The sequence below is a fragment of the Brachybacterium sp. AG952 genome (assembly GCF_004362645.1).
GTDB lineage: Bacteria > Actinomycetota > Actinomycetes > Actinomycetales > Dermabacteraceae > Brachybacterium > Brachybacterium conglomeratum.
In genome coordinates this window covers 1-55,596 of record NZ_SNXV01000005.1, presented here as the reverse complement: position 1 = coordinate 55,596, position 55,596 = coordinate 1, and the positions used below count along the sequence as shown (strand labels likewise).

Here is a 55,596-nt window from a genome sequence, read left to right as displayed (position 1 = left end):
CCCAGCTGGACGGTGCTCATGCGACCATCTCCTCCCGCTCGTTCCTCGCAGTTCGTCGACCGGCGGAGCGGTTCTCGACCATCTCCTCCCGCTCGTTCCTCGCAGTTCGTCGACCGGTCCAGATATTCATGACGCCCTCCCGAGGATGGTCTCCGACGGGACGAAGGGGTCCTCCTTCGTCGAGGCGAGGATCTGCGCGAGATGCACCGACCGCGGTGCCGCCCCGGTGCGGTGCAGCTTCCCGCCGATGTTCATCAGGCACGAGGCATCGCCCGCGACCACGAACTCCGCACCGGAGGCGACGACGTTCGCGGCCTTGTCGGTGACCATCGCGTCGCTGGTGGCGTCGTTCTTCACCGAGAAGGTGCCGCCGAAGCCGCAGCAGGTGTCGGACTCGGGCAGGTTCTTCACCTCGATGCCCTCGACCGCGCGCAGCAGCTTCAGCGGGCGCGGCCCCACCTTCAGGAAGCGCATCGAGTGGCAGGTGGGGTGGTAGGTGACCGAATGGGGGAAGAACGCGCCCACGTCGGTCACCTTCAGCACGTCCACCAGCAGCTCGGAGAGCTCGTAGGTCCTCGCGGCGACCGCGGCGGCGCGCTCCTCGAGCGCCGTGTCGCCCTCGTGCCGGGCGACCAGCGCGTGCTGGTCGCGGACGCAGCCGGTGCAGGAGCCCGAGGGCATCACGATCGCGTCGACCCGATCGAGCGCCGGCTCGAAGGTGTCCACGAAGGAGCGCACGATCGGCGCGGCCTCGGTGTAGTAGCCGGAGTTGGTGTGCATCTGGCCGCAGCAGGTCTGCCGCCTGTCGAACACCACCTCGTGGCCCAGCCGCTCCAGGAGGGTGACGGTGGCCCGGGCGACGTCCGGGGCCATCACGTCCACCAGACAGGTGGTCATCAGCGAGATCCGCATGAGCTCTCCTGGAGCGGCGAGGCGTCGTCGTCGACGCGCAGTGGGCGAGGCCGGGTGGCTCTCAGTGGGCGAGGTCGAGGGCGGCGGCGGTCCGCTCGAGGGTGCGGTGCGCGAGCTCCGCGTCCTCCGAGAGGTGGGTGCCCCAGCTGGGGACCATCTGCTGCAGCGCGGGTCGCCACGCCTCGATGCGCTGGGGGAACATCTTCTCGAGCATCGTGAGCATGATGCTCGTCGCGGTCGACGCGCCGGGGGAGGCGCCGAGCATGCCGCCGATCGACCCGTCGGCCGCGGTGATCAGCTGGGTGCCGAACTGCAGCACGCCGTGCTTCTTCCTGTCGGGGGCGATCACCTGGACGCGCTGCCCGGCGGTGACCTCCTCCCAGTCGGACATCTCGGCGTCCGGCATGTACTCCAGCAGGGCCTCGAAGCGCTTGTGGGTGGTCGCGGCGAGCTGCGAGCCGAGGTAGACCATGAGGTCGAGGTTCGGCGGCGCGACCGCCATCATCTGGGTGAGGTTCGAGGGCTTGATCGACTCGAAGAGGTCCGTGTAGGAGCCGGACTTGAGGAACTTCGGCGACCAGCCCGCGTACGGGCCGAACATCAGCGAGCGCTTCCCGCCGACGTACCGGGTGTCCAGGTGCGGGACGCTCATCGGCGGGGCGCCGACGGCGGCCTTTCCGTACACCTTCGCGTCGTGCCGCGCGATGACGGCCGGGTCGGTGCAGCGCAGCCACTGGCCCGAGATCGGGAAGCCGCCGAAGCCGCGGATCTCCTCGATCCCGGACTTCTGCAGCAGCGGCAGGGCGTAGCCGCCCGCGCCGACGAACACGAACGGCGCACGCACCACGCGCAGGGAGTCTTCGGCAGTGCTGCGCACCATGACGCCCCAGTCGTTGCCCATGCGGCGCAGGTCCACGACCTCGGAGCCGGTGGCGACGGTGGTCCCGGCGCGGGAGGCGAAGTCGAGCATCTCCCGGGTCAGGGCCCCGAAGTCGACGTCGGTGCCGTCGGGCGACCAGGTCGCGGCGATGGTCTCGGTGACCGGGCGTCCCTCGGAGACCAGCGGCGCCCACTCGGCGAGCCGGGCGTGCTCGGTGGTGAACTCCATGCGGTCGAAGAGCGGGTTGGCGACGAGCGCCTCGTGGCGGCGTCGCAGGTAGTCCGCGTTCTCCATCCCGTGCACGAAGCTCATGTGCGGGACGGTGTGGATGAAGCGGGAGGGGTCGCCGATCCGGTCGTTCTCCACGAGGTGGGTCCAGAACTGGCGAGAGACCTGGAACTGCTCGTTGATCGCGATGGCCTTGGCGGGGCTGACGGAGCCGTCCACGTCCTGCGGGGTGTAGTTCAGCTCGCACAGCGCGCTGTGCCCGGTCCCGGCGTTGTTCCATGCGTCGCTGGACTCCGCGCCGAGGGAGTCCAGGCGCTCGAGGACCACGATGTCCCAGTCCGGCTCGAGCTCGGTGAGCATCGCGGCGAGGGTCGCGCTGGCGATGCCGCCGCCGATCAGCACCGCATCCGCGCGGGTCACGTCCAGGTCTGCCATGTCTCTCCGTTCGCTGCTCGTCACTCGCCTCGCGGCCGGTCGGCGTGCTGCCTCGCGCGGCCCCGGGCGGTCGTGCCCATCAGCGTATCTCGTGTCCGCAGGCGTCCGCCCGGGGTCGCCGCGCCCGCGCCGGGCGCCTCGCCGCCTGCACAGCGACGAGGCGGCACCCCTCACAGGGGCTGCCGCCTCGGTCGGGTCGTGACCCTCAGACGTTCGGCGGGGGGTCGCGGCGCTCGGAGACGCTGTGCCCCGGAGCGTTCTGGGTGTCCACCACGGTCTTGCGCGAGCGCAGCATCAGCAGCAGGCCGACGAGGAACAGCACCGCTCCCGCGACCATCAGGATGGTGCCGAGCATGGCCGAGTCCACCCCCGGCATGTCGATCTCGAGGGCGAAGCGCGCGATGGCTCCCAGGACGAAGAGGATGATTCCGCCGACGATGGCGCCCATGAGGTGCTCCTTGAGGAAGGGGGTGTGACGCACGCCATGATACGGGGCGGTCCCGATCGTCCCGTGGCACCCGACCGGCGGGTCGGCGGCGCGTGTCGGGATCCCGCGGCCACCGGTGGAGCGGGTCGTCATGCCCACGGCGAACAGCCATCACGCCCGCGGCGAACACACGGGGAATCCCCGCCCGATCCGCGTACTCTCGATCCATCACCACCACCGAATGGGGGAGGACCATGTTCGAACGGTTCACCGACCGGGCGCGTCGCGTCGTCGTCCTGGCGCAGGACGAGGCCCGCCTGCTCAACCACAACTACATCGGCACCGAGCACATCCTGCTGGGCCTGATCCACGAGAACGAGGGCGTCGGCGCGAAGGCGCTCGAGGCCCTCGGCGTGACGCTCGACGCCGTGCGCGAGCAGGTCCGGGACATCATCGGCGAGGGCAACCAGACCCCCTCGGGCCACATCCCCTTCACCCCGCGCGCCAAGAAGGTGCTCGAGCTGAGCCTGCGCGAGGCGCTCCAGCTCGGCCACAACTACATCGGCACCGAGCACATCCTGCTCGGCCTGCTGCGCGAGGGCGAGGGCACCGCCGTCAAGGTGCTCTCCCGCCTCAAGGCCGAGCCGTCGGCCGTGCGCCAGGAGGTCATCGAGCGCCTCTCCGGCTACCAGGGCAAGGAGCCGGCCAACGCCGGCGGCCCCTCCGAGGGCCAGCCCTCGGGCTCGCTCGTGCTGGACCAGTTCGGCCGCAACCTCACCCAGGCCGCCCGCGACGGCAAGCTCGACCCGGTCATCGGGCGCGAGAGCGAGGCCGAGCGGGTCATGCAGGTGCTCAGCCGCCGCACCAAGAACAACCCCGTCCTGATCGGCGAGCCCGGCGTCGGAAAGAGCGCCGTCGTGGAGGGCCTCGCCCAGTCGATCGTCGCCGGGGACGTCCCCGAGACGCTCAAGGACAAGCAGCTCTACACCCTCGACCTCGGCTCCCTGGTCGCGGGCTCCCGCTACCGCGGCGACTTCGAGGAGCGCCTGAAGAAGGTGCTCAAGGAGATCCGCACCCGCGGCGACATCATCCTGTTCATCGACGAGATCCACACCCTCGTCGGGGCCGGTGCCGCCGAGGGCGCGATCGACGCCGCCAGCATCCTCAAGCCCATGCTGGCCCGCGGCGAGCTGCAGACCATCGGTGCGACCACCCTCGAGGAGTACCGCAAGCACATCGAGAAGGACGCCGCGCTCGAGCGCCGCTTCCAGCCGATCCAGGTCGACGAGCCCTCGGTCGCGCACACCGTCGAGATCCTCAAGGGCCTGCGCGACCGCTACGAGGCGCACCACAAGGTGACCATCACCGACTCCGCCCTCGTCGCCGCGGCGAACCTCGCCGACCGCTACGTCAACGACCGCTTCCTGCCGGACAAGGCGATCGACCTGATCGACGAGGCCGGTGCCCGGCTGCGCATCCGCCGCCTGACCGCGCCGCCGGAGCTCAAGGAGTTCGACTCCCGCATCGAGGAGGCGCGGAAGAAGAAGGAGGAGGCGATCGACGGGCAGGACTTCGAGCTCGCCGCGAACCTCCGCGACGAGGAGCAGAAGCTCAAGTCCGAGCGGGACGAGAAGGAGAAGGCCTGGCGCCACGGCGAGTCCGACGCGGTGACCACCGTCTCCGAGGAGGTCATCGCCGAGGTCCTCGCCGCCTCCACCGGCATCCCGATCGTGAAGCTCACCGAGGAGGAGTCCTCGCGCCTGCTGAACATGGAGGACGAGCTGCACAAGCGCGTCATCGGGCAGGACGAGGCCATCAAGGCCATCTCCCGGGCGATCCGCCGCACCCGTGCGGGCCTGAAGGATCCCAAGCGCCCCGGCGGCTCGTTCATCTTCGCCGGGCCCACCGGCGTCGGCAAGACGGAGCTGGCCAAGGCCCTGGCCGAGTTCCTCTTCGGCGACGAGGAAGCGCTCATCCAGCTGGACATGTCGGAGTTCGGCGAGAAGCACACCGCCTCGCGCCTGTTCGGCTCGCCCCCCGGCTACGTCGGCTACGACGAGGGCGGCCAGCTCACCGAGAAGGTGCGCCGCAAGCCGTTCTCCGTCGTGCTGTTCGACGAGGTGGAGAAGGCCCACGTGGACATCTTCAACTCGCTGCTGCAGATCCTGGAGGACGGCCGCCTGACCGACTCCCAGGGCCGCGTGGTGGACTTCAAGAACACCATCATCATCATGACCACCAACCTCGGCACCCGGGACATCGCCAAGGGCGTCTCCATGGGCTTCACCGCGGGCGGCGACCTCTCCACCGACTACGAGCGGATGAAGTCGAAGGTCCACGAGGAGCTCAAGCAGCACTTCAAGCCCGAGTTCCTCAACCGCGTCGACGACGTGGTGGTCTTCCCGCAGCTGTCCAGGACCGAGATCATCCAGATCGTCGATCTCGAGGTCGCGAAGCTCTCGCGTCGCCTGCAGGACCGCGACATGACGCTCGAGCTCACGCAGCCGGCGAAGGATCTGCTGGCCGAGAAGGGCTACGACCCCGTGCTGGGCGCGCGGCCGCTGCGCCGCACCATCCAGCGCGACATCGAGGACTCCCTCTCCGAGCGGATCCTGTTCGGCCAGGTCCAGGTCGGCGACCAGATCGTGGTCGACGCCGAGGGCGAGGGCCTGCTGGGCGATCTCACCTTCGCCCGCCGCGGCGAGGACGGCTCCCTCGAGCCGATCTCCGATGTGGTCGACGTGGAGTCGATGACCCAGGCCCGCGCCGAGGACGTCACCCACGCGGACGGCGCGGACGGCGCCGACAGCACGCCCGACAGCGCGGAGGCCAGCACCTCCTGAGCTCGGGCCACGGCCCGGCCCCCGTCCGCGGGAGCCGGGCCGTGACCGATCCCGCCTCCGGTCGCTCGCCGGAGCGCGGAGCACTCCCGGACCGGGATCACCGGTCACGGGATCACGTCCCGGAGCGCAGCGGCCCCCATGGGGCCGCGGGACCCCTGACCGGAAGGACCCATGGGAGAGCTGCTCGATCGTCTCCTCTCGCTGACCGGCGTCCTGGAGGACTGGATCCTCCAGATCGGCGACGCCTGGTGGGTCCACCTCGTCGTCTACGCCTTCGCCGCCCTGGACGGCTTCTTCCCGACCGTCCCCAGCGAGTCGACGATCGTGTCCCTGTCCTCGCTGTGGTCGAGCTCCGGAAGACCCTCGATCATCCTGATCGGGCTGGCGGCCTGGGCCGGCGCCTTCACCGGGGACAACCTCGGCTATCTCCTGGGCAATAAGATCGGCTGGGAGCGCTTCCGCTTCCTGCGCGGGGGCAAGGGTCGACGCGCGGTCGAGGCCGCGGAGAACGGGCTGCGCAAGCGGGCCCTGGTCTTCCTCATGACGGCCCGCTACATCCCCTTCGGTCGCACCGCCGTGAACCTCGTCGCGGGCGCCGTGCACTACCCGCACCGCCTGTTCTGGCCCCGCTCGCTGCTGTCCACCTTCGTGTGGGCGGTGTACTCCTGCGCGATCGGCGCGGTCGCCGGCGCCTGGTTCGAGAACAACCACCTGCTCGCGATCACCGTGGCGCTCGTCGCCGCGATCGTGATGGCACTGGTGGTCGAGCGGATCATCGCGGCCGTGCACCGCTGGCTCGACCGTCGCGCCGAGCGCCGCGATGCCGAGCGTCGCGACGCCGAGGCCGACGCAGAGGCCGGCTCCGCCGTCGAGACCGGCACAGGCGTCGGCACCGGTTCCGCCGTCGGCGCCGGCTCCGCCGTCGGCGCCGGCTCCGCCGTCGGCACCGGCCCCGGCGCGGACGCCGAGGCCGACGCCGCCACCACCGTCCACGGAGAGGACAGCCCCGCATGACCTCAGGCACCGCCGCGCAGATCCGTCCCGCGCTCCCGGCCGACGTCCGCGCCATCAACGCGATCGTCGAGCCGATGACCCATACCGGGATCCTGCTGGGCAAGGACCTCGTCTCCTACTACGAGGCCGTCCAGGAGTTCCTCGTCGCGGTCGACGAGGACGGCACGGTGGTGGGGTGCGGCGCCCTGCACGTGATGTGGGAGGACCTCGCGGAGGTGCGCACCCTCGCCGTGTCCGACACGGTGCGCGGCACGGGCCTCGGCCACCGGATGCTCGAGGCGCTGCTGGACCGGGCCGTGCAGCTCGGCCTCGAGCGCGTGTTCTGCCTGACCTTCGAGGTCGAGTTCTTCGCACGGCACGGCTTCGAGGAGATGGCCGAGACGGTCGACCCGGAGATCTACAGCCAGCTGCTGCGCTCCCCGGACGAGGGGATCGCGGAGTTCCTGGACCTCGCCCGGGTCAAGCCCAACACCCTGGGCAACACCCGCATGATCAAGCAGCTCGACCGGAGCGCCTGAGCCCGTCGGCGCCGTGCTTCAGGGCTTGCGCGGTGCCTCAGGGCAGACGCAGGCCGGGGAGCGCGCCGGCGTCGCCCGCCGCGGCGGCCCCTCCCGCCTCCTCCGCCACCGCTGCGAGCCCGTCGGCCAGCAGGGAGCGCACGCAGCGCTCCACCCGCACCGGATCCTCGGGATCCAGCGCTGCGAGCATCGCAGGACCGGCCGCGCCCTGCTCGCGCAGCAGCGCCATGATCCGACCGCGCATCTGCCGGTCCGTCCCCTCGAAGGACTGACGGCGTCGCGTGTCCTCCTCGGGGTCGGGGCGGCCCGCGGCGACCCACGCGCAGCCGACCCTCGCGAGGGGGCACTGGGCGCAGCGGGGCGTCCGCGCAGTGCACACCAGCGCGCCGAGCTCCATCACGGCCTGGTTCCACGCCACCGACCGCTCACGCTCCGCGGGCAGCGTGTGCGTGGCGAGCGCCCGTTCGGCGGCGGAGTAGGAGCGGTCCGACAGCGCCCTGCCGCGGACGGCGCGGGCGAGGACGCGCCGGATGTTGGTGTCCACGACCACGGCGCGGTCGTGGTGGGCGAAGGCGGTGACCGCGGCGGCGGTGTACTCGCCGATCCCGGGCAGCGACCGCAGCCGCTCCTCGCCGCGCGGGACCACGCCCCCGTGCGCGCGCACGATCTCGCGCGCGCACTCCTGCAGACGCAGCGCGCGTCGCGGATAGCCGAGCCGATCCCAGGCGCGCAGCACCTCGGAGGTCGGGGCATCGGCGAGGTCGGCCGGTTCGGGCCAGCGCTGCATCCACTCCAGCCAGCGCGGCAGCACCCGCACCACGGGGGTCTGCTGCAGCATCACCTCGGAGACGAGGATCCCCCAGGGCGTCGCGTCGGGAGAGCGCCAGGGGAGGTCGCGGGCGGTCTCCGCGTACCAGGCGATCGTCGCCTCGATCATCGCCTCGAGAGCGGGACCGGCCGCAGCGGCCACGTCCTCCGTGCCCGGGACGGCGGGCGCCCCGGGGCGGGTGGTGCCCTTCGGGGCGGTGGGGGAGCGGGTCACCCGGGGGACGGTATCGCATCCCGCCCCGGCGCCGGGGCGGGCACCGGTCTCGCGCGCGGGGCCCGCCCGGGTAACGACGTCCACCCCGGGAACGGCGACGGGGGCGGCACCGCACGGTGCCGCCCCCGTCGTGGGGTGCGCGGGCGATGCCGCGCCGGGGTGGATCAGACCTGGGGGTTGCCGCCCTGGGGGTTCTGGGTCTTGAGCAGGTCGCGGATCTCGGAGAGGAGCACGATGTCCTCGGGAGCCGCCTCGACCTCCTCCTCGACGCCCTTGCGACGGTTGGCCGCCTCGCGGGCCTTGGTCATCGGCATCACGAAGACGAAGTAGACGACGGCTGCGGTGATCAGGAAGGTGATGATCGCGGAGATCACCGCACCGAAGTTGATGAAGGTCGCCTCGTTGTTCTCGAAGATCTTGAAGCCGAAGCCCTCGACGCTGTCCGCGCCGCCCGCGGCGGCGACGACCGGGTTGATGAGGTTGTCGACGAAGGCGGTGACCAGCGCGGTGAACGCGCCGCCGATCACGACACCGACCGCGAGGTCGATGACGTTGCCCTGCATGACGAAGTCCTTGAAGCCCTTCATGGGGAGTTCCTTCTCAAGATGGGGGATGAGGGAGAACCGAAGTCACGGCCCGCTCGGACTCTAGCGGATCACGGACACCGTGACGTTCGACGTACCGAGAGCGTGAGCGACTTCTCCGGACCGCTGCCGGTCCACGAGGACAAGCGCCTGGACACCGGTATCGGTCCCTGTGCTGAGCGCTCCCGGGCTCGTCGCGGCGGCGGAGAGGGAACGGATCTCCGCGGGGATGCGGGTCGCGGACCCGTCCACGGGATCGCTCATCAGCAGCTCGATCCGCGTCCCCGATCGGAGATGCGGCAGCAGCACCTCCGGCACGGGGACGGCCAGCAGCGCCGTCCCCTCGGGGAGGGGGTCCTCGCCGGTGGCGAGGAGATCCCCGGAGAGGATCGGGCCGTCCGCGGCGACCGGGGCGGCGAGGCGCTCGCCCACGAGGTCCTCCACCGCGGTCGCGGCACCGGAGGGCACCAGCGAGCTCGCGACCTCGACGGTGCGCATCTGCTCCGCCTCCAGGGCGGTGCCGGTCGGCAGGTCCTCGGCGGCGACCACCACCTCCGTCCCCGTCACCGAGCCCGGCACGAGCGAGGGCACCAGCAGCACCGCGGCGGCGGCCACGACGAGCACGGCCAGGGTGCGGCGCCGACGGCGCAGGGCCCGGCGCCATGTCGGCAGGTGAGGGAGCAGTCGAGTGAGCATGCCCCGACGCTAGGGCCGCCTCCGCGACGGCGCGAGGGATCGCGCCCCGCAGTGGACGGCGGGGCGGTGGGGAGGAGAGGTCAGGAGGCCGCGGCGGCGGGCTGCGAGGCGGAGCCCGCCGAGGACCCGCCCGAGGAGGGGCCGGCCGAGGACGAGGGGGCCGATCCCTCCGAGGACGAGGCGGAGCCGCCCACCCCGTCGGAAGAGGAGCCCCCGCCCACGGTGGAGGCGCCCGAGGTCGCCGAGTCCGTCGAGTAGAAGCCCGATCCCTTGAAGACGATGCCCACCGAGTCGAAGACCTTCCGCAGGGCTTCCTGCGCGCACTCGGGGCAGGTGGTCAGCGAGTCCTCGCTGAAGCTCTGGTACTGCTCGAAACGATGTCCGCAGTTCTTGCAGGCATAGACGTACGTGGGCACGCGGGTCCTCCGGGATGGTCGATGTGCGGGCCGCGCACGGGCGGCCGCAGGAAGTCTACGACCGCGCGGCGCTCAGGCGGGATCGGAGGTGACCAGCGAGACGATCCCGTCGGCCGTCAGCACCTCGCGGATCGGCACGTCGTGCTCCTCGCGGGGGAGCGTCCCGGCCGCGAGCAGCTCGTGCGGATGGATCACGACCACCACCCGCGCCTCGGCCGGAAGGGTGGTCAGCGCCCTGTCGTAGTAGCCGGCGCCGTGCCCGATCCGGGTGCCGGAGCGGTCCACGGAGAGCGCGGGGGCGAGCACGAGCACCGCCTCGGAGAGCGCATCGGGCCCGAGCCGCTCGCCCCGGGGCTCCTTCCCGAAGCCGCGGCCGGGGGAGTCGGCGAAGGCGGAATGGCCGTCCCAGCGGATCCACTCGAGCTCCGGCCCGGCGGCGGCGGGGAACACGAGCTCCGCGCCCCGCGCGGCGAGGGCGGAGGCCAGCGGCATCACGTCGGCCTCCGTCGGGGTGGGATGGAAGGCGGCGACGCGAGGGGCCGGGTCCCCGGCCTCCTCGCGACGTGCGGCCAGCGCCTCGATGTCCGCGACGATCCCCGCGGCATGCGCGAGGATCGCCTCCGCCTCGCGGGAGCGCCGGCCGGGGTCCTCGCCGTACACGGCACGCCGGTCCGCGCGCAGCGTCGTGCGCAGCGCCTTCTTCTCCGACTGCTTGTCCACGAGCTGCTCGTCCACGAGTGCCTCCTTCTCCTGCTGCGCGCTCTGCAACTGCGCAGGCGCCCGCTCGCCGCCCGGCGCGCCGACCCGGGGGTGGGAGGCCCCGGGCTGCGGCGCATCGGCCGAGGCCGGGCGTCCACGGCCCAGAGTCGCACACGGCGGGAGAACGCGCAGGCGAGTCCGTGGGACGTCTACGATGACGCGATGGTTCACGTGTGGCCCCTGGTCCTGCGCGATGGGGAGCTGACGCTGCGCCCGCTGCGACGGCGCGACCGCGGAGACTTCGAGCGGCTGCGCGCCCGCAGCGCCGACTGGCTGCGGCCGTGGGACGCGACGGACCCGCTGAGCGAGCGCGGGCCCGCGGACTTCCGCACCCTGCGCCGCTGGGCCGACGAGCAGGCGCGGCTGGGGACCTCCCTCCCGCTCGCGATGGTCGTCGGCGGACGGGTGATCGGGCAGATCACCGCGGGCCCCATCCAGTACGGGGCGGTGCGTTCGGCGGTGCTCGGCTACTGGGTGGACCGGGAGATGGCCGGCCGCGGACTGGCGCCGCGCGCGGCGGCGCTGGTGATCGACCACCTCTTCGCCGAGCTGGGCCTGCACCGGGTCGAGGTGACCGTGCGGCCCGAGAACGCGCCGAGCCTGCGCGTGGTCCAGAAGCTGAACCTGCGCCCCGAGGGGATGCGTCGCGCGGCGATCCACGTCGACGGCGGCTGGCGCGACCACCTCGTCTTCGCGCTGACCGCCGAGGAGGTCGCGACCGACCACGCCGGCTACGGGGTCCTGCGCCGCCTGCAGCGCGAGCATCCGAGCCCCGCACCGACCGGCTGAGCCCCGCGGTGGCACGGCGCACGGAATTGCTCGCCGACACGCCCGTTCCGTGACCAGGCGAATCACATCGGTGTCATTACTGTGGCGGTGTGGAGTCGATCAATCTCGGTGCCGTCCTCTTCGGCGGCCTGCTGCTGCTGTGGCTGGTGTACGCGCTGCCGCGCACCGCGGCCCGTCGCGAGGTGATGGGCCGCGCCCGCGCCGCGGACGAGGCCGGGATGACGCCCCAGGCCCGGGATCTCTCCGAGGCCGTCCACGCCCGCCGCTCGTCTGCCGAGGTGACCACCCCCATGCCCCAGGACCGCCTGCTCATGCGTCCCGCCGATCCGACCCGTCGGCCCCGCTTCGACACCGACCCCGGCACCCGCGTCGACCTCGGCGAGGAGCGCGGACGCTCGCGCCGTCTCATGCGCGGGGTGCTGATCGGGCTGATCGTCCTCACCGCCGCGCTGGTCGTCGGCGCGGTCGCGAACGTGCTGCCCTGGTGGCCGCCGGTCCTCGGCGCGGTCGTGCTCGGCGTGTTCCTGGTGGGGCTGCGCCGTGCCGAGCTGGAGCGTCGGGCCCGCCTCACCCGCGCCGCGACCCGCGCCCGTCAGGAGCGGGCCGAGGCCGAGACCGCGCCTCGACGCGCCGAGCAGGCGCCAGCGAGCGCCGGGCGCGAGCTGTCCGCCCCGTCGGCCGTCTCCGCCGCGCAGCACCCCGCCGCGTCCGCGGAGGCCGAGACCGCCTCCGCGTCCGTGCTCGAGACCGCCTCGGAGCGCGCGGCCGAGCAGGTCACGCGGCCGGGGGAGTGGACGCCCCGCCCGGTGCCGCGGCCCACCTACGCCCTGCGCGGCGAGGTCGACGACCTCGCCAGCCGTCACGCCGCCCACCGCCGCAGCATGCTCCCGGAGTCCGTGCCGCTGGAGCGCGCCCACGTCGAGGAGGCGGAGGCGGTCGAGGAGAGCTTCGCCCCCGCCCAGGACCTCCACCTCGACGAGATCCTCGCCCGCCGCCGCGCCTGAGGCGGACCCGGTGCGCGACCTCGCAGGGCTCGACGGACTGCTGGCCCGGGCGGGATGGTCCGAGCGGCCCCTCGCGGTCCTCGACCTCGACGCCGTCGACGCCAATGCCGACGACCTCCTCCGCCGCGCCGGCGGCACCCCGGTGCGCATCGCCTCGAAGTCGCTGCGGGTGCGGGGGCTGCTCGACCGGCTCCTCGCCCGCCCCGGCATCGCCGGGATCCTCGCCTTCACCCTCCCCGAGGCCCTGTGGCTCGTCGCCCACGGGGCACGGGACGTGCTGGTCGCCTATCCGACCGCGGAGCGCGGGGCGCTGCGCCGCCTCGCCGCCTCGCCCGAGGCGTTGGGCGCGATCACGCTCATGGTCGACGAGACCGCGCAGCTGGACCTGATCCTCGACGCCACCGCCGACCTCCCTCCCCGCACGGGCGGACGCAGGATCCGCGTGGCGCTCGAGCTCGACGTCTCCTTTGCCCCGCTGCCCGGGATCCGCTTCGGCGCCCTGCGCTCGCCGGTGCGTACGGCGGGCCAGGCCGTCGACCTCGCCCGCGCGGTGCTCGCCCGGCCCCGGCTCCGGCTGGTGGGCCTGATGGCCTACGAGGGCCACATCGCCGGGGTCACCGACGCCGCCCCCACCCCCTACGGCGCCGCGGTCCGCGCGATGAAGCGCCTGTCCCGCCCCGAGATCGCCGCACGCCGCGCCGAGGTGGTCGCCGCCGTCCGGGCGCTCGCCCCGCTCGAGTTCGTCAACGCCGGCGGCACCGGCTCGCTCGAGTCCAGCGCCGCCGAGGAGGCCGTCACCGAGGTTGCGGCCGGCTCGGGACTGATCGGGCCGGGCCTCTTCGACCATTACCGCGGCTTCACCCCGCAGCCCGCGCTGTGGCTGGGCACCTCCGTCGTGCGCCGCCCCGCCCAGGGCGTCGCGACCGTGCTCGGCGGCGGGTGGATCGCCTCCGGCCCGCCCGGCACGGACCGCCTGCCCACCATCGCCCATCCGCCCGGACTCGCCTTCGCTCCGCAGGAGGCGGCCGGCGAGGTGCAGACCCCCGTGATCGGACCCGCCGCCGAGGACCTGCGCGTCGGCGACACGGTGTGGCTGCGGCACGCCAAGTCGGGCGAGCCCGCCGAGCACTTCTCCCACTACCTGCCCGTCCAGGGCGAGCAGGTCCTGGACCCGATGCCCACCTACCGCGGCGAGGGCCGGACCTTCCTCTGACCCCCGGCCCGCAGCGCCCTGCCGCCCCTGTCCCGGAAGGAGCCGTCGATGACGACGAGCCCGAGCCGCCGCCCGCGCACCGACCGCCCCCGACCGCGCCGCAACTGGTCCGGCGCGGTCCGCTTCACCCCGCACGAGATCCTCGCCCCCACCAGCGAGGACGAGGTCACCGCCGCGCTCCGGGAGGCACGCTCCCGCGGTCTCCCGCTGCGCGTGCTCGGCGGCGGCCACTCCTTCTCCCCGCTGGTGGCGACCGACGGGCTGCTCCTCACCCTCGACGGCTATCAGGGTCTGGTCCGCGCCGATCCCGCGACCGGCCTGGTGACCCTGCGCGGCGGCACCCGGCTCTGGACGGTCGCCGAGCTCCTCGCCCCGCACGGCCTGGCGCTGGAGACGATGGGGGACATCGACCGGCAGTCGATCGCCGGCGCGATCCAGACCGGCACCCACGGCACCGGCGCGCGCTACACCGGCTTCGCGGGCACGGTGCGCGCACTGCGGATCGCCCTGCCCGACGGCTCCGTCCTCGACACCTCGCCGGCCCGGGACCAGGACCTCTTCGAGGCGGCACGGCTCGGCCTCGGCACGATCGGGGTGATCCTCGAGGTGACCCTGCAGTGCGTGCCCGCCTACCGGCTCGAGATGGTCGAGACCACCCGGCCCCTCGACGAGGCGGCCGGCGAGTTCCTCGCGACCTGCGAGAGCGAGGACCACCACGAGATCTTCTGGTTCCCCCGCACCGACCGCGCGACCGTGCGCACCATGCGCCGTCTCCCGGCCGACGCGTCCCGGCAGCGGCCCTCGCGCGCCGCCGAGCTGCTGCAGCGCGAGGTGCTCGGCAACGGCGCCTGGGAGATGCTGTGCCGCGCCGCCGCCCTCGCCCCGCCGCTGTCGAGGCCCGTCGCCGAGATCGCCTCCCACGTCTTCGCAGGGCCGCGCACCGTCGACGACTCCGCCGCGGTGTACGCCGCACCGCGCCGCGTGCGCTTCCACGAGTCGGAGTGGGCGCTGCCGGCCGAGCACCTCGAGGCGGCGCTCACGGCGCTGCGCGCCCGCTTCACGGCCGAGGACGTGCGCGTCACTTTCCCCCTCGAGATTCGCCGGGCCGCGGCCGACGACGTCTGGCTCTCCACGGCGTTCGAGCGGGAGACCGTGTACATCGCCGCGCACCGGTACCACCGCGAGGAGGCCGGGCCCTACCTGCTGCTCGTCCAGCGAACCCTCGCCGACTTCGGGGCGAGGCCCCACTGGGGCAAGATGCACTGGCTGGGCGCCCGCGAGCTCTCCCGGCTCTACCCGCGCTTCGAGGACTTCCGCGCCGTGCGCCGCGCCGCGGACCCGGACGGCCAGCTCATGACGCCTGCGCTGCGCCATCTTCTCGGGGCATGACCCGGCGATGCCGTGGAGGGCCGGTCGAGGAAGGGGAGGCGTCCGTGCTCCGGGCCGTCGCCCCGAGGCTGACCAGGGCGGACTAGCCTGGCGGTGATGAACACCACCGATTCCTCCGCCCCGTCTCCGGCCCAGCTGCTCGAGCACGCCCTCACCGCCGCGCATGCCGCCGCCGAGTACCTCCGCGGCCTCGACCGCGACGACCTCTCCCGCGAGTACAAGACCTCCAGCCACGACATCGTCACCGAGCACGACCGCCGCAGCGAGGAGATCATCGTCTCCGAGCTGCGCCGTCTGCTGCCCAGCGCCCGCATCGTCGGCGAGGAGGGCGGCGAGCGCCCCGCCGCGGAGCACTCCGGTCCCGAGCAGGTCAGCTTCTACGTCGACCCGATCGACGGCACCAGCAACTTCGCCGCCGGCCTGCCGCTGTTCTGCATCTCGATCGGCGTCACCATCGGCGACGAGCTGGTCGCCGGCGTGATCGACGCGCCGGTGCTCGGCCAGGTCTTCGCCGCGGCCGACGGCCCCGCGACCCTGAACGGCCGCGAGATCATCCCGCGCGATACCCGCCCGGCCCCCGATGCCCTCGTGCTCTCCGGCTACCCCGGCCAGCGCACCGGCTCCCGCTTCCCGGAGTACGCCGCGAACGCCGTCCGCACCCTCGAGGACTCGGTCTCCGCGGTGCGCCACCTGGGCTCCGCCGCGCTCGAGCTCGCCTACGTCGCCGCGGGATGGGCGGACGCCACCGCGCTGACCGCGATCAACTCCTGGGACGTCGCGGCCGGCTTCCACATCCTCCGCCGCGCCGGAGGCTCCCTGCGCACCTGGCCCGGAGAGGAGGTCGCCGAGCGGCCCGACCACCTCCAGCCCGCCTACGTCGCCTGCTCCGGCCAGGGGCGGCTCGAGGTGCTCGACGGTCTGCAGGACGAGCTGCAGGCCCTGCGGGTCGGGAGCTGAACGCCCGCTCTGTGACCTTCGTCAAGAGGCCCGCCTCGATGCGACAGCATCCCTGGTGGGGTGCTAATCTGATGCGGTCGCCGAGCGACATGGGGCTATGGCGCAGTTGGTAGCGCGTCTCGTTCGCAATGAGAAGGTCGGGGGTTCGAATCCCCCTAGCTCCACAAAATCACCCCGCTGGTCTCCGGACCGGCGGGGTTCTTCGTGCCGGCGAACGGGACGACCGCGGCGATGCCGCCATCGATTCCGTCCCGTCCCTTGCGCCTCGACGTGTGACCGGGTTCACTCGGTCGTGCATCGGTCCGACGACACCGAGGGGGACACCATGACCGACGCACGCTCCACCTACGATCCCGACGGCGGGTACGACCCGGACGGCGGGTATGACCCGGATGGCGGGTATGACCCGGATGGCGGGTATGACCCGGACGGGGGCTATGACCCGGATGGCGGGTATGACCCGGACGGGGGCTACGACCCCGATGGTGGGTATGACCCGGACGGGGGCTACGACCCCGATGGTGGGTACGACCCGGACGGGGGCTACGACCCGGACGGCGGCTATGACCCGGATGGCGGCCTTATCTGAGTCGACCACGGTGCGGCGTCCGCGACGAGCGGGCGCCGCACCGTCATGTCCAGCCCGTCAGTCGCGTGCCAGCAGCGCTCGCAGCACAGCCCGGTCATCGTGCGGCACGCGCTGCGTCCCCACCAGCTGCTCCGTCTCGTCGCCCTTGCCGGCCACCAGTACCACGTCGCCGCTGCGCGCCATCTCCCAGGCGGCGCGGATCGCATCGGCCCGGCGCGGCACCTCGATCGAGTCCGGGCAGCCCTCCCGCACCTCGGCGCGGATCCGGGCGGGCGGCTCCCGGCGCGGGTTGTCGTCGGTGAGGACGACGAGGTCCGCGAGTTCGGCCGCGATCTCGCCCATCGGGGCGCGCTTGGCCCGGTCGCGCTCCCCGCCGGCACCGACCACCAGGAGCACCCTGCCCTCGGTCCGGTCCCGCACCGCCGTGAGCGCTGTGCGCAGCGCCGCGGGGTTGTGCGCGGTGTCGACCATCGCGGTGACGCCGCCGCGGCGCCCGATCACCTCGAGCCGACCCGGGGGAGGAGCCACCCCGGCCAGCGCCTCGGCCACCGTCCCGGGCCCCGCACCGAGGGCGATCACCGCGCTCGCCGCGAGCAGAAGGTTCATCACCGCCACCGCGTGCACCGTCGGCAGCAGCACCGGGAGACGCTGCGAGCCCACGCACAGCACCCCCTCGAGCCGCACCGCCCCGTCGGCCGCGGCGACCTCCTCGGCCTCCTCGAGCACCACGTCACCGCCGGGACCGACCGTCACCAGGCGCGCCCCGCGCCGCGCCGCCGCGTCCCGCACCAGATCCCCCTGCGCGCAGTCCGTCGCCAGCACCGCCACCCCGTCGGGCCGCAGGTGCTCCTCGAACAGCCGCAACTTCGCGCCCCAGTACGCCTCGAGGCTGCCGTGCACGTCGAGATGGTCGCGCTCGAGCCCGGTGCACACCGCCACGTCGACCTCGACGTGCTCGAGCAGCCCGTCCTTGAGGATCCCCACGAAGGCCTCGAGCGAGATCGCCTCCGCACCGAGCGCGACCTGCTCGGCGATGAGGTCCGGCAGGAACTGCGCAGAGCGCCGGAACTGCGCGGGCCTCACCGCACCGTGCACGTCGTCGATCCCGGTCGAGTCGCAGCCGGCCGCGCGCAGCCCCGCCGCGCGCAGCAGCTGCAGGGTCGCGGTCGCGACGGTGGTCTTGCCGTTGGTGCCGGTGACTGCGCTGACGAGCGGGCGGCCGACGGGTGCGGTGACGGGCTGGATCATCGTTCTCCCCCTGGGACGACGGCAGCACGCGCGGACGGCGCACCGCTCTCATCCCACCACACGACCAGGGCCCGTCCCAGGCCCGGCACTCGTCATCAGGCCCCGGAGCGTGAGGGCGGGATCGGACGGAACCGTCCGCCCGCACCGCGGCTCAGCACCACGGCGCTCGCCGGAGCGACCTCGCACACGGTCTCCTCGAGATGCCGGGCCACCGCCGCGAGGGCCCGCCGTGCCGACTCGTCCTCCTCCGCCCGGGAGCTCGGATCCACGCCGAAGCGCAGCACCACCCGGCCGACGCGCCGGCCCGCGACGAGCGGCGCCTCGACGTCCTTCCGCTCCACGGCGTGGAGGGAGCCGAGCGCGAGCGCGGCCTGCTCGAGCACGTCGGCGGGGGAGGAGCCGGCGCGCAGCGCACCGATCGGCAGGTGGAGGCGGTAGCTCGGCATCGTCCCAGGCTAGTCCCGCTCCGAGAGCTCCGGTACGCTCCGTGCGGGACGGGCCGCAGAGGACCGGGGGAGGGGACGCCGTGACTCGGAGCATCGTGCTGATCCACGCCGTGCGCTCCTCGCGCACCATGTGGAAGGGCCAGGTGCGCCGTCTGCGCGACCGCGGCTACGAGGTGATCGCCCCGGACCTGCCCGGCCACGGCGCCCGCCGCGGCGAGCCCTTCACCCTCGAGTCCGCGCTCGCCACGATCGACGAGGCCGTCTCCCGCTGCCAGCAGCCGCCGCTGCTCGTCGGCCTCTCGCTCGGCGGCTATCTCACCCTCCACTTCGCCGGCACGAACCCCGGCCGGCTCGCGGGCGTCGTCGCCGCGGACTGCACGATCGTGCCCGGACCCGCGATGGCGCGGATGTACGGGCTGTGGATGACGATGAAGGACTGGCTGCCCGGCGACTCCGATGCCCGCGTCGCCCGCTCCTTCGCCCGGCGCCACACCCGCAAGGCCGCGAAGCGCTACTACGGAGGCGGCCGCGCCCACGGCGTGATCCGCACCGTGGTGCGCACGATCGGCGCCCTCGACCTGCTCGCCGACGTCGCCGCGATCGACGTGCCGATCACCTTCGTCAACGGCGAGCACGACCCCTTCCGCCGCCACGAGGCGCTCTTCGTCGAGGCCGCCCGCGACGGCGAGCTCGTGATCCTCCAGGACGCCGGGCACATCGCGAACCTCTCCCGCCCCAAGCGCTTCGCGAAGGTGCTGCACCGCTGCGCGGCGGCGACGGTGCCGGCGTGAGCGACCCCGCCGCGACCCGCCCCGCCGGGCCCGCACGTCCCTGGCCCGTCGTGCTCGTGCACGGCGCCCGCACCTCCCACAGCCAGTGGGACCCGCAGGTGCCCGCGCTCCGCGCCGCCGGCCACCACGTCCTCGCCCCGGACCTGCCCGGGCACGGCGCACGCCGCGGCGAGAACTTCACCCTCGAGGCCGCGCAGTCCGTCATCGAGGGCGCGGCGCGCACCGCGCACGAGGCGACCGCTCTGCCCGTCCACCTCGTCGGCAGCTCGCTCGGCGGGATGCTCGCGATCCGCTCCGCGGCGCGGCTCGGCGCGGCGGACCGGGCCGACGCCGGCACCGACTTGGCCGGTGCATCCCCCGTCCTCGGCTCCCTCGTCGCCTGCGGCGCCGCGGTGCAGCCCACCCCACTCACCGCCCGGCTCTACGCCCGCCTGATCACCGCCACCGACCTGCTGCCCGCGATGCGCAGCGGCTCCGAGGCCTTCCCCTTTACCTGGCTGCTGGGCCGGGACGGGGCCCGCGCCTACCTGCGCGGCGGTCGGGCCGACATCGACGTGGTCGCCCCCGCCTTCACCGCCGTCGGCTCCCTGGACCTGCGCGGCGAGCTGTCCCGCATCCCGGTGCCGGTGACCTTCCTCCACGGCCGCTTCGAGCAGCTGCGACTGCACGAGCGCTCGTTCGCCGCCGCCGCCCCGCAGGGCCGGCTCGAGCTGCTGCCCTACGGCAACCACATGCTGAACCTCGTCCGCGCCGAGCGCTTCACCCCGGACCTGCTGCGCGTCCTCGCCCGCGCCGAACGACCGACGAGCCCCGGGACGACCCAGGACCGTCTCGGGCCCTAGTCTGGTCCCATGCACCACACCACCCTGCGCGTCGGCTTCGTGCCCGGCGTCGAGCCCGACCGCTTCCTGCGCCGCTGGAAGTCCGGCCGCCGCGATGCCTGGCTCGAGCTCGTCCCCGTGCCGCTGTCCCGCCAGACGGAGGCGCTGATCGGCGGCGAGGTCGACATGTGCTTCGTGCGCCTCCCGCTGCCGGAGCAGTCGGGCGAGCAGCTGCACCGGGTGGCGCTGTGGGAGGAGCGCGCCTGCGTGGTGGTCGGCGACGAGGACGTGCTGAGCCTGCAGGACGACATCGTCGAGGCCGACCTCGAGGGGCAGACCGAGATCCGGCAGGAGCACCTCGACGATGCCGCCTCGCGGATCGCCGTGGCCGCGAGCGGAGTCGGCTTCGCGCGGGTCCCGCTCTCCCTCGCCCGCCTCCACCGTCGCAAGGACGCCGTCGCCCTCCCTCTGCGGGACGGCGAACCGACACGCATCGCGCTCGCCTGGCCGCGCGCGGCCGACGACGAGATCCGTCAGGAGTTTGTCGGTGTCGTCCGCGGCCGCACCTCCCGCTCGAGCCGCTGACCGAGCCGCGCAGAGCGCCTGCGTCGCGCCTCCGCACCCGCCGACGGCGCACCGGCCCCGTCGGCCCCTGAACCCTCCGCCCACACCCGATCAGAGGAGAACCATGACCGAGCAGCCCCGTATGAACGTCGAGAGCTTCAACCTCGACCACCGCACCGTCGCCGCGCCCTACCTGCGCATCGCCGATCGCAAGGAGCTGCCCGGCGGCGACGTGCTCACCAAGTTCGACGTCCGCTTCACCCAGCCGAACCTCGCCCATCTCGAGTCCGCGACGGTCCACTCCCTCGAGCACATTATGGCCGAGCACATGCGCAACCACTCCGGGGACGTCCTGGACGTCTCCCCGATGGGCTGCCGCACCGGGTTCTACGTGCTGCTGGTGGGGGACCACGACGCAGACGGCTTCGCCCCGATCCTCGAGGCGACACTGCGGGACCTGCTCGCGGCCGACGAGGTCCCCGCCGCGAACGAGGTCCAGTGCGGCTGGGGCGCCCACCACAGCCTCGAGGGCGCCCAGGCCGCGGCCCGCGCCTTCCTCGAGGCGCGCGAGGAGTGGGGCACCGTCACCGCCTCCTGAGCCTGCCCCGCCGATGACGCAGCCCCGCCTCTCACGATCACGGGAGGCGGGGCTGCGTCGTCGAGCGTCCCGGCGGGCGGAGGAGAGCGGGCTCAGCGCCCGCCGATCCCCTCCCGCACCGCGGCGAGCAGCCGTGCGGTGCGGGGATCGGTCGCGATCTCGTCGAGGCCGACGGGCCGGCCGGCCGGGTCCGCGAGCGGGATCCGCCAGTTGGGGTACTCCTCGTCGGTGCCCGGCTGGTTCTGGATCCGTCGCTCGCCCACGCAGTCCACGAGCGAGACCCCGAGCAGCATCGACGGGGTGCGGGCCAGGTGCCGGTGCAGCGCGATCACCGTCTCCTCGACGTCGCCTGCCGGGCCCGGGGCCAGCAGCCCCTCGGCCCGCAGCACGTCCAGCACCTCCTCGCGTCCGGCGGCGTCGGTCGCGAGCTCCTCGTCCAGCGGCCGCTCCAGCAGCCCGAGCTCGTGGCGGAGGGTGACGTGGTCGCCGGCGAGATAGCCGGCCGTCGGCGGCAGGTCGTGGGTGTTCACCGAGGCCATGCACAGGGTGCGGTAGTCCTCGGCGCGCAGCGGCTTCCCCTCGCCGTCGTACTCGAACCACAGGATCGAGGTGCCCATGATCCCGCGATCGACGAGATAGTCCCGGACCCATGGCTCGAAGGTGCCCAGGTCCTCGCCGACGACGAGGGTGCCCGAGCGCTGCGCCTCCAGCGCGAGGATCCCGATCATCGCCTCGTGGTCGTAGGAGACGTAGGCGCCGTCGGCCGCCCGGTGCCCCTCGGGGATCCACCACAGCCGGAACAGGCCCAGCACGTGGTCGATCCGCAGCGCACCGGCGTGCCGCATCAGGGTGCGCAGCATGTCCCGCCACGGCCGGTAGGACGCCTCGCGCAGGCGCTCGGGGTGCCAGGGCGGCTGCGACCAGTTCTGGCCCTGCTGGTTGTACTGGTCGGCGGGGGCGCCGACGGTCGCGCCGCGCGCGAGCACGTCCTGCAGCGCCCAGGAGTCCGCGCCGACCTGCTCGACGCCGACGGCGAGGTCGTGCATGATCCCGATCCGCATCCCGGCCTCGCGCGAGGCGGCCTGGGCGGCGGCCATCTGCTCGTCCAGCCACCACTGCACGCGGACGTGGAACTCGATCCGGTCGGCGAGCTCTGTCCGTGCCTGCTCGAGGACCGCCTCGTCGAGATGCTGCAGCACGGTCTCCCTGGGCGTGCCGCGCACCGACTCCGCGATCGCGGACCACAGGGCGAAGTCCTCGAGCCCCTGCCCCTCCCGCGCCCGGTAGGCGTCCAGCAGCGCGGCCCGGCCCGCCGTCAGCGGCACCGCGAACAGCTCCTCGAGCGCCTCGAGCTTCGCCGACAGCACGGCGTCGCGCTCGAGCCGGTCCCCGCGCGTGTTGCGGTCCGCGACCGTGCCGCGCAGCAGCTCGACCTTCTGCCGGGCGACCTCGGTGAGGGAGCGGTGCTCGGGCACCTCCTCGATGCGCAGGTACAGCGGGGCGGTGAAGCGCCGGGTGACCGGGAGATAGGGGGAGGGCTCCACGGGCGGGGTCGGGTAGGAGGCGTGCAGCGGGTTCACCAGCAGGAAGTCCGCGCCGTGGCGGGCGCCGGTGATCGCGGCGAGGTCGCGCATGTCGGCGAGATCGCCGATGCCCCACGACCGCTCGGAGCGGACCGAGTACAGCTGCGCCTGGACGCCGAAGGCGCGCCGGGCCGCGTACTGCTCGTGGACGGTGAGCCGTGCCGGGGTGACCACGAGGTCCGCCTCGGCGGGACCGGCGGCGGTCTCGGCGACCAGCCGGTGCCAGCCCAGCGGCAGCCCCTCCGGCAGCAGGAAGCGGGCGCGACCGCGCAGCGTGCCGTCGAGGTCGTGGGCAGGGGTGTGGTCCTCGCCCTGGACGAGGTCGACCCGGCCGCCCTCCTCGAGCAGGACGTGCACGGAGACGGGGGTGCCGTGGTCGACGTGCACGGGGACGCTCGAGGCCCGGTCCTCGCGCATCACCGTCACGGGCGGGAGGGTGCGTTCCCACGGGGCGCGCTCGCGGCGGGCGCGGACGGCGGCGATGTCCTCGTCGGAGGCGAGCGGGGAGCCGAGCGCGGCGAGGATCGCGTGCAGGGTGGAGTCGGCGACATCCTTCTCGGTGCCGTCCCACCCCCAGTACCGGGTGCTGACACCGAGGTCGTGGGCGAGAGCTCGCAGCGCTGAGGGGTCCGTGGCCATGGCGTCATCGTAGCGGCGGGCAGGGGCCGTGATGCACCGGACTGCGGGGTTGCCGCACGGGATGCCGGCGCGCCCGCGGTCTGTCAGGTCCAGGACGGCAGCCACATCCGGTACTGCCACTGCTCCACGTCCAGCACCTGCCCGGTCCACACCGGCCAGAAGAACGCCGAGACCATCACGATGAGCACCAGCAGCGAGCCGACGAACAGCCCGCCGGCCAGGCGCCGCTCCGGCTCCGCGCCCGGCGGACCGATCACGAGGCTGAGCATGTAGGTCAGGCACAGGATCAGCCACGGCTCGAAGGCGATCGCGTAGAAGGTGAAGATGGTGCGGTCTGTGTACAGCAGCCACGGCAGGTAGCCGGCGACGATCCCCGACAGCGACGCCCACGCCCGCCCGTCGCGATGCACGATCCCGAGCACCACGGCGACGAGGATCGCCAGCGCTCCCAGCCACCAGATCAGCGGATTGCCGACGTCGAGGATGTGCGCGCCGCAGCGGGCGACCTCGCAGCCGTTCTCCCCGTAGTCGTAGGAGCGGTAGTAGAAGTTCGTCGGCCGCAGCTGCAGCAGCCAGCCCGCGGGATGCGCCGCGTACGGGTGCTCGGAGTCGAGGCCGACGTGGAAGTCGTAGGCCTGGCGGTGGTACAGCCACAGCGAGATCAGCGCATCGAGCGGACCGAACCCGGTGGCGACGCCCTCGTCGGCCGCGAGGTGCCGGTTGTACCCGATCGAGGAGGCGAACCAGCCGGCCCAGGAGACGAGGTAGGTCAGCAGCGCCGTGCCGACCACCGCGAAGAACGCGGGGATCGCGTCCTTCACCAGCCCGACGAGGAACCAGCGGGGCTGGGCGATCGTGCGGCGCGCCCACCAGTCCCACAGCACGGTCATGATCCCGAAGACCGCCACGAAGTACAGCCCCGACCACTTCACCGCGCAGGCCGCCCCCAGCAGCGCCCCGGCCAGGATCCGCCAGGGCCGCAGCCCGCCTGAGGCCCCGAGCGGGGGCGGCGCCTCGGAGGCCAGCTGCATCCGGGCGGCGGTCAGCGCGAGATGCTCCCGGAACCGGTCGCGGTCGATGAGCAGCGCGCCGAAGGCGGCGAGCACGAACACCATCAGGAAGGGGTCCAGGAGGCTCGTGCGCGCATGGACCAGCGCCATCCCGTCCACGGCGAACAGGAGCCCCGCGATGAGGCCCGCGGTGGTGGAGCGGAACAGCCGCCGCGCGATGAAGGTCAGCATCAGCACCGCGAGGGAGCCGAGAACGGCGGAGGAGATCCGCCAGCCCCAGGGGCTGTCCGCTCCCAGCAGCGTCATGCCAGCACCGATCAGCCATTTCCCGAGCGGCGGATGGACGACGTAGGAGGCGGTCTCCTCGTAGGAGTCGACGTCCCCGGCCTCGAAGGCCGCATCGGGCTCCTCGGGCCAGTCCATCTCCACGCCCTGCTGGGTCAGGGTGTAGCCGTCCTTGACGTAGTAGGTCTCGTCGAAGATCAGCTCCCCGATGGACCCCAGCCCCCACAGCCTCAGCACGAGCGCGAGGCCGAACACGGCCATCGCCCCGGCCCAGGCCATCCGCGAGACCGGCAGGTCGACGGCGCGCAGACGCCGGCGGTATGAGGCCAGCAGCGCGCCCGGCTCGTCCTCGACGGCCGCACGACGACGGGCCCCCGCCGCGGACTCCTCCTCGGACAGCTCGGTGCGCACCCGGTCATGCTAGGTGATCGGCAGGCCGCGGCACGGACAGCACGCGGCGCCCGACGTCGTCGAGGGGACCGTCACCGACGGCACTAGCATGGCGGGATGCTCGAGCCCGGAGTCCTCACCCTCGCCGCCACCCCGATCGGGAACCCCCTGGACGCCTCGGTGCGCCTGCTGCGGGCCCTCGGGTCCGCGGACCTCATCGCCGCCGAGGACACCCGGCGCCTGCACCGGCTGATGACCGACCTCGAGGTCTCCACGAGCGCGAGGATCCTCTCCTACCACGAGCACAACGAGGCCGAGCGGACCGCGACGCTCCTCGAGGCGGTCCGCGCCGGGCAGCGGGTGCTGGTGGTCACCGACGCCGGGATGCCGGTGGTCTCCGATCCCGGTTTCGAGGCCGTGCGCGCCGCCGCGGAGGAGGGCCTGCCCGTCACGGTGATCCCCGGCCCCTCGGCCGTGCTCACCGCGCTCGCCGCCTCGGGGATCGCCCCGGACCGCTTCACCTTCGAGGGCTTCCCGCCCCGGCGCGGCGGCCGGCGCGCGAGCGCCCTCGAGCCGCTCGCGGGCGAGCGCCGCACCATGGTCTTCTTCGAATCGCCGCGGCGCACCGCCGCGACACTCGCCGCGATGGCGGAGGCCTTCGGCGAGGGCCGACGGGCGGCCGTGGCCCGCGAGCTGACCAAGACGCACGAGGAGATCCTGCGCGGCACCCTCGCCGAGCTGGCCCGTTGGGCGGAGGGCACCGAGGTGCTCGGCGAGATCGTGATCGTGGTCGCCGGGGCCGAGCCGGTCGCCGCCTCCGCGGAGGACCTCGTCGACGAGGTGCTCGAGCGGGCGGCCGCGGGGGAGCGGCTCAAGGACGCGGCGAAGGAGATCGCCCGGACTCACGAGGGTGTCGGCGCGAGCGAGCTCTACGACCTCGCGCTCGCCGCTCGTCGGCGGTGAGGACGCCGGTGGTAGGGGCGCCGGGCGCGTGAGCGCCCCGTGGCGCGCCGGCCCCGCATGCGAGAACGCCCCCGGCACCAGGTGCCGGGGGCGTTCTCGAAGGTCCTGCACGCGGGCCGTGCCCGCGCGGGATCAGTCCTCGATCTGGAGGAGGCCGCGCTGGTAGGCCTTCGCGAGGCGGCGCGGGACGTTGGCGGTGCGGCCGCGGACCGTCACCTGCACGAGGTCGGCGTTGTTCGCCTTCCACTGCGAGCGGCGGGAGTGCGTGCGCGCACGGGACATCTTGAACTTGGGCACTGCCATGGGACGCTCCTTGGACGGTCCGGAGGATGAACGGCGTTGGCGTCCGTCCCGAGCAGCGACCCGAACCCGCTGCAGTGTCCGGGGACACGACGATCGGGGCGCTCGGGTGCACGAAAGGGCGCGCAACGACGACCCATTCTGCCACATCCGCATCGATTCCGCGCCCTCGCGCTCCGTGAGGTAGCACACCGGCGGTGCAGGACACAGCCGGTCTGGCGCCTCCGCGGCGCTTCGCGGCAGCGCGACAGCCGTCGGCCCCGCAGGCCGCGGGGGCGCTTCCGAGGACACGGTGCGGAGCAGTGCGGCGACCCTCCTACGATGGTCGCATGCCGTCACCGCACGAGAACACCCCCGCCTCCGCGCTCCCGCCGGTGCGCGACCGCGAGGACATCGATCCGCGCGGGAAGACGCGCGACCGCTCCTGGCCGCCCGCGCCCGAGCCGCTGCCGTCCCCGGTGATCGACAACCACTGCCACCTCGACTTCGCCGACGGGGACACGCAGCTCAGCGTCCATGACCACGTGGACCGCGCCGCCGCCGCCGGCATCGACGCGCAGATCACGATCGGCTCCGACCTCGAGGCGGTGCGCTGGACCGCGGCGCTGCTGGCCGCCCCGGACTGCCCGCCCTCCCTGCGCGGCGGCGTCGCCGTGCACCCCAACGAGGCGGCGCTGCACGCCCGCGGCCACGACCACGAGGGGCGCGGGATCGTCGGCCTCGACGCCGCGATCGCGGAGGTCTCGGAGCTGCTGCGGGGCCCCGGCATGGTCGTGGTGGGGGAGACGGGCCTGGACTGGTTCCGCACCTCCCGCAAGGACGAGCAGGCGCGGGAGGCGCAGATCTCCTCCTTCCGCGCCCACATCGCGCTCGCCAAGGAGCTCGACCTCCCGCTCCAGATCCACGACCGCGACGCGCACCGCGACGTGCTCGAGATCCTCGAGGCCGACGGCGCCCCCGAGCGGACCGTCTTCCACTGCTTCTCCGGCGACGCGGAGTTCGCGCGCCGGTGCGCGGACCGCGGCTGGTACCTCTCCTTCGCCGGCACCGTCACCTTCAAGAACGCGACGGACCTCCGCGCCGCGCTCGCCGAGGTCGGCCTCGGACAGGTCATGGTCGAGACCGACGCGCCCTTCCTCACCCCCGTGCCCTATCGCGGCCGGCCGAACTCCTCCTACCTGATCCCGCTGACCATGGCGACGATCGCGGAGACCACCGGTGTCTCCCTCGAGAAGGCCTGCCGCGCGGTGCGGGCGACCACCCAGGACGTGTACGGCTGGCCCGAGGCGGCCGCGGCATGAGCACGGGGGAGCAGGGGCGCGGGGGCGAGCAGGACGGCGCCGGCCTGCTGCTGACCCACCGCGACATCCGCGAGCTCGCCGAGGCCGCGGGGATCCGCCCGTCGAAGCAGCGCGGTCAGAACTTCGTGATGGACCCGAACACGGTGCGCACCATCGTCGGACGTGCCGGCGTCGAGCCCGGTCAGGCAGTGCTCGAGGTGGGGCCGGGTCTGGGCTCCCTCACCCTCGGCCTGCTCGAGGCGCAGGCGGACGTCGTCGCGGTCGAGCTCGACCGCGGCCTCGCCGAGCTGCTGCCCCTGACCCTGCGCGCCCGCGGCGTCGAGGAGGAGCGCTTCCGCCTCGTCCACGCCGACGCCCTCCAGGTCACCGAGCTGCCCGGGCTGCCCCGCGCGGGGGAGCCGACGATGCTGGTCGCGAACTTGCCCTACAACGTCGCCACCCCCATCCTGCTGACCATGCTGGAGCGCTTCGACTCGCTCCGCTCGGCGCTGGTCATGGTCCAGTCCGAGGTCGTCGACCGCCTCACCGCCGGGCCCGGCTCCCGCACCTACGGCGGTCCGAGCGTGAAGGCCGCCTGGTACGGCCGGGCCGTCCACGCCGGACGGATCTCGCGCCAGATCTTCTGGCCCGTCCCCAACGTCGACTCCGCACTCGTTCAGCTGGTCCGTCACGAGCAGCCGCTCGGCTCCGCGGCGGAGCGGGAGCAGGTCTTCGCCGTGATCGATGCGGCCTTCGCCCAGCGCCGCAAGACCCTGCGCGCCGCGCTCGCCGGCTGGGCGGGCACCGCGGCACGCGCCGAGGAGATCCTCCGCGCCGCCGGGATCGACCCGTCGGCTCGAGGAGAGACCCTCGAGGTCGAGCAGTTCCGCGCCATCGCGCACGCCGCGGTGGAGCAGGCCGAGGGCGAGGTCGGGACGGATGGTCCGACAGGGGGCCCCGCGCCCGAGGACGACGCGACGGGAGCCGAGGGGTGAGCGGCGCCCTCGAACGGGTGGTCGTGCGCGCCCCAGGCAAGATCAACCTGTCCCTGCACGTCGGCGGCGTGGACGGCCGCGGCTACCACGCGCTCGCGACGGTGTTCCAGGCGGTCGACCTCTACGAGACAGTCACAGCGTCCCGCGCCGACGAGATGAGCCTCGAGATCACCTCCGAGGTGCCGGGGGAGGTGCCGCTGGACGGCACCAACCTCGCCCTGCGCGCCGCCGAGCTGCTGCGCACCGAGTGCGGGGTGCGGGAGGCGGCGGCGCTCCACGTCCGCAAGCAGGTCCCCGTCGCCGGCGGCATGGCGGGCGGCTCGGCCGATGCGGCGGCGGTGCTCGTGGCGCTGGACCGGCTGTGGGGGCTGGGCCTCGGCGCCGAGGCGCTGCGCACGCTCGGGGCACGGCTCGGCGCCGACGTGCCCTTCTCGATGCTCGGCCACACCGCGCTCGGCCGCGGCAATGGTGCGGACCTCACCACGGTGCTCACCCACGGCGAGTGGACCTGGCTGCTCGCCGTCCCCGGCGGGCACCTCTCCACCCCGGAGGTCTTCCGGCGCTTCGACGAGCTCGTGCTCGCGGGCGGCCGGGTGCCGCCGGAGCGACCCGAGATCGACGAGCGACAGCTCCAGGCGCTCAGCGGCGGCAACCTCGAACTGCTCGCCGACACCCTCCACAACGATCTCCAGGCCGCGGCGTTCGCCCTGCATCCCCGGCTCGAGGAGGTCGTCGAGGCCGCCGAGCGGCTCGGCGCGATCGGGGCGATCGTCAGCGGCTCCGGGCCGACGGTCGCCGCGCTGGTCGAGGACGAGGCTGCCGCGCGCACCATCGCGGCAGGCCTGACGGAGGGCGGGCTGGTGGAGTCCTGCCTGATCGCGCGGGGCTCGGCGCCCGGCGCGAGCGTGCTCGAGGAGAGCTGAGCGGGGCTGCGGCCCGCCCCTCCGGGCGCGGCCCCGTCCCGGTGCGGCTTGGACGGTTCCTCCACGAAGCGGAGTCATCCACAGCGTCGTGTCGAGGGTTCCTCCCCACGTATTGGTTTTCCACAGTGCGCTGTCCGCAATTCGGTGCGGAAGACCGTGGACGGCAGCCGAGTTATCCACAGGAATCGACGCCGCTTGACATTCCCCCTCGGATCCAGACGCGCAGTCGAGGGCCTGAGATGGGTGTGTCTCTGCAGTTCGGCGGGCGGGTGCTGGTGCCGCTGCCTGCTGCGACCGTCGACCTGTCCTCCCCACGTCCGGGTTGTCCACACAGCGAAGTTCCTGGTCGGTAGCTGCATTGTGGGTCTTCTCTTCCTCGAATGGCCGTGCGAAAATTGAGGCATGTCGAAGGAATCCTCGAACGAGCGCGAGATCCCCGAAGGTGCCGCCGGCGCCTCCGGCGGTCACGGCCGCCCGTCCGGGGAACATGGTCGCCCGTCCGGGGAGCACTTCCGCCCGTCCGGGGATCCGGCCGGCGAGCTCCCTCCTCGTGCGGACCGCCCGATCCAGGTCGACGCCGAGCAGCTGACCATCGGCGAGCTCGACCTCCTCGCCGCCCGCGAGGTCCTCGCCGAGCTCGGTGCGCGGGGCTCCGCGCCCCTGGACTCGCTGGACATCGACGGGACGATGACGCTCCTCGAGACCATCGTCGGCCTGGAAGGAGCGCTCGAGTCGCTGCGCGCGCGGACAGCGGTGCACCTCGAGGACGCGGTGAAGGCGGACTGCCTCCGACGGGAGGAGAGCCCCAGGCAGGCCGCGCTGGTGGCCCGCGCCGAAGCGTCGCGGGCGCTGAAGTCCTCCCGCGCGGTCGCAGGGCGCACGCTGGCGACCTCCCGCCGGCTCGTCCGCAGCATGCCCGGGATGATCTCGGCGCTCTCCTCCGCGCGCATGCTCCCGCAGTCCGCCCACAAGGTCGGCTCGGTCCTGGGCCCGGCGACCCCGGAGCAGCGTCGACAGGTCGATGCGATCCTCACCTCCCGGCTCGCCGAGCTCGAAGGGTGCGGGCCGCAGCAGTGGGGCGACGAGGCGGCGAGGATCCTCCACGCCCTCGACCCTGCCGGTGCCGCCGCGCGCCACCAGGCCGCGAAGCGGGAGCGGCACGTGACGGTGCGGCGCACCGACCACGGGATGGCGCGGATCACCGCCCTCGTCCCCGGCATCGACGGCGCTCGGATCCGCAAGGGACTCGACGTCGCGGCCGAGAGCGCCCGCGCCCAGGGGGACCGGCGCGGGCACCAGCAGATCATGGCCGACCTCTTCGCCGACGCGCTGATCGGCCGCGGCGACGGCATCGACCCCACGACGCTCGATGTCGGGATCGTCATCACCGACCGCTCCCTCCTCGCCCCCGCGCACGCCGACGCCGCCCTGGTCGAAGGATTCGGGTCCGTGCCCTACGACCATGTGCGCGAGGAGATGCTCCGCGCAGCCCAGTCCGAGGAGGACACCGACCTCGCGCTCACGATCCGTCAGCTCTACGCCGATCTCGACCACGGCAATCTGGTCGCGGTGGAGTCACGATCGCGGGCGTTCCCCGCAGCGCTGACCAGGTTCCTCACCCTCGCCCACCAGACCTGCCGCGGACCCCATTGCGACGCCCCGATACGGCAGATCGACCACATCACGCCGTGGTCCCAGGGTGGTGCGACGTCCCTCGACAACGGCAACGGCCTCTGCGCCGCATGCAACCAGAAGGAGCTCGCCGGGGAGACCGCACGCGTGGTCCGCGACGAGGACGGCGTGCGCCGCACCGTCCGCTGGACCACCCGTCACGGCCGCAGCGCGACCCGCGGGGCGATCAACCTCGATCCGCTCGGCACCTACCGACGACGATGCGCATCCGCGAGCCGCGCATCCGACACCGATGTTCCGAGAAGCCACGCGACGGCAGAGCATGCGGCGAGGGAACGGATGACGGAGCACCGCACGACCGGCGAGCGCGTGGACCGCCGATGCGACGCGATCAACCCTGGGAACAGCGGGCGCGAGAGACTGCCGCTGGCGAACGACGAGCCCGGAGAGCTGATGACCCTGCAGCGCGCGCTCACGGATCTGCGCCTGCGGCTCACGGACATCCCGGATCCACACCGGATCCACCGTCTCCCGGGCTACCCGGGTGACTGGATCGTGCGACGCGGCAGTCGGGGGAGATAGTCGGGAGGAGATGAGCAGATCCGGGAATCGCGGATCCCGAGTGCCGTGCACCGGCCGACCTCAGCCGGGCGTCGACGCTCAGCCGAGCTGCTCGGACAGCTCCAGCCAGCGCTCCTCGAGCTCCTCGTTCTCCCGCTCGACCTCCTGCAGCTGTGCGGTGATCTCCTGCAGCCCCTGGTAGTCCGACTGGTCGTGCCCGGCGAGCTTCGCGTGCAGGGACTCCGTCTGCTTCTCGAGCTTCTGCATCCGCCGCTCGATCGCGCCGAGCTCCTTCTGCGCCGCATGCGCCTCGGCGCCGGAGAGGGCAGGGGCAACCGCGGAGCTGCCGCCGGACCCGGAGCCGGCAGCGCCGGAGGAGCCCGCGCCGGTCGCCCTGCTCGAGGCCGAACCCGCCGCGGCCTCCTCGCTCGCGGCGCGCAGCGCGAGATACTGCTCCACACCGCCCGGCACGTGCCGCACCGTGCCGTCCAGCACCGCGTACTGCGTGTCCGTGATGCGCTCGAGCAGGTAGCGGTCGTGCGAGACCACCAGCAGCGGGCCGGGCCAGGTGTCCAGCAGGTCCTCCATCGCCGCGAGCATGTCCGTGTCCATGTCGTTGGTCGGCTCGTCCAGGACCAGCACGTTCGGCTCCTCGAGCAGCGTCAGCAGCAGGTCCAGGCGACGCTGCTGACCACCCGAGAGCGCCTTGACCTGCACCTTCTGATGCGCCGCGGTGAAGCCCAGGCGCTCGAGCAGCTGACCGGGGGAGACCTCGTCCTTGCCGGCCGTGAACGTGGTGCGGTATCGCCCCACGACATCGCTGACCCGGGAGTCCAGATGCTCCTGCAGCCCCTCGAGCCGCTGGGACACCTGCCGCACGGTCACCGTCTTGCCGCGCTTGACCCGTCCGGCGAGCGGCTCGAGGTCCCCGGTGATCAGCGCGAGCAGCGTCGACTTCCCGGCCCCGTTCGGGCCGAGGATCCCGATCCGGTCCGCCGGGCCGATGTGCAGGGTCACGTCCTCCAGCACGGTCGTGCCGCCGTAGCCGGCGTCGACGTCGAGCACGTCGATCACGTCGCGGCCCAGCCGCGAGGTCGCCAGCTGGGTCAGTGCGACCGTGTCGCGCACGGGTGGCTCGCCGGCGATGAGCTCGTTCGCCGCGTCGATGCGGAACTTCGGCTTCGAGGTCCGCGCCGGGGCCCCACGGCGCAGCCACGCGAGCTCCTTGCGCATCAGGTTCTGCCGCTTCGACTCGATCGCGGCGGCCTGTCGGTCGCGCTCGACCCGCTGGAGGACGTAGGCGGCGTAGCCGCCCTCGAAGGGCTCGACGATCCCGTCGTGCACCTCCCACATCCGGGTGCACACCGCGTCGAGGAACCAGCGATCGTGCGTGATCACCACGAGCCCGCCGTCCTTCGCGCTCCAGCGCCGCCGCAGGTGCTCGGCGAGCCAGGCGATGCCCTCGACGTCGAGATGGTTCGTCGGCTCGTCCAGCAGCAGCACGTCCCAGTCGCCGACCAGCAGCTCCGCCAGATGCACGCGGCGCAGCTGCCCGCCCGAGAGGTCCGTGAGCGGTGCATCGAGATCGATGCCGCCGAGCAGACCCGCGAGCACGTCGCGGATCCGCGCGTCGGAGGCCCATTCGTACTCGGGCCGGTCGCCCACCACGCGGTCGCGGACGCTCGCCCCGACCGTCGCCTCGTCCTGCTGGGTCAGCACGCCGACGCGCACCCCGCCCCGCACCGTCACGCGTCCCTCGTCGGGCTCCTGCGCGCGGGCGAGCAGGCGCAGCAGCGTCGACTTTCCGTCTCCGTTGCGGCCGACGACGCCGATACGGTCGCCCTCGTCGATGCCGACGGTGACGTCGTCGAGCAGCACGCGATCGGGCAGCGCGACGTGGAGGGACTGGGTACCGAGCAGATGAGCCATGCGGGTGGGGTCCTCCTGGGGACGGGGAGCGGGGTCGGAGGGTGCCGGGCGGCGCGGGAGCGGACGCTCACCGGGCGCCGTGCGCCGGCCTCAGCCTCCGAGGGGGTCGTCGGACTCGAAGGTGAGCAGCAGGGTGCGTAGCATGCCCGCGAGCTCCGCCTGCTCGGCCGCGGCGAGCGGGCCGAGCAGCTCCCGCTCCGCCTCGAGCAGGCGCTCCATCGCGGCGTCGACACGGGCCACGCCGTCGGGACGCAGCCGCACCTCGACCGCTCGGCCGTCGTGCGGGCTGCGGTTCTTCGAGACCAGGCCGCGGGTGACCAGCTTGTCGATGCGGGTGGTCATGGTGCCGCTGGTCACGAGCGTCTCGTGCATGAGCGCGCCGGGGGAGAGGGCGTCCTCGCCGCTGCGGCGCAGGGCGGAGAGCATGTCGAACTCCCAGCCTTCGAGCCCGGCCTCGGAGAAGGCCTCGCGCCGGGCGATCTCGAGATAGCGGGTCAGTCGCGAGACGCGGGAGAGGACCGCGAGCGGCGAGACGTCGAGGTCCTCGCGCGCGAGCTCCCAGCCCGCGAGGATGCGGTCGACCTCGTCATGGGGCGGCGCGGCGTCGTGCGCAGGCGTGGTGGGCATGGGGCGAGTCTAGGTTCTCGGTCCGGGCCGCGGTCGACATGGGTGACGCGGGCGACGCGGGCGACGTGCTGCTCAGGCCGCGCAGCTCAGCCCTTCGTCTCCCCGCGCAGCTCGGGCTTCTTCTCCAGCGAGCTCAGCCCGAACCAGGAGAGGTTCACCATCCGCGCGGCGACGACCTCCTTCGAGGGCTTGCGGGTTTCGAGCCACCACTGGCCGGTGTACGCGACCATGCCCACCAGCATCTGCGCGTACAGCGCGGCGTCCTTGATCGGGTACGAGTGCAGCCGCAGCTGCCTCGCCAGGATCACCTCGACGCGGCGCGAGACGTCCGTGAGCAGGGAGGAGAAGGTCCCCACGGAATGGCTGACGGGGGAGTCGCGCACGAGGATCCGGAAGCCGTCCTCGTTCTCGTCGATGTAGGCGAGGAAGGCCAGCGCCGCGCGCTCCATCAGCATCCGCGGATGGGCGCGCTGATCGGAGAGGGACTCCTCGAGCGCGGTGAGCAGGGTGGAGACCTCGCGGTCCACGACGACCGCGTACAGGCCCTCCTTGCCGCCGAAGTGCTCGTAGACGATCGGCTTGGAGACCTTCGCACGCGAGGCGATCTCCTCGACCGCGGTCATGTCGAAGCCCTTCTCGGCGAACACCCGCCGGCCGACGAGCACGAGCTGCTCCCGCCGCTCCTTGCCCGTCATCCGGGTCGACCGACCGCGAGGGGCCCCGTTCTCCGCCATGCGGCGAGTCTCCCACACGGCGACCGCACGGTGACCGGCGGGTCAGCGGAGCCCCCGAGCGCGTCGACGGGCGCTGGCCGGGGGCGCCCGGGCGGTAGGATCGCCCCGCGTCCGTGCGCCCGTCGGCCCCGTCCGGCGGTGCCCCGCGCCTGCTCGCAGGCGCTCCGCGACGGGCGCGCTCCGCCATGGTGTAATCGGCAACACCTCAGATTTTGGTTCTGAAGTTTCAGGTTCGAGTCCTGATGGCGGAACGCTCACCGTCCTCCGGGGCGGCGCGGCCGACACCCGTCGATCCCACCCTCGATCTCTAGGAGCTGCCGACGTGGCCACTGCCGAGACCACCGCACCCGCCGCCGTCATCGTCCTGGCCGCCGGCGCCGGGACCCGCATGAAGTCCCGCACCCCCAAGGTGCTCCACGAGATCGGCGGTCGCTCGCTCCTCGTGCACGCGCTCACCGCCGCCGAGGGCACCGGCCCCGGCGAGCTCGTCGTCGTGCTGCGCCACGAGCGCGAGCGCGTCGCCGAGCACCTCGCCGAGCACGCCTCCGAGGTGCGGGTCGCCGACCAGGACGAGATCCCCGGCACCGGCCGCGCCGTCCAGTGCGGCCTCGAGCAGGTCGCCGCGGGCGAGGGCACCGTGCTGGTGACCTACGGCGACGTGCCGCTGCTGGACCCCGCGACGCTGCGCGAGCTGGTCGCCGCCCACGAGGCCGAGGGCGCCGCCGTCACCGTGCTCAGCGCCCGCGTCCCGGACCCCGCCGGCTACGGCCGCATCCTGCGCAGCGAGGACGGCTCCGAGGTGCTCGGCATCGTCGAGCACAAGGACGCGACCGACGAGCAGCGCGCGATCGACGAGATCAACTCCGGCATCTACGCCTTCGACCTCGCCGTGCTGCGCGACGCGCTCGGCCGCATCACGACGGACAACGCCCAGGGCGAGATGTACCTCACCGACGTCCTCTCGATCGCGCGGGCCGACGGCCGCTCCGTGCGGGCCGTGGTCACCGAGGACGTGATGATGGTCGAGGGCGTCAACGACCGCGTCCAGCTCGCCCAGCTCGGCGCCGAGATGAACCGCCGCATCCTCGAGCGCCACATGCGCGCCGGCGTCACGATCGTCGACCCCGCCACCACCTGGATCGACGCCGACGTCACCATCGGCCAGGATGCGACGATCCTCCCCGGCGTCCAGCTGCACGGCGCCAGCGACATCGGCGCCGAGGCCGTGATCGGCCCGGACACCACCCTGCGCGACACCGAGGTCGGCGCCGGCGCCGAGGTGGTCCGCTCCCACGCGCTGCTCGCCGTGATCGGCGAGGGCGCGACCGTCGGCCCCTTCTCCTACCTGCGCGCCGGCACGGACCTCGGCGCGAAGGGCAAGATCGGCGGCTTCGTCGAGACGAAGAACGCGGTGATCGGCGAGGGCGCGAAGGTGCCCCACCTCAGCTACGTCGGCGACGCCGAGATCGGCGAGGGCACCAACATCGGCGCCGGCACGATCGTGGCGAACTACGACGGGGTGAACAAGCACCGCACCACCGTCGGCCGCCACGTGCGCGTGGGCTCGGACAACGTGCTCGTCGCCCCGGTCACGATCGGCGACGGCGCCGCGACCGGCGCCGGCACCACCGTGCGCAAGGACGTCCCCGCCGGAGCGCTGGGCGTGAACGCTGTCTCGCAGCGGAACATGGAAGGATGGACCCTGCGACGCCGTGCGGGGACCCCGGCCGAGAGCGCGGCCCGGGCCGCCCTCGACGCCGAGCAGGGGTCCGCGGCACAGACGCCCGCAGGAACTGCCGCCGAGGAGCACAAGGAGCACGAGCAGCGATGAGCGGAATCGTCACCACCGGGGAGAAGCGACTGGTCCTCGCCTCAGGACGGGCCCACCCGGTGCTCGCCCAGGAGGTCGCCGAGGAGCTCGGCGTCGAGGTCCTCCCCATGGACGCCTGGGACTTCGCCAACGGGGAGATCTACGTGCGCTACGGCGAGTCCGTGCGCGGCACCGACGTCTTCGTGCTCCAGTCCCACCCCGCTCCCATCAACACCTGGGTGATGGAGCACCTCATCATGATCGACGCGCTCAAGCGCGCCTCCGCCAAGCGCATCACCGCCATCGCGCCGAGCTTCCCCTACGCCCGCCAGGACAAGAAGCACCGCGGCCGCGAGCCGATCTCCGCCCGCCTCATGGCGGACCTCTACGAGACCGCCGGCGTGGACCGCATGATCTCCGTGGACCTCCACGCCCCGCAGGTGCAGGGCTACTTCAACCGGCCGCTGGACCACCTGATGGCGCTGCCGATCCTCGCCGACTACGTGCAGAGGAAGTACGGCGAGGAGGACATCGCCGTGGTCTCCCCGGACGCCGGCCGGATCCGCGTCGCGGAGCAGTGGTCCAAGCGGCTCGGCGGCGTGAACCTCGCCTTCATCCACAAGACCCGCGACACGACGCGCCCCAACCAGGCCGTCGCCAAGCGCGTGATCGGCGACGTCACGGGGAAGACCTGCATCCTCGTCGACGACATGATCGACACCGCCGGCACCATCGTCCAGGCCTCCGACGCGCTGATCGCCAACGGCGCCGCCTCCGTCGTCATCGCCACCACCCACCCGATCCTCTCGGACCCGGCGACCGAGCGGCTGAAGAACTCCCAGGTGCGCGAGGTCGTGTGCACGAACACCCTCCCGGTCCCGCCGGAGAAGCAGTTCGACCGCCTCACCCAGCTCTCCATCGCCCCGCTCCTGGCGCGGGCGATCCGCGCCGTGTTCGACGACGGCTCGGTGACGAGCCTCTTCGACGGCGAGGTCTGAGCCGACGCGGTCCGGGCCGGCTTTTCCTGCGGGCGCGACGCCCCGCGCCGCACGCGGCCGACGGGGAAGCGGCCCCGTTCCCACCGGGGAACGGGGCCGCTTCGTCGTGCGGCGGGGTGGTGCCGGGGCTCAGATCAGGAACCGGTTGCCCTTGACGAGGCGGCTCCACTGCCTGCCGAGGCCGATGTGGTCACCGGCGGCCAGGCCCGCCATCGCGAGGACGGCGACCGCGAGCAGCAGGTGGGTGTCGTAGAGCGGATTGGTCGACATCGGGAACGCGGCGAGGTACATGAGCGTGTACATCGCGGCGGCCGAGACGGCGGCGACGCGGGTGCCGATGCCGAGCATGAACGCCAGGCCCACGCCGAGCAGGCCGAGCATGAACAGCACGTCCGTGAGCGGGTTGATCGAGAGGAAGACGCTCCACACGTCCGCGAAGGGGTTGCCGCCCTCGATCGAGCCGCCGAGGAAGCCCGCGGTGGGGGAGCCGCCGTTCAGCCAGGCGCCCTCTGGCGGGGTCGCGAAGCCGAGGCCGAAGGTCTTGTCCAGGAAGGCCCACAGGAAGGTGAAGCCGACCATCAGGCGCGTCACGCCCAGGAGCGTGTAGCCCCAGCCGGCCTTCCGCGTGGCGGTCAGCTCGGCGGCGGGGCGGGCGGGAGTCGCAGCGGCGGGGGTGGCGGCGGTGGCGCTCACGGCAGGTGCCTTTCGGTGTCGACCCGGTCGGTGCCGGATCTCGGTGATGTCGATGATGTCCATGTCAGCGGTGTCGTCCTGACAAGAACAACGGTAGGTCCGACCGGCCGGTCCGCGCGAGGACCAAGGTCACCTATTCGTCCTCCTGACCTGCAGGGACGTAGGTCCCGTCGGGGAGCGGGACGGGTGGAGGTCGGGGTGGGGCGGCGCGGTGCTGGGTCTCCTCCTCGTGCGGCGCCGCTCACGTCCGCCCGATTCCCCGGCGCCGGGGGGACGACTGCGTGGTAGTGTCTGCGCGTCACTTCGGCGAGGGAGGGGTCCTGCCCCTCCGTGATCGACGCGGTGCGGATCTCCGGGAGGCGTGCCCTCCCTGTGCCCCGTGGCGTCGCTCATCGTCGAGCCCCGCATCCACGAGGAGCACCACCATGGCTGAGAAGCTGAACGTCGAACTGCGCGAGGACTTCGGCAAGGGCGCTGCCCGCCGTCTGCGCGCCGAGAGCCGCGTCCCCGCCGTCCTGTACGGCCACGGCGAGGCCCCGCTGCACCTGTCGCTGCCCGGTCACGAGACCGCGCTCGCGGCCCGCAACCCCAACGCCCTCCTCGAGCTGCAGCTCGCCGACGGCACCTCCCACCTGGCCCTGATCAAGGAGATCCAGCGCCACCCGCTCAAGCGCTCGCTGAACCACCTCGATCTGATCATCGTCAAGAAGGGCGAGAAGGTCGAGGTCGACATCCCCGTCGTACTGGCCGGTGAGGCCGTGTCCCCCGCGGTCGCGATGGTCGACCTGCAGTCGCTGACCCTCTCGGTCGACGCGCTCAAGGTCCCCGAGCAGATCGAGATCGACGTCGAGGGCAAGGAGGAGGGCTACCAGCTCTTCGCCGGCGACGTCGTCCTCCCGGGCGACGCCGAGCTCGTCACCGACGCCGAGATCCTCGTGGTCTCCGTCATGGTGCCGCACGTGGCCGAGGAGGACCTCGAGCCGGTCGTCGACGAGGACGCCGAGGGCGCCGAGAGCGAGACCGAGGCCGAGGGCGCCGAGTCCTCCGAGGGCTCCGAGGAGGAGTGACCCCTCCGGGACGGGGAGCGCGGGCAGGACGCCCGTCGGCTCCCCGTCCCGCTCCGTTGCTCACACACCGCCTGCCGGGGCGTCGCGCATCGCGCGGCGCCCCGGTACGGTGTCCGGGGTCGTGCGCCGCCGCGCACCGGTGAGAACGAGGAGCATCATGACCGTGAGCGAGCGCCGCCCCGGGCCGTATCTGGTGGTGGGCCTGGGCAACCCCGGCCCGAAGTACGCCGCGACCAGGCACAACATCGGCCAGATGGTCCTGGACCACATCGCCGACGCCGCCGGCGGGCGATTCGCCGCCGCCAAGCGGGCGCAGGCCGTCGTGCTGGAGGGCCGCCTCGGCGCCCCCGGCGCCGGCGAGCGGGTGATCCTCGCGAAGACCACCACCTACATGAACGTCTCCGGCGGTCCGGTGAAGGCGCTGGCCGCGTACTACGGCATCGACCCCGAGCAGGTCGTCGTCGTCCACGACGAGGTCGACATCCCCTTCGACGCGGTGCGCCTGAAGCGCGGCGGTGGCGAGGGCGGCCACAACGGCCTGCGCGACATCTCCAAGGCGCTGGGAACCAAGGACTACCTGCGCGTCCGCGTCGGGGTGGGCCGGCCTCCGGGCGGCCGCGACACCGCCGATCACGTGCTCGCCCCCTTCACCTCCACCGAGCGCCGCACGCTCGAGCTGCTGATCTCGGACGCCGCCGACGCCGTCGAGGCCGTCGTCCTCGAGGGCCTCACCGCCGCTCAGCAGCGCTTCCACTCCCGGGAGGGCCGATGACCGCACCGATCGACGCCGCACGCACCGGCCGGGCCGCCGGCGCAGGCCCCGATGCCGTGGGCGGCGAGCGGTCCGCCCCGCCGCTCGCCCCGCTGCTCGCGCGCCTCGCCGAGGGCGCCGACCTCACCGCGATCCGCGAGCTCGTCGAGTCCGCCGGCGCGGACGAGGACCGTGGCCCGGGCGGGGACATCGTCGCCGCGACCGCGCTGTTCCCCTTCGCCGTCGCGGACCTCGCACGACGCGCGAGCGCCGAGTCGCCGCTGGTCGTGGTCACCTCCACCACCCGCGCCGCCGAGGATCTCCGGGCGGCGCTGAGCGTCCTCGTCGGCACCGCGCACGTCGCCGAGCTGCCCGCCTGGGAGACCCTGCCCCATGAGCGGCTCTCCCCGCGCGCCGACACCGTCGCCAAGCGCTTGAAGACCCTGCGCCGCATCGCCCATCCGGAGACCGAGGACCCGGTGCACGTGCTGCTGATGCCCGTGCGCTCCCTGCTCCAGCCGATCGCGACCGGCCTCGGCGACCTCCGTCCCGTTCGGGCGCTGGTGGGGGAGGAGCACCCCCTCGAGGACCTGGAGCAGGAGCTCGTCGACGCCGCCTACGTGCGCGTGGACATGGTCGAGAAGCGCGGCGAGTTCGCGGTGCGCGGCGGGATCCTGGACGTCTTCCCGCCCACCGAGCCGCATCCCGTGCGCGTGGACCTCTTCGGGGACGAGATCGACGACGTGCGGTACTTCGCCGTCGCCGACCAGCGCTCGCTCGATCCCGTCCCGCACGGGCTCGACGCCCCGCCCTGCCGCGAGATCCTGCTGACCCCCTCGGTGCGCGAGCGCGCCCGCGCCCGCGCCGAGGAGCTGCCCGGTGTGCGCGACCTGCTGCTGCGCATCGCCGACGGCATCGCCGCCGACGGCATGGAATCCCTCAGCCCCGTCCTCGTGGACGGCATGGAGCAGGTCGCCGACGTGCTCCCCGCCGGCGCCCGCTTCCTCGTCGTCGACCCGGAGAAGGCGCGCGCCCGCTCCGAGGAGCTCGTCGCCACGACCGACGAGTTCCTCGCCGCGGCCTGGTCCAGCGCCGCCGCCGGCGGCGGACTCCCGATCGACGTGGGGGCGGCGAGCTTCGTGCCCCTGTCGGAGGCGAAGGGCCACGCCCTCGAGGGCGGCCGCGCCTGGTTCACCCTGGCCGCCTTCGGCCTCGACGCCGACCTCGACCTGACCACCTCCGGCACGTCCACCCACCCCGGTTACTCCGGCAAGCCCGCCGACGCCGCGAAGGACCTCGAGCGCCGCCGCGCCGACGGCTGGTCCGTCCTCGCGACCATGGCCGGCACGGGCGGGGCCCGCCACGCCGCCGAGAACCTCCGCGGCGAGGGCATGGCGGCCGTCTTCGCCGAGCGGCTCGAGGGACCCGTCGAGCCCGGCGAGGCCGTCGTCACCGTCGGCCCCTTCGCCGAGGGGCTCGTCGCCGAGGACCTGAAGCTGGTCCTCGCCTCCGAGCGCGACCTCACCGGCAAGTCCGGGGCGCGCCGCGGCGAGGAGCGGAGGATGCCCTCCCGCCGCCGCAACGTCGTCGACCCGCTCCAGCTGCGGCCCGGCGACCACGTCGTCCACGCCCACCACGGCGTGGGCCGCTTCGTGGAGATGACCAGCCGCACCGTCGGCACCGGCGCGAAGCGCACCACCCGCGAGTACCTCGTCATCGAGTACGCGGCCTCGAAGAAGGGCCAGCCCGGCGACCGGCTCTACGTCCCCTCCGACCAGCTCGACCAGGTCACCAAGTACGTCGGCGGCGAGGAGCCGTCCGTCAACCGCATGGGCGGCGCCGACTGGGCGAAGACCAAGTCGAAGGCCCGCAAGGCGATCCGCGAGATCGCCGACGAGCTGGTGCGCCTGTACTCCGCCCGGCAGTCCGCGCCCGGCCACGCCTTCGGCCCCGACACCCCCTGGCAGCGGGAGCTCGAGGACTCCTTCGAGTTCGTCGAGACCCCGGACCAGCTCTCCACCATCGAGGACGTCAAGAAGGACATGGAGAAGCCGGTCCCGATGGACCGCCTGATCCTCGGCGACGTCGGCTACGGGAAGACGGAGATCGCGGTGCGCGCCGCCTTCAAGGCCGTCCAGGACGGCAAGCAGGTCGCCGTGCTCGCCCCGACGACGCTGCTGGCCCAGCAGCATCTCGACACCTTCTCCGAGCGGTACACGGGCTTCCCCGTGACCGTGAAGGGGCTCAGCCGCTTCCAGTCCGCCGCCGACTCCGAGGCGACGGTCGAGGGGCTGCGCGAGGGGAGCGTCGACATCGTGATCGGCACCCACCGCCTGCTCACCGGCAACGTGCGCTTCAAGGACCTGGGGCTGCTGATCATCGACGAGGAGCAGCGCTTCGGCGTCGAGCACAAGGAGACGCTCAAGGCGCTGCGCACGAACGTGGACGTGCTGTCGATGTCGGCGACCCCCATCCCGCGCACCCTCGAGATGGCCGTGACCGGCATCCGGGAGATGTCCATCCTCGCGACCCCGCCCGAGGAGCGGCATCCGGTGCTGACCTACGTCGGCGCCGACGAGGACCGCCAGATCGCCGCCGCGATCCGGCGCGAGCTGCTGCGCGAGGGGCAGGTCTTCTACATCCACAACCGGGTCGAGGACATCGACCGCGTCGCCGCGCACCTGCGCGAGCTGGTGCCGGACGCCCGCGTCGCCGTCGCCCACGGCAAGATGAACGAGCACCAGCTCGAGCGCGTGATCGTCGACTTCTGGGAGCGGGACTTCGACGTGCTCGTGTGCACCACGATCGTCGAGACGGGCCTGGACATCGCCAACGCCAACACCCTGATCGTCGAGAACGCGGACCGCTTCGGGCTCTCGCAGCTGCACCAGCTGCGCGGGCGCGTGGGCCGCTCGAGCGAGCGCGCCTACGCCTACTTCCTCTACAACGCGGGCAAGCCGCTCACCGAGACCGCCCACGACCGCCTCACCACCCTCGCCACCAACACCGACCTCGGCGCCGGCATGCAGGTGGCGATGAAGGACCTCGAGATCCGCGGCGCCGGCAACCTGCTCGGCGGCGAGCAGTCCGGGCACATCGCCGGCGTGGGCTTCGACCTGTACGTGCGCATGGTCGGGGAGGCCGTCGCGGCCTTCCGCGGCGAGGCGAGCGCGCCGGAGAAGGAGATCCGGGTCGAGCTGCCGCTGGACGCGCACGTCCCGCACGACTACATAGGCTCCGAGCGTCTGCGTCTGGAGGCCTATGCGAAGCTGTCCGCGGTGCGCGAGGTCTCCGAGATCGAGCAGGTCCGCGCCGAGCTCGCCGACCGCTACGGCCCGCTGCCCGCGCCGGTGGAGGTGCTGCTGGACGTGGCCCGCTTCCGGATCGACGCCCGTGCCGCAGGGGTCGACGAGGTCCAGGCGCAGGGGAAGATGATCCGCTTCGCCCACCTCGAGCCCGCCGACTCCGTCGCGATGCGGATGAAGCGCCTGTACCCGGGCACGCTGCTCAAGCCCGCCCTGCGCCAGGTGCTCGTGCCCCGCCCGATGACCTCCCGCTTCGGCGGCACCGAGCTGCGCGACCACGCGCTGCTCGAGTGGGCGCGCGAGGTGCTGCGCGTGCTCGTGCCCTCCGCGGCCGAGCAGATCTCCGCGCCCGTCGTGCAGGCGGAGGCGGGGTCGGGGCCGGCGAGGAAGTAGCCTCGCCCCCGTGAGCACCGCGCAGCGCCCCGACCCGACCGATCCCGCACCGCGCGGCAGCGCCCTGCTGCGGGCCGTGGAGGTGATGGAGGCGCTGCGGGCGCCGAGCGGCGACGCCTGGACCCACCGGCAGACCCACGCCTCGCTCGCCCGCTACCTCCTCGAGGAGACCCACGAGGTGCTCGAGGTGATCGACGACCCCTCCGGCCACGGCCCCGGGGCGCTGCCCGACGAGCTCGGCGACCTGCTCTTCCAGATCCTCTTCCACGCGCGCATGGGCCAGGAGGAGGAGCCGGCCTGGGACGTGGACGACGTGGCCCGCTCCTTCGTCGCAAAGATGGAGCGGCGCAACCCGCACGTCTTCGGCGACGCGCCCGAGCAGGCGCTCGAGGACCCCGCCGACGTCGATCAGATCATCGCGCAGTGGCACGCCGTCAAGGCTCAGGAGAAGCAGCAGGTCCAGCAGGACCGGCAGGACCTGGAGAGCTCCGGGGCTGCTCCGACGCGCCCCCGAGGCTGGGCCGAGGGGATCCCCGCCGAGCTGCCCGCCCTGCAGACCGCGGCGAAGATCGTCCACCGCGCGCGATCGGCCGGCGGGCTCGAGCAGCTCCTCGCGGCGGCCGACGCCGCGGCCTCGGCCGAGGATGCCGGCGACTGGGGCGGCGACCTCGGCCGGGCGCTGCTCGACCTGGTCGTGGCCGCCGAGGGCCGGGACGACGATCCCGAGACCGCGCTGCGCGCCCTGCTCGCGAGGACCGTCCGCGAGCTCGAGCAGGGCACCGGCGCCTGACCGGGTACTCCTCCTCCGTAGGCCCCTCCGGGCGCAACCGCGGGCACGGGGGCGCGTGGCGGGCGTCGCTCGGCCTAGACTGTCGGGCGGACGGTCAGCGCCGACCGGACGATTCGAACTTCATCACCGAAGGAAGGAACAGCCCATGGCAGCCCTGATCGAAGCACTCCTCGCCCGAGAGATCCTCGACTCCCGCGGCAACCCCACCGTCGAGGTCGAGATCCTGCTCGACGACGGCACGTTCGAGCGCGCGGCGGTCCCCTCCGGCGCCTCGACTGGCCAGTTCGAGGCCGTCGAGCGCCGCGACGGCGACAAGGACCGCTACCTCGGCAAGGGCACGCTCGACGCCGTCAACGCCGTGATCACCGAGATCCTGCCGGCGATCCACGGCATGGACGTCCAGGAGCAGCGCGCGATCGATCAGGCGATGCTCGATCTCGACGGCACCAAGAACAAGGGCACCCTCGGCGCGAACGCCATCCTCGGCGTCTCCCTCGCCGTGGCGCGCGCCGCCGCGGCCTCCGCGGGCGTGCCGCTGTACCAGTACGTCGGCGGCCCGAACGCGCACATCCTGCCCGTCCCGATGATGAACATCCTCAACGGCGGCTCCCACGCGGACTCCAACGTCGACATCCAGGAGTTCATGATCGCGCCGATCGGCGCGGAGACCTTCTCCGAGGCCATGCGCGTCGGCGCCGAGGTCTACCACGCGCTGAAGGCCGTGCTCAAGGAGCGGGGCCTGGCGACCGGTCTCGGCGACGAGGGCGGCTTCGCCCCGAACCTCGACTCCAACCGCGCCGCGCTCGACCTGATCGTCGAGGCCATCGGCAAGGCCGGCTTCGAGGCCGGCAAGGATGTCGCGCTCGCGCTCGACGTCGCGGCCTCCGAGTTCTTCGAGGACGGCGCCTACACCTTCGAGGGCGCCAAGAAGACCTCCGCCGAGATGGTGGACTACTACGCCGAGCTCGTCGACGCCTACCCGCTGGTCTCCATCGAGGACCCGCTGGACGAGGAGGACTGGGACGGCTGGAAGGCCATCACCGAGCGCCTCGGCACCAAGACGCAGCTCGTGGGCGACGACCTCTTCGTCACCAACCCCGAGCGCCTCGGCCGCGGCATCGACGAGGGCGCCGGCAACGCGCTGCTGGTCAAGGTCAACCAGATCGGCTCGCTCTCCGAGACCCTCGACGCCGTGGACCTCGCGCACCGCGCGGGCTTCAAGGCCATGATGTCCCACCGCTCCGGCGAGACCGAGGACACCACCATCGCCGACCTGTCCGTGGCGACCAACTGCGGCCAGATCAAGTCGGGCGCCCCCGCCCGCGGCGAGCGCGTGGCCAAGTACAACCAGCTGCTCCGCATCGAGGAGGAGCTCGGCGAGGCCGCCCGCTACGCCGGCGCCTCCGCCTTCCCGCGCTACACGGCGTGATCGCCGCCGCCCGGGCGCACCGCGTTTCCCGCGCGGCGCGTCCAGGCGGAGGCCGTATCCTCTAGCGCATGAGCAGCAGACGACCGGGCGCCCCGCGATCGACGAGGCGCCCGGTCGCCGCGTCCGGGGCCCGTCGCACCGGTGCGCGCTCGACCTCGCGCCCGTCGGCCGCCCCCGGCCGCGGCGGCGCCGCTCGCCCCGGCGGGACCAGGCAGTCCGCCTCCGCCGGCACCGGCGGCGACCGCAGCCGGGGCCCCGCCGCCGCCTCCCGCCCCGCCACCGCCCCGTCCCGCGCCGACGGCCCGGACGGGCCCGGCATCACGATCACGCGCCGCACCCTCGTGCTGGTCGCTCTCGTCGTGGTGGCGCTGGCGGCCCTCGTGCCGACGGTGAACTCCTACGTGGCCCAGCGCCAGAAGCTGTCCGACCTGCAGGGCCAGGTCGCCCAGCAGGAGGCGGAGGTCGAGGACCTGCGCGAGCAGGTCGCGCAGTGGGAGGACCCCACCTATGTCGCCGCCCGTGCCCGCGAGCGCCTCCTGTTCGCGATGCCGGGGGAGACCCAGTACCGCCTCACCGACACCTCCGGCCAGGACGTCCCTCTCACCGAGGCGCAGCAGGCCGAGGAGGCCGCGAAGGAGGGCGAGTGGTACTCGACCCTCTGGGAGAGCGTCGAGGGCTCGAGCCGCCTGACCCCCGAGGACATCCCCGACGAGACCGGCTCGACCGACGAGGACGTCCCGGCCGAGGACCCCGCCGACACCACCGATCAGGACGACGACCAGTGACCTCACTCGCCCCTCTTCCCCACGAGACGCCCGCCTCGCCGAGCGACCTCGAGATCATGCGCCTCCAGCTCGGCCGCGACATGCGCGGCGTCGTCTCGATCGCGCGGCGCTGCGGCTGCGGGCGCCCCGCCGTGGTGCGCACCGCGCCGCGCCTCGAGGACGGCACCCCGTTCCCGACCTCGCTGTACCTCACCCTTCCCTGGCTCACCCTCGAGCTCTCCCGGCTCGAGGCGACCGGGCTGATGGCCGAGCTCACCGAGCGCCTCGAGAGCGACGAGCAGCTCGCCGCCCCGTACCGGGCGGCGCACGAGCGCTATCTCGCGCGCCGCGCCGAGATCGGCGAGGCGGAGGAGGTCGCGCACGTCAGCGCCGGCGGCATGCCCACGCGCGTCAAGTGCCTCCACGCCCTCGCGGGCCAGTCCCTCGCCGAGGGTCCGGGCGTCAACCCGGTCGGCGACGAGGTGCTCGCGATGATCGACGGCGCCGTGCCCGAGCTCGTCTGCCGCTGCCAGGACGAGGAGCCCGGGACCGACCCCGACGAGCACCGCACCGACGAGGGCGAGGAGGGACGATGAGCGCGCCCGTCGCCGCGATCGACTGCGGCACCAACTCGATCCGCCTGCTGATCGCCCGGCGCGACGAGGCCACCGGGCGCCTCGTCGACCTCGAGCGGCACCTGGAGATGGTCCGCCTCGGGCTCGGCGTGGACCGCACCGGACGCTTCGACCCCGTCGCCGTCGAGCGCACGCTGGACGCCGCCCGCCGCTACCAGGCGCTGGTGGAGCACCACGGCGTGCGCCGCGAGGACGTCCGCTTCGTGGCCACCTCCGCGACCCGCGACGCCTCCAACCGCGAGGACTTCATCTCCGGCATCCGCGCGATCCTCGGCATCGACCCCGAGGTCATCTCCGGCCAGGAGGAGGCGGAGCTGTCCTACCGCGGCGCGGTCAGCACCGTCGAGGGCCTGCCCGCCGGACCCGCGCTGGTGGTCGACATCGGCGGCGGCTCCACCGAGCTGGTGCTCGGCACCACCGCCCCCACCCACCGGATCAGCCTGGACATGGGATCGGTCCGCCTCACCGAGCGCCACCTGCGCTCCGACCCGCCCGCCGCCGACGAGATCGCCGCCGCCACGGCGGACATCGATGCCCTGCTGGACGAGGCCGCGGAGGCGATCCCGCTGGAGCGGGTCGCCTCGCTCGTCGGCGTCGCCGGGACCGTGACCACGGTCACCGCGGTCGCCACCGGGATCCGGGACTATCGTCCCGATGTCACCCACGGCGCCGCCCTCCCCGTCGACGAGGTCCGTGCGCTGTGCGAGACGCTGCTGCGGGAGACCCGCGAGGAACGGTCGCGCCACCAGGTGATCCATCCCGGGCGCATCGACGTCATCGGCGCGGGCGCACTGATCTGGTCGCGCATCGTCGAGCGCGTCGCCGCAGCCTCCGGCATCACCGAGACCCGCACGAGCGAGCACGACATCCTCGACGGGATGGCGCTGGATCTGCTCGACCACGTGCCCTGAGACCCTCCGCGCGTGGGGCGGTGACCACCTGACGAGGTGCTTTTGTCTCAGCGACCATACGGTCCTAGGCTGTGGTCCATGACCAACACCTTCGGCGGCAAGCCCCATGTCCTCATCCTCGGCGGCGGTTCCGTCGGCATGACCACCGCATCCGAGCTGCGCAAGACGCTCGGAGCGGAGGTCGCGATCACCGTCGTCGACCCGCGCCCGTACATGACCTACGCGCCCTTCCTCCCCGAGGTCGGCGCCGGGAGCATCGATCCCCGCAACGTGCTCGCGCCGCTGCGCAAGATCCTCACCGGCACCAAGGTCGTCACCGGCTCCGTCGCGGCGATCCGCAGCGCCGAGCACACCGTGGTGGTCGACACCGAGGAGGGCGAGCAGCTCGAGATCTCCTACGACTACCTCGTCGTGGGCCTCGGCGCCGTCCCGCGTCTGCTCCCGATCCCCGGCCTCGCCGAGAACGCGATCGGCTTCAAGCAGGTCGAGGAGGCCGCGGCCGTCCGCGACCGCATCCTCGCCAACCTCGCCGAGGCGGCGACCACGAAGGATCCCAAGCTCCGCAAGCGCCTGCTCACCTTCACCTTCATCGGCGGCGGCTTCGCCGGCGGCGAGGCCGTGTCCGAGGCCGAGGACATGGTGCGCGACGCCCTGCGCTACTACCCCGACCTCCACGCCTCCGACATCCGCTTCGTGCTCGTCGACGGCGCCCCCTTCATCTTCCCGGAGCTCACCGAGGACCAGCGCGCCTACGTGCTGAACCAGCTGCGCGAGCGCGGCATCGAGGTCAAGCTCGAGACCTTCCTGAACTCCGCCGAGAACGGCGTGATCAAGACCAGCGACGGCGACGAGTTCGAGACCGACCTGCTCGTGTGGAACGCGGGCGTCAAGCCGAACCCGGTGCTCTTCGACGAGGAGACCTCCGATCTCCCGATCGTCACCGAGCGCGGCCCGCTCATGGGCAAGGTCCAGGTCCTGCCCGACCTGCGCGTCAACGGCGAGGACGGCCCCTTCGACGACGTCTTCGCCGCCGGCGACTGCGCCGCCGTGCCGGACCTCGCCTCGGGCGAGGGCAAGTTCTGCCCGCCCAACGCCCAGCACGCGGTGCGCCAGGCCAAGCGCCTGGCCGACAACATCGCGCGCTCCGTCCAGGGCCGCCCGCTGGTGGACTACTACCACAAGAACCTCGGCGTCTTCGCGACCCTCGGCATGTACAAGGGCGTCGGCCGCCTGATGCTCGGCGAGAAGGAGCTGGACATCCGCGGCCTCCCGGCCTGGGCGATGGCCCGCTCGTACCACCTGTACGCGATGCCGACCCTCGGCCGGAAGGTCTCCGTGGCCGCTGGCTGGGTGGGCAACCTCGTCTCCCGCCGCGACATCATCGGCATCCCGCAGGCGGAGACCCCGCGCGCCGCCTTCGAGCTCGCCGCGAGCTCCGGCAAGAAGAAGTGAGCCGCGCGGGACGCCGCTGAGCGTCCCCCGACACGACGCCGTCGCCCCTCAGGGGGCGGCGGCGTCGTCATGTTCGAGGCCCGTGTGAGCGAGTATCCTCGGATGGTCACGCAAACGAGCACGATCGCGCACGCGGCAGCGGCGCGGCGCAGAGCATCCGGCGCACGGCCGGAGAGGGGCAGGACCATGCAGATCCACATCGTGGAGGACGCCGCGGCCGGAGGCGTCGTCGTCGCCGACGAGATCCAGCGCGTCCTCGAGCAGGCGGACGACCGGGGCCCGGTGCTGGGCCTGGCGACCGGCTCCTCGCCGCTGCCCGCGTACCAGGAGCTGATCCGCCGCCACCGCGAGGAGGGGCTCTCCTTCGCCGATGCGCGCGCCTTCCTCCTCGACGAGTACGTGGGCCTGCCTGACGAGCACGAGCAGAGCTACCACCGCTTCATCCGCGAGAACCTCGTCTCCCACATCGACCTGCCGGAGGACAGGGTCTGCTCCCCGGACGGCACCGCCGAGGACCCGCACGCCGAGGCCGTGGCCTATGACGGACGGATCCGGGACGCCGGGGGAGTGGACGTGCAGATCCTCGGCATCGGCTCCAACGGCCACATCGCCTTCAACGAGCCCGGCAGCTCCCTCGGCTCCCGCACCCGCGTGGTGGGCCTGACACGCTCGACCATCGCCGACAACTCGCGCTACTTCGCCAGCCGCGAGGACGTCCCGATCCAGGCCCTCAGCCAGGGCCTGGGGACCATCCTCGAGGCGCGTCGGATCGTGCTGGTCGCCTCCGGGGAGAACAAGGCCGCGGCCATCGCCCAGCTCGTCGAGGGCGGGATCAGCGCGCGCTGGCCCGCGACCGTGCTGCAGATGCACCCCGAGGTCGTCGTCGTCGCCGACGAGGCCGCCGCCTCCCGCCTCGAGCTGCACGAGGACTACCGCCACGAGCGCCGCCTCGAGGAGGCCGAGCGCGCCGCGCGCTCCCACTGAGACCGATACCACCGGGTCCCGGGCGGGACCACCCTCCCCGGCAGGGGCCCGGTGGGCGCAGGGCCGATACGATCGCCCTCATGCAGCAGGCCGATCCCTCCCCCTCCTCCTCTCGCACAGCCCCCGACGCCGCGACCACGGCCCCCGAGGCGCCGCGCGGCGCCTTGGACCGCTGGTTCCACATCACCGCACGCGGCTCGACGATCCCCCGGGAGATCCGCGGCGGCATCGTCACCTTCTTCTCGATGTGCTACATCGTGGTGCTGAACCCCCTGATCATCGGCACGGTCCCGGACTCGACCGGGATGTACCTCGGCGGCGGCACCGAGCCGAACCTCCCCGCCGTCGCCGCCGGCACCGCGCTCATCGCAGGACTGCTGAGCATCTTCATGGGGGCGTGGGCGAAGTTCCCGCTGGCACTGGCCGCCGGGCTCGGGCTGAACGCCTATCTCGCCTACTCCGTCGTCCCGCTGCCGGGCATGACCTGGGGCGGCGCCATGGGCCTCGTCGTCATCGAGGGCGTCGTCATCCTGCTGCTGGTGCTCAGCGGCTTCCGCAAGGCCGTCTTCGACGCCGTCCCGGCCTTCCTCAAGACCGCGATCGCCGTCGGCATCGGGCTGTTCATCGCCTTCCTGGGCCTGTACAACGCGAAGTTCGTGACGACCGCGAACGGCACCCCGGTCCAGCTCGGCAACGACGGGTCCCTCACCGGCTGGCCCACCTTCGTGTTCGTCGCCGGGCTGCTGCTCATGTTCGTGCTGTGGGTGCGCAAGGTCCCCGGCGCGATCCTCATCGCCATCGTCACCGCGACCGCGCTGTCGATCGTGATCGAGCGCGTGCTCCACCTGGGCGCCTTCGCCCCGGCCGGCGCCGACGGCCCCGGCAATCCGGGCGGGTGGGCGATGAACGTCCCGGCCGTCTCCGAGTTCCCGGTCCAGCTGCCCGACTTCTCCACGCTGCTGACCGTCGACCCGATCAGCGGGATCACCGCCGCGGGAGCGGTCGGCGCGAGCGTCATCGTCTTCTCGCTGCTGCTGGCCGACTTCTTCGACACCATGGGCACCATGGTCGGGGTCGCCGCGGGCGCGGACCTCGTCGACGAGCAGGGCGACATCCCGCACTCCCAGCGGATCCTCGTGGTCGACTCCGCGGCGGCGATCGCCGGCGGCATGGGCGGCGTCTCCTCGAACACGAGCTTCGTCGAGTCCACCTCCGGCGTCGCCGAGGGCGCGCGCACCGGGCTGTCCGCGGTGGTCGTCGGCGTGCTGTTCCTGCTCTCGACCTTCCTCTCGCCGCTCGTGGGGATGGTGCCCTACGAGGCGGCGACCCCGGCGCTGGTGATGGTCGGCTTCCTGATGATGACCCAGATCACCGACATCGACTTCACCGACGTCGAGATCGCGATCCCCGCCTTCCTCACGATCATCCTGATGCCCTTCGCGTACTCGATCACCGTGGGCATGGGCGCCGGCTTCATCATGTACGTGCTGCTGAAGCTGGTGCGGGGCAAGGCACGCTCGATCCACTGGCTGATGTACGTGATCGCCCTGATGTTCGTCGCGTACTTCCTGCGCGGCGCGGTCGAGGGCCTGCTGCTGTGACCGATCCCGGGGCGGAGGCCGAGATCGCCGAGCTCGCCGCCGAGCTGCAGCGCCTGCTGCTGGTCTCCTCGCGGATCCTGCGCTCGCACACCGCCTCGCACGCGGTCTCCGCCTCGCAGTTCTCGGTGCTCGCGCACCTGGACCGGGCGGCGGAGTCCACCCCGGGGACGCTGGCCGACTTCGAGCACGTGAGCCCTCCGGTGATGACCCGCGTGCTCGGCCGCCTCGAGGAGGCGGGGCTCGTCCGCCGCTCCGCCCACCCCGAGGACGGCCGGCAGGTGCGGGTGACCCTCACCGACCGGGGCAGGGAGCTGGTGCGGGCCGGCCGCGCGGAGCGGGATGCCTGGCTGCGCTCCCGTCTCGACGGGATCAGCGCCGAGGAGCGGGAGAGCCTGCGCGAGGCGACAGGCCTGCTGCGGCGCACGCTGGTCCCGCCGCGGGACTGACGGGGCGCGGAGGGACGCAGAGACGGTGGCGCCGGGATGCCGTCGCGGGCGAGCGGGGCGCCGCCCTGGGATCACAGCGACGCAGAAGCAAGGCGACGCAGAAGCGCGGCACCGCCTCCGCCCGCACCGCGAAGAGCCTCGCCGCGGCCCTGCATCGACTCCCCGCTTGCACGTGCCGCGCGCACGAAGGGCCCCGTCCGAGGACGGGGCCCTTCGTGGTCTGCGGGACGCGTGATCCCCGCGCTCGGGCGGGCCGACGCAGCGGTCAGCGCGCGGCAGTCGCCCGGCCCGGCGAGCTGCTCAGGAGACGGCGTCGGCCGAGCGGTCGAGTACGTGGTCCAGGACCGCGATCAGCGCGGCGACGTCCTGCTCGTCCACGGCCGGGAAGGTCGCGATGCGCAGCTGGTTGCGTCCGAGCTTGCGGTAAGGCTCGATGTCGACGATCCCGTGGGCCCGCAGCACGGAGGTGATCGCCGTGGCGTCGATCGAGTCGTCGACGTCGAGGGTGGTCACGACCTGCGAGCGCGCCGCCGGGTCCGCGACGAAGGGGGTGATCTCCCCGCGCCGCTCCGCCCAGGCCTGGAGCATGCCGCTGGTCGTGCGGGTGCGGGAGTCCGCCCAGGCGAGACCGCCCTGGGAGAGCATCCATTCGATCTGCTCGGCCATCAGCACCAGGGTCGCCACCGCCGGGGTGTTGAGCGTCTGGTCCTTGCGGGAGTTGTCGATCGCGGCCGTGAGGGAGAGGAACGACGGGACCCAGCGGTCCTCCGCCGTGCCGAGCCGCTCCGCGCGCTCGATCGCGGCGGGGGAGAGGATCGCGAGCCACAGCCCGCCGTCGGAGGCGAAGGCCTTCTGCGGGGCGAAGTAGTACGCGTCCGTCGCCGAGACGTCCACCTGCGCGGCGCCGGCCACGGAGGTCGCGTCCACGAGCACGAGCTGGTCCTCGCGCGCGCCCTCGGGACGGGCGACCGGGACCATCACGCCGGTCGAGGTCTCGTTGTGCGGCCAGGCATAGGCGTCCACGTCCTCGGAGACGCGCGGGGCGGGGCAGCTCCCCGGCTCGGCGCGGATGACCTCGGGCTCGGCGAGATGCGGTGCGCCGGCGGCCTCTGCGGCGAACTTCTGCGAGAACTCGCCGAGCACGAGGTGCTGGGAGCGCTTCTCGATCAGCCCGTAGGCGGCCACGTCCCAGAACGCGGTGGAGCCTCCGTTGCCGAGCACCACCTCGTACCCCTCGGGAAGGGAGAAGAGCTCGGCCAGGCCCTGACGGACCCGAGCGACGACCTGCTTGACCGGCGCCTGACGGTGGGAGGTGCCCATCACCGTGCGGGACACCGAGGAGAGCGCCTCCATCTGCGCATCGCGTACCCGGGAGGGACCGGAGCCGAAGCGTCCGTCGGAGGGCAGCAGCTCCGAGGGGATGGTCAGGGCGCGCAGGGCGTCGGTGCGAGCGGTGCTGGCAGCGGTCATTCGAGCTCTCCTCACGAGGACGGTCCGGGCCGCCCGGTGACGAGGCGGCCCGGGGGCATTCTTCCAGGAACCTGCTTCGACGCCTCGTTCGGTCCGGGGAGCGTCGGGGTGCGGGCCGACGTGCGCTCCCGGGGCACGGTCCGTGCGAGGATCAGGGCATGAGCCGTGCCGATCTCGAGAAGCAGCCGTACGACGTCGCGACGATGTTCGACGGCATCGCCCGCCGCTACGACCTGATGAACGATGTCGCCGCGATGGGGCAGGTCGGGATGTGGCGCGAGAAGATGGTCGAGTCCCTCGACATCGCTGCGGGGGACCAGGTCCTGGACCTCGCCGCCGGCACCGGCACCTCGAGTGCCGCCATCGCCCGCGCCGGCGCGCAGGTGGTCGCCGCCGACTTCTCGCTCGGGATGATGACCGAGGGCCGCCGACGAGGTGCGCCGGTCCCGTTCGTGGGCGCCGACGCCCAACACCTCCCCTTCGCGGACGACTCCTTCGAGGCCGCGGTGATCTCCTTCGGCCTGCGCAACGTCCATGAGCCGCGCCTGGCGCTCGCGGAGATGTCCCGGGTGGTGCGCCCGGGCGGCCGCGTCGTGGTGTGCGAGTTCTCGACGCCGACGTGGCGTCCTTTCCGGGCGGTCTACGAGAACTACCTGCTGCGTGCGCTGCCGGCCGTGGCACGCCGCGTCGCCACGAGCGCCGACGCCTACGACTACCTGGCCGAGTCGATCCTGGACTGGCCGGACCAGGAGGCGCTGCGCGGGTGGTTCGCACAGGCCGGCCTCGAGCAGGTGCAGTACAGGAACCTCAGCGGGGGCATCGTCGCCCTGCACCGTGGAGTGGTGCCCGCTCGCTGACCTCCCTCGATCCTCGAGCTGACCTGCACGGACAGGCGAGGCGAGGATAGGCATTAGGGCCGATGCGCGCCTCGACGGGGAGCGATGTGGTCGAGGCCACCTCGAAAAGGGTCGTTCTGGCTTGACGGGGACTCGGAACCCCCGTAATGTTCTTCCTCGTGCCCAGGAGATCGGGACAGCGGATCGGCCCATGGTCGAGAGGTTGGAACTGGTCCTGACCTGGGAC

The 55,596-nt window shown here is 73.0% G+C and carries 52 protein-coding genes and 2 tRNA genes (1 of these 54 only partly in view); 35 read left to right on the top strand and 19 right to left on the bottom strand.

What is annotated here, in order from left to right:
• The 4 genes from DEU31_RS12700 to DEU31_RS12685 form a co-directional block, all read right to left on the bottom strand.
• Window positions 1-20 carry the start of a lactate utilization protein B gene (locus tag DEU31_RS12700; protein ID WP_133677431.1) on the bottom strand. 1,618 nt of this gene lie to the left of the window's left edge, so 20 of the gene's 1,638 nt are visible here — the first part of the coding sequence; it begins with the start codon at window positions 18-20; the stop codon falls past the left edge of the window.
• A 106-nt stretch (window positions 21-126) separates the two neighbouring features.
• Window positions 127-912 carry a (Fe-S)-binding protein gene (locus tag DEU31_RS12695; protein ID WP_010551054.1) on the bottom strand — a complete coding sequence of 262 codons (786 nt, stop codon included), beginning with the start codon at window positions 910-912 and terminating at the stop codon, window positions 127-129.
• 61 nt (window positions 913-973) lie between these two features.
• Window positions 974-2,455, bottom strand: a complete 1,482-nt coding sequence (locus DEU31_RS12690; protein ID WP_133677430.1) for a malate:quinone oxidoreductase — start codon at window positions 2,453-2,455, stop codon at window positions 974-976.
• 205 nt (window positions 2,456-2,660) lie between these two features.
• Complete coding sequence (locus DEU31_RS12685) at window positions 2,661-2,936, bottom strand: DUF6458 family protein (protein ID WP_231881037.1); 276 nt, start codon at window positions 2,934-2,936, stop codon at window positions 2,661-2,663.
• 200 nt (window positions 2,937-3,136) lie between these two features.
• On the opposite strand from DEU31_RS12685, the gene DEU31_RS12680 reads away from it, so the two are divergent.
• The 3 genes from DEU31_RS12680 to DEU31_RS12670 all read left to right on the top strand — a co-directional run bounded on the left by DEU31_RS12680 (window position 3,137) and on the right by DEU31_RS12670 (window position 7,257).
• Window positions 3,137-5,725: an ATP-dependent Clp protease ATP-binding subunit gene (locus tag DEU31_RS12680; protein WP_010551057.1), complete on the top strand. Its 2,589-nt coding sequence runs from the start codon at window positions 3,137-3,139 to the stop codon at window positions 5,723-5,725.
• A 171-nt stretch (window positions 5,726-5,896) separates the two neighbouring features.
• A complete protein-coding gene (locus DEU31_RS12675; RefSeq protein WP_133677429.1) occupies window positions 5,897-6,739 on the top strand; it encodes a VTT domain-containing protein in 843 nt (280 codons plus the stop codon).
• On the top strand, window positions 6,736-7,257 hold the full coding sequence (locus DEU31_RS12670; protein ID WP_010551059.1) for an amino-acid N-acetyltransferase: 522 nt from the start codon (window positions 6,736-6,738) through the stop codon (window positions 7,255-7,257). Before DEU31_RS12675 ends, DEU31_RS12670 begins: the two co-directional genes overlap by 4 nt.
• Window positions 7,258-7,294: 37 nt before the next feature.
• On the opposite strand, the gene DEU31_RS12665 is transcribed toward DEU31_RS12670, so the two are convergent.
• The 5 genes from DEU31_RS12665 to DEU31_RS12645 form a co-directional block, all read right to left on the bottom strand.
• Window positions 7,295-8,194, bottom strand: a complete 900-nt coding sequence (locus DEU31_RS12665) for an A/G-specific adenine glycosylase (protein WP_133677553.1) — start codon at window positions 8,192-8,194, stop codon at window positions 7,295-7,297.
• A gap of 269 nt (window positions 8,195-8,463) precedes the next feature.
• Window positions 8,464-8,886 (bottom strand): large conductance mechanosensitive channel protein MscL, encoded by a 423-nt coding sequence (gene mscL, locus DEU31_RS12660; RefSeq protein WP_010551061.1) that lies wholly within the window; start codon window positions 8,884-8,886, stop codon window positions 8,464-8,466.
• 60 nt (window positions 8,887-8,946) lie between these two features.
• Window positions 8,947-9,579 (bottom strand): SAF domain-containing protein, encoded by a 633-nt coding sequence (locus DEU31_RS12655; protein ID WP_133677428.1) that lies wholly within the window; start codon window positions 9,577-9,579, stop codon window positions 8,947-8,949.
• Between the two features lie 80 nt (window positions 9,580-9,659).
• Window positions 9,660-9,995 (bottom strand): FmdB family zinc ribbon protein, encoded by a 336-nt coding sequence (locus DEU31_RS12650; RefSeq protein ID WP_133677427.1) that lies wholly within the window; start codon window positions 9,993-9,995, stop codon window positions 9,660-9,662.
• A gap of 72 nt (window positions 9,996-10,067) precedes the next feature.
• On the bottom strand, window positions 10,068-10,730 hold the full coding sequence (locus DEU31_RS12645) for a 5-formyltetrahydrofolate cyclo-ligase (RefSeq protein WP_010551064.1): 663 nt from the start codon (window positions 10,728-10,730) through the stop codon (window positions 10,068-10,070).
• Between the two features lie 186 nt (window positions 10,731-10,916).
• On the opposite strand from DEU31_RS12645, the gene DEU31_RS12640 reads away from it, so the two are divergent.
• The 7 genes from DEU31_RS12640 to DEU31_RS16865 all read left to right on the top strand — a co-directional run bounded on the left by DEU31_RS12640 (window position 10,917) and on the right by DEU31_RS16865 (window position 16,695).
• The gene (locus tag DEU31_RS12640) at window positions 10,917-11,543 is read left to right on the top strand and encodes a GNAT family protein (protein WP_010551065.1); all 627 of its coding nucleotides are present in this window, start codon (window positions 10,917-10,919) and stop codon (window positions 11,541-11,543) included.
• An 89-nt stretch (window positions 11,544-11,632) separates the two neighbouring features.
• Window positions 11,633-12,547 (top strand): hypothetical protein, encoded by a 915-nt coding sequence (locus DEU31_RS12635; protein ID WP_133677426.1) that lies wholly within the window; start codon window positions 11,633-11,635, stop codon window positions 12,545-12,547.
• Window positions 12,548-12,557: 10 nt separating this feature from the next.
• Window positions 12,558-13,760, top strand: coding sequence for an alanine racemase (locus tag DEU31_RS12630; RefSeq protein WP_133677425.1), 1,203 nt, complete (start codon window positions 12,558-12,560; stop codon window positions 13,758-13,760).
• 48 nt (window positions 13,761-13,808) lie between these two features.
• On the top strand, window positions 13,809-15,149 hold the full coding sequence (locus DEU31_RS12625) for a D-arabinono-1,4-lactone oxidase (RefSeq protein WP_133677424.1): 1,341 nt from the start codon (window positions 13,809-13,811) through the stop codon (window positions 15,147-15,149).
• A 96-nt stretch (window positions 15,150-15,245) separates the two neighbouring features.
• A complete protein-coding gene (locus DEU31_RS12620) occupies window positions 15,246-16,106 on the top strand; it encodes an inositol monophosphatase family protein (protein WP_133677423.1) in 861 nt (286 codons plus the stop codon).
• A 91-nt stretch (window positions 16,107-16,197) separates the two neighbouring features.
• Window positions 16,198-16,270 (top strand) — tRNA-Ala (locus DEU31_RS12615).
• A gap of 161 nt (window positions 16,271-16,431) precedes the next feature.
• Entirely contained in the window at window positions 16,432-16,695 is a 264-nt protein-coding gene (locus DEU31_RS16865) for a hypothetical protein (protein ID WP_166649513.1), read from the top strand.
• A gap of 57 nt (window positions 16,696-16,752) precedes the next feature.
• Here the strand turns inward: DEU31_RS16865 and murE are convergent, their stop codons facing one another.
• Window positions 16,753-17,943 carry a UDP-N-acetylmuramyl-tripeptide synthetase gene (murE, locus tag DEU31_RS12605; RefSeq protein WP_133677422.1) on the bottom strand — a complete coding sequence of 397 codons (1,191 nt, stop codon included), beginning with the start codon at window positions 17,941-17,943 and terminating at the stop codon, window positions 16,753-16,755.
• 95 nt (window positions 17,944-18,038) lie between these two features.
• A complete protein-coding gene (locus DEU31_RS12600) occupies window positions 18,039-18,389 on the bottom strand; it encodes a hypothetical protein (RefSeq protein ID WP_010551072.1) in 351 nt (116 codons plus the stop codon).
• A gap of 80 nt (window positions 18,390-18,469) precedes the next feature.
• On the opposite strand from DEU31_RS12600, the gene DEU31_RS12595 reads away from it, so the two are divergent.
• The 4 genes from DEU31_RS12595 (at window position 18,470) to DEU31_RS12580 (ending at window position 21,163) form a co-directional block, all read left to right on the top strand.
• Window positions 18,470-19,180, top strand: a complete 711-nt coding sequence (locus DEU31_RS12595; RefSeq protein ID WP_010551073.1) for an alpha/beta hydrolase — start codon at window positions 18,470-18,472, stop codon at window positions 19,178-19,180.
• Window positions 19,177-20,022 (top strand): alpha/beta hydrolase, encoded by an 846-nt coding sequence (locus tag DEU31_RS12590; RefSeq protein ID WP_133677421.1) that lies wholly within the window; start codon window positions 19,177-19,179, stop codon window positions 20,020-20,022. The genes DEU31_RS12595 and DEU31_RS12590 overlap by 4 nt, the downstream gene beginning before the upstream one ends.
• A 9-nt stretch (window positions 20,023-20,031) precedes the next feature.
• On the top strand, window positions 20,032-20,586 hold the full coding sequence (locus DEU31_RS12585; RefSeq protein WP_010551075.1) for a LysR substrate-binding domain-containing protein: 555 nt from the start codon (window positions 20,032-20,034) through the stop codon (window positions 20,584-20,586).
• A gap of 103 nt (window positions 20,587-20,689) precedes the next feature.
• On the top strand, window positions 20,690-21,163 hold the full coding sequence (locus tag DEU31_RS12580) for an S-ribosylhomocysteine lyase (RefSeq protein ID WP_133677420.1): 474 nt from the start codon (window positions 20,690-20,692) through the stop codon (window positions 21,161-21,163).
• Between the two features lie 92 nt (window positions 21,164-21,255).
• Here DEU31_RS12580 and malQ read toward each other — a convergent pair whose 3' ends face one another.
• Entirely contained in the window at window positions 21,256-23,385 is a 2,130-nt protein-coding gene (malQ, locus tag DEU31_RS12575; protein WP_133677419.1) for a 4-alpha-glucanotransferase, read from the bottom strand.
• An 83-nt stretch (window positions 23,386-23,468) separates the two neighbouring features.
• Window positions 23,469-25,091, bottom strand: coding sequence for a glycosyltransferase family 39 protein (locus DEU31_RS12570; protein ID WP_166649512.1), 1,623 nt, complete (start codon window positions 25,089-25,091; stop codon window positions 23,469-23,471).
• 96 nt (window positions 25,092-25,187) lie between these two features.
• Here DEU31_RS12570 and rsmI point away from each other — a divergent pair, with 96 nt between their 5' ends.
• On the top strand, window positions 25,188-26,033 hold the full coding sequence (rsmI, locus tag DEU31_RS12565; RefSeq protein WP_010551079.1) for a 16S rRNA (cytidine(1402)-2'-O)-methyltransferase: 846 nt from the start codon (window positions 25,188-25,190) through the stop codon (window positions 26,031-26,033).
• A gap of 132 nt (window positions 26,034-26,165) precedes the next feature.
• Here the strand turns inward: rsmI and rpmF are convergent, their stop codons facing one another.
• Complete coding sequence (gene rpmF / locus DEU31_RS12560; protein WP_010551080.1) at window positions 26,166-26,336, bottom strand: 50S ribosomal protein L32; 171 nt, start codon at window positions 26,334-26,336, stop codon at window positions 26,166-26,168.
• A gap of 326 nt (window positions 26,337-26,662) precedes the next feature.
• On the opposite strand from rpmF, the gene DEU31_RS12555 reads away from it, so the two are divergent.
• From DEU31_RS12555 to DEU31_RS12540, 4 genes are all read left to right on the top strand, one after another.
• Complete coding sequence (locus DEU31_RS12555) at window positions 26,663-27,634, top strand: TatD family hydrolase (protein ID WP_133677418.1); 972 nt, start codon at window positions 26,663-26,665, stop codon at window positions 27,632-27,634.
• Window positions 27,631-28,608, top strand: coding sequence for a 16S rRNA (adenine(1518)-N(6)/adenine(1519)-N(6))-dimethyltransferase RsmA (gene rsmA / locus DEU31_RS12550; RefSeq protein WP_133677417.1), 978 nt, complete (start codon window positions 27,631-27,633; stop codon window positions 28,606-28,608). Before DEU31_RS12555 ends, rsmA begins: the two co-directional genes overlap by 4 nt.
• Window positions 28,605-29,531: a 4-(cytidine 5'-diphospho)-2-C-methyl-D-erythritol kinase gene (locus tag DEU31_RS12545; RefSeq protein WP_133677416.1), complete on the top strand. Its 927-nt coding sequence runs from the start codon at window positions 28,605-28,607 to the stop codon at window positions 29,529-29,531. The genes rsmA and DEU31_RS12545 overlap by 4 nt, the downstream gene beginning before the upstream one ends.
• Before the next feature lie 402 nt (window positions 29,532-29,933).
• Complete coding sequence (locus DEU31_RS12540) at window positions 29,934-31,745, top strand: HNH endonuclease signature motif containing protein (RefSeq protein ID WP_133677415.1); 1,812 nt, start codon at window positions 29,934-29,936, stop codon at window positions 31,743-31,745.
• A 78-nt stretch (window positions 31,746-31,823) separates the two neighbouring features.
• Here DEU31_RS12540 and DEU31_RS12535 read toward each other — a convergent pair whose 3' ends face one another.
• The 3 genes from DEU31_RS12535 to DEU31_RS12525 all read right to left on the bottom strand — a co-directional run bounded on the left by DEU31_RS12535 (window position 31,824) and on the right by DEU31_RS12525 (window position 35,014).
• Entirely contained in the window at window positions 31,824-33,653 is a 1,830-nt protein-coding gene (locus DEU31_RS12535) for an ABC-F family ATP-binding cassette domain-containing protein (protein ID WP_133677414.1), read from the bottom strand.
• Window positions 33,654-33,743: 90 nt separating this feature from the next.
• Complete coding sequence (locus DEU31_RS12530; RefSeq protein WP_133677413.1) at window positions 33,744-34,280, bottom strand: MarR family winged helix-turn-helix transcriptional regulator; 537 nt, start codon at window positions 34,278-34,280, stop codon at window positions 33,744-33,746.
• 86 nt (window positions 34,281-34,366) lie between these two features.
• Window positions 34,367-35,014 carry a TetR/AcrR family transcriptional regulator gene (locus tag DEU31_RS12525; RefSeq protein ID WP_126984321.1) on the bottom strand — a complete coding sequence of 216 codons (648 nt, stop codon included), beginning with the start codon at window positions 35,012-35,014 and terminating at the stop codon, window positions 34,367-34,369.
• 179 nt (window positions 35,015-35,193) lie between these two features.
• On the opposite strand from DEU31_RS12525, the gene DEU31_RS12520 reads away from it, so the two are divergent.
• The 3 genes from DEU31_RS12520 (at window position 35,194) to DEU31_RS12510 (ending at window position 37,822) form a co-directional block, all read left to right on the top strand.
• A tRNA-Gln gene (locus tag DEU31_RS12520) sits at window positions 35,194-35,265 on the top strand.
• Window positions 35,266-35,336: 71 nt separating this feature from the next.
• Entirely contained in the window at window positions 35,337-36,845 is a 1,509-nt protein-coding gene (glmU, locus tag DEU31_RS12515; protein WP_010551088.1) for a bifunctional UDP-N-acetylglucosamine diphosphorylase/glucosamine-1-phosphate N-acetyltransferase GlmU, read from the top strand.
• Window positions 36,842-37,822: a ribose-phosphate diphosphokinase gene (locus DEU31_RS12510; protein WP_010551089.1), complete on the top strand. Its 981-nt coding sequence runs from the start codon at window positions 36,842-36,844 to the stop codon at window positions 37,820-37,822. The genes glmU and DEU31_RS12510 overlap by 4 nt, the downstream gene beginning before the upstream one ends.
• 129 nt (window positions 37,823-37,951) lie before the next feature.
• Here the strand turns inward: DEU31_RS12510 and DEU31_RS12505 are convergent, their stop codons facing one another.
• Window positions 37,952-38,515 carry a hypothetical protein gene (locus DEU31_RS12505; protein ID WP_243733836.1) on the bottom strand — a complete coding sequence of 188 codons (564 nt, stop codon included), beginning with the start codon at window positions 38,513-38,515 and terminating at the stop codon, window positions 37,952-37,954.
• Between the two features lie 425 nt (window positions 38,516-38,940).
• On the opposite strand from DEU31_RS12505, the gene DEU31_RS12500 reads away from it, so the two are divergent.
• From DEU31_RS12500 to DEU31_RS12445, 12 genes are all read left to right on the top strand, one after another.
• Window positions 38,941-39,582 carry a 50S ribosomal protein L25/general stress protein Ctc gene (locus tag DEU31_RS12500; protein WP_133677411.1) on the top strand — a complete coding sequence of 214 codons (642 nt, stop codon included), beginning with the start codon at window positions 38,941-38,943 and terminating at the stop codon, window positions 39,580-39,582.
• 157 nt (window positions 39,583-39,739) lie between these two features.
• Complete coding sequence (gene pth, locus DEU31_RS12495; protein ID WP_133677410.1) at window positions 39,740-40,354, top strand: aminoacyl-tRNA hydrolase; 615 nt, start codon at window positions 39,740-39,742, stop codon at window positions 40,352-40,354.
• Window positions 40,351-44,031 (top strand): transcription-repair coupling factor, encoded by a 3,681-nt coding sequence (mfd, locus tag DEU31_RS12490; RefSeq protein ID WP_243733835.1) that lies wholly within the window; start codon window positions 40,351-40,353, stop codon window positions 44,029-44,031. The genes pth and mfd overlap by 4 nt, the downstream gene beginning before the upstream one ends.
• 10 nt (window positions 44,032-44,041) lie before the next feature.
• Window positions 44,042-44,821 carry a MazG nucleotide pyrophosphohydrolase domain-containing protein gene (locus DEU31_RS12485; RefSeq protein ID WP_133677409.1) on the top strand — a complete coding sequence of 260 codons (780 nt, stop codon included), beginning with the start codon at window positions 44,042-44,044 and terminating at the stop codon, window positions 44,819-44,821.
• Window positions 44,822-44,966: 145 nt separating this feature from the next.
• The gene (eno, locus tag DEU31_RS12480) at window positions 44,967-46,250 is read left to right on the top strand and encodes a phosphopyruvate hydratase (RefSeq protein WP_010551095.1); all 1,284 of its coding nucleotides are present in this window, start codon (window positions 44,967-44,969) and stop codon (window positions 46,248-46,250) included.
• A gap of 68 nt (window positions 46,251-46,318) precedes the next feature.
• Complete coding sequence (locus DEU31_RS16860; RefSeq protein ID WP_166649511.1) at window positions 46,319-47,035, top strand: septum formation initiator family protein; 717 nt, start codon at window positions 46,319-46,321, stop codon at window positions 47,033-47,035.
• A complete protein-coding gene (locus DEU31_RS12470; protein ID WP_133677408.1) occupies window positions 47,032-47,610 on the top strand; it encodes a DUF501 domain-containing protein in 579 nt (192 codons plus the stop codon). The genes DEU31_RS16860 and DEU31_RS12470 overlap by 4 nt, the downstream gene beginning before the upstream one ends.
• Window positions 47,607-48,560, top strand: a complete 954-nt coding sequence (locus DEU31_RS12465) for an exopolyphosphatase (RefSeq protein ID WP_133677407.1) — start codon at window positions 47,607-47,609, stop codon at window positions 48,558-48,560. Before DEU31_RS12470 ends, DEU31_RS12465 begins: the two co-directional genes overlap by 4 nt.
• Window positions 48,561-48,638: 78 nt before the next feature.
• Window positions 48,639-50,012 (top strand): NAD(P)/FAD-dependent oxidoreductase, encoded by a 1,374-nt coding sequence (locus DEU31_RS12460; protein ID WP_010551099.1) that lies wholly within the window; start codon window positions 48,639-48,641, stop codon window positions 50,010-50,012.
• Between the two features lie 186 nt (window positions 50,013-50,198).
• Window positions 50,199-50,996, top strand: coding sequence for a glucosamine-6-phosphate deaminase (gene nagB, locus DEU31_RS12455; RefSeq protein ID WP_133677406.1), 798 nt, complete (start codon window positions 50,199-50,201; stop codon window positions 50,994-50,996).
• Between the two features lie 80 nt (window positions 50,997-51,076).
• Window positions 51,077-52,597 carry an NCS2 family permease gene (locus DEU31_RS12450; protein WP_133677405.1) on the top strand — a complete coding sequence of 507 codons (1,521 nt, stop codon included), beginning with the start codon at window positions 51,077-51,079 and terminating at the stop codon, window positions 52,595-52,597.
• A complete protein-coding gene (locus DEU31_RS12445; protein ID WP_133677404.1) occupies window positions 52,594-53,043 on the top strand; it encodes a MarR family transcriptional regulator in 450 nt (149 codons plus the stop codon). The genes DEU31_RS12450 and DEU31_RS12445 overlap by 4 nt, the downstream gene beginning before the upstream one ends.
• A gap of 300 nt (window positions 53,044-53,343) precedes the next feature.
• On the opposite strand, the gene serC is transcribed toward DEU31_RS12445, so the two are convergent.
• Window positions 53,344-54,513 carry a phosphoserine transaminase gene (gene serC / locus DEU31_RS12440; RefSeq protein WP_133677403.1) on the bottom strand — a complete coding sequence of 390 codons (1,170 nt, stop codon included), beginning with the start codon at window positions 54,511-54,513 and terminating at the stop codon, window positions 53,344-53,346.
• A 158-nt stretch (window positions 54,514-54,671) separates the two neighbouring features.
• Between serC and DEU31_RS12435 the strand changes: the two genes are divergently transcribed.
• Window positions 54,672-55,370: a demethylmenaquinone methyltransferase gene (locus DEU31_RS12435; protein ID WP_010551104.1), complete on the top strand. Its 699-nt coding sequence runs from the start codon at window positions 54,672-54,674 to the stop codon at window positions 55,368-55,370.
• The last annotated feature ends 226 nt before the right edge of the window (window positions 55,371-55,596 follow it).

What these genes read in the sequence shown, in the direction of transcription:
- nagB (WP_133677406.1), top strand. Translation starts at nt 50,199, where the DNA reads ATGCAGATCCACATCGTGGAGGACGCCGCGGCCGGAGGCGTCGTCGTC.
- DEU31_RS12510 (WP_010551089.1), top strand. Translation starts at nt 36,842, where the DNA reads ATGAGCGGAATCGTCACCACCGGGGAGAAGCGACTGGTCCTCGCCTCA.
- serC (WP_133677403.1), bottom strand. Translation starts at nt 54,513, where the DNA reads ATGACCGCTGCCAGCACCGCTCGCACCGACGCCCTGCGCGCCCTGACC.
- rsmA (WP_133677417.1), top strand. Translation starts at nt 27,631, where the DNA reads ATGAGCACGGGGGAGCAGGGGCGCGGGGGCGAGCAGGACGGCGCCGGC.
- DEU31_RS12690 (WP_133677430.1), bottom strand. Translation starts at nt 2,455, where the DNA reads ATGGCAGACCTGGACGTGACCCGCGCGGATGCGGTGCTGATCGGCGGC.
- rsmI (WP_010551079.1), top strand. Translation starts at nt 25,188, where the DNA reads ATGCTCGAGCCCGGAGTCCTCACCCTCGCCGCCACCCCGATCGGGAAC.
- DEU31_RS12540 (WP_133677415.1), top strand. Translation starts at nt 29,934, where the DNA reads ATGTCGAAGGAATCCTCGAACGAGCGCGAGATCCCCGAAGGTGCCGCC.
- eno (WP_010551095.1), top strand. Translation starts at nt 44,967, where the DNA reads ATGGCAGCCCTGATCGAAGCACTCCTCGCCCGAGAGATCCTCGACTCC.
- DEU31_RS12640 (WP_010551065.1), top strand. Translation starts at nt 10,917, where the DNA reads ATGGTTCACGTGTGGCCCCTGGTCCTGCGCGATGGGGAGCTGACGCTG.
- DEU31_RS12435 (WP_010551104.1), top strand. Translation starts at nt 54,672, where the DNA reads ATGAGCCGTGCCGATCTCGAGAAGCAGCCGTACGACGTCGCGACGATG.
- murE (WP_133677422.1), bottom strand. Translation starts at nt 17,943, where the DNA reads ATGATCCAGCCCGTCACCGCACCCGTCGGCCGCCCGCTCGTCAGCGCA.
- DEU31_RS12585 (WP_010551075.1), top strand. Translation starts at nt 20,032, where the DNA reads ATGCACCACACCACCCTGCGCGTCGGCTTCGTGCCCGGCGTCGAGCCC.
- malQ (WP_133677419.1), bottom strand. Translation starts at nt 23,385, where the DNA reads ATGGCCACGGACCCCTCAGCGCTGCGAGCTCTCGCCCACGACCTCGGT.
- DEU31_RS12625 (WP_133677424.1), top strand. Translation starts at nt 13,809, where the DNA reads ATGACGACGAGCCCGAGCCGCCGCCCGCGCACCGACCGCCCCCGACCG.
- DEU31_RS12665 (WP_133677553.1), bottom strand. Translation starts at nt 8,194, where the DNA reads ATGATCGAGGCGACGATCGCCTGGTACGCGGAGACCGCCCGCGACCTC.
- DEU31_RS12695 (WP_010551054.1), bottom strand. Translation starts at nt 912, where the DNA reads ATGCGGATCTCGCTGATGACCACCTGTCTGGTGGACGTGATGGCCCCG.
- DEU31_RS12555 (WP_133677418.1), top strand. Translation starts at nt 26,663, where the DNA reads ATGCCGTCACCGCACGAGAACACCCCCGCCTCCGCGCTCCCGCCGGTG.
- DEU31_RS12500 (WP_133677411.1), top strand. Translation starts at nt 38,941, where the DNA reads ATGGCTGAGAAGCTGAACGTCGAACTGCGCGAGGACTTCGGCAAGGGC.
- DEU31_RS12535 (WP_133677414.1), bottom strand. Translation starts at nt 33,653, where the DNA reads ATGGCTCATCTGCTCGGTACCCAGTCCCTCCACGTCGCGCTGCCCGAT.
- mscL (WP_010551061.1), bottom strand. Translation starts at nt 8,886, where the DNA reads ATGAAGGGCTTCAAGGACTTCGTCATGCAGGGCAACGTCATCGACCTC.
- DEU31_RS12525 (WP_126984321.1), bottom strand. Translation starts at nt 35,014, where the DNA reads ATGGCGGAGAACGGGGCCCCTCGCGGTCGGTCGACCCGGATGACGGGC.
- DEU31_RS12580 (WP_133677420.1), top strand. Translation starts at nt 20,690, where the DNA reads ATGACCGAGCAGCCCCGTATGAACGTCGAGAGCTTCAACCTCGACCAC.
- DEU31_RS12620 (WP_133677423.1), top strand. Translation starts at nt 15,246, where the DNA reads ATGAACACCACCGATTCCTCCGCCCCGTCTCCGGCCCAGCTGCTCGAG.
- DEU31_RS12450 (WP_133677405.1), top strand. Translation starts at nt 51,077, where the DNA reads ATGCAGCAGGCCGATCCCTCCCCCTCCTCCTCTCGCACAGCCCCCGAC.
- DEU31_RS12675 (WP_133677429.1), top strand. Translation starts at nt 5,897, where the DNA reads ATGGGAGAGCTGCTCGATCGTCTCCTCTCGCTGACCGGCGTCCTGGAG.
- DEU31_RS16860 (WP_166649511.1), top strand. Translation starts at nt 46,319, where the DNA reads ATGAGCAGCAGACGACCGGGCGCCCCGCGATCGACGAGGCGCCCGGTC.
- DEU31_RS12460 (WP_010551099.1), top strand. Translation starts at nt 48,639, where the DNA reads ATGACCAACACCTTCGGCGGCAAGCCCCATGTCCTCATCCTCGGCGGC.
- DEU31_RS16865 (WP_166649513.1), top strand. Translation starts at nt 16,432, where the DNA reads ATGACCGACGCACGCTCCACCTACGATCCCGACGGCGGGTACGACCCG.
- DEU31_RS12465 (WP_133677407.1), top strand. Translation starts at nt 47,607, where the DNA reads ATGAGCGCGCCCGTCGCCGCGATCGACTGCGGCACCAACTCGATCCGC.
- rpmF (WP_010551080.1), bottom strand. Translation starts at nt 26,336, where the DNA reads ATGGCAGTGCCCAAGTTCAAGATGTCCCGTGCGCGCACGCACTCCCGC.
- mfd (WP_243733835.1), top strand. Translation starts at nt 40,351, where the DNA reads ATGACCGCACCGATCGACGCCGCACGCACCGGCCGGGCCGCCGGCGCA.
- pth (WP_133677410.1), top strand. Translation starts at nt 39,740, where the DNA reads ATGACCGTGAGCGAGCGCCGCCCCGGGCCGTATCTGGTGGTGGGCCTG.
- DEU31_RS12680 (WP_010551057.1), top strand. Translation starts at nt 3,137, where the DNA reads ATGTTCGAACGGTTCACCGACCGGGCGCGTCGCGTCGTCGTCCTGGCG.
- DEU31_RS12530 (WP_133677413.1), bottom strand. Translation starts at nt 34,280, where the DNA reads ATGCCCACCACGCCTGCGCACGACGCCGCGCCGCCCCATGACGAGGTC.
- DEU31_RS12670 (WP_010551059.1), top strand. Translation starts at nt 6,736, where the DNA reads ATGACCTCAGGCACCGCCGCGCAGATCCGTCCCGCGCTCCCGGCCGAC.
- DEU31_RS12600 (WP_010551072.1), bottom strand. Translation starts at nt 18,389, where the DNA reads ATGCCGAGCTACCGCCTCCACCTGCCGATCGGTGCGCTGCGCGCCGGC.
- DEU31_RS12655 (WP_133677428.1), bottom strand. Translation starts at nt 9,579, where the DNA reads ATGCTCACTCGACTGCTCCCTCACCTGCCGACATGGCGCCGGGCCCTG.